Consider the following 57,671-nt stretch of genomic DNA (forward strand, 5'->3'; position numbering starts at 1 on the left):
TGCTTTGAAATTTCTTCTACCCACTGAACCATGGACTCCATTCCATTCAAAGTAGCATGTCTTAATGTTCCTCTTAATATACATTCATTTGGTATGATATTTCCCTTATCTGTAGGACCAGCATGAATAGAACCAATTGTTAGTACTGATGCATCAGAAGGTTTCATTTTTCTAGATATAATTTGTTGTAGGCTCATATAAATCTGATTTGCAACAGCAATAGGATCTACACAATCTTGTGGCCATGAACCGTGTCCACCTTTTCCAATTACCCTAATAGATAAAGGTCTAGCAGCTGAAAATGCATTCTTTTCAGGAATAATTATTTTTCCAGTATCATATTGAGGAAACCCATGTGCACCTAATACAATATCTACCTTTGGGTTTTCTAACACCTTTTCTTCAACCATTTTTTTAGCACCAGCTGCAATTTCTTCAGCTGGTTGAAAAACAAATTTTACAGTTCCTGAAAAACTTTCTTGTAATTGAGTTAAAATCATCGCCGCACCTAATGTCCAAGTTATATGTGCATCATGACCACAAGCATGCATTTTTCCTTTTTCTTTTGAACAATATGTCAAATTATTATTTTCTTCAATTGGAAGAGCATCTATGTCAGCTCTTATCATTACACACTGATTGCTTTTACCCTTTTTCCCACATAAAGTGGCTATAATGCCAGTTCCTCCAGCATATCCAGTTGAAATCTTCATACCCTTTAATTTTTTTAACTCACTTATAATCATTTCTGAAGTTTGATATTCTTCAAATGCTAATTCTGGTATTGCATGCAAATCTCTTCTAATTTTAATTAATAAATCTTGTATTTCTTCTGAAATGTTTCTTATTTTACTATTCATAATTCTATTTACCTCATAAACAGAGCTATTTGCATCAAATGTAGACATTCTATAATCATCACTTATTAAATTAATAATTCAATTTTTAAATTTTATAACACTCTAAATTAAATGCAAATATCGACTATATTTGAAAATTCTCACTTATTGATGTACCCGCTCTAATATTTTTGGCTTTAAATCAAATATTAGAGCGGGTAGTCTTTAAATAAAGGTAGTTTAATCCTACCTAAGTTATATTCACAATTTTTAATATTTATAAGTATTAGTTAGCAATTTTAGCGTCCTTTGGTTTTTCACTAAAGTCCATACCGTACCATTTTTGATATATCTTTGTAAGTGTACCATCTTTCTTCATTTCTTGAATAGCTTTTGTAACAGCTTTATTTAATTTTTCTGAATTAGCATTGCCTTTTACAAATGGATATGCCTTTGCTCCAACTGTAACATTTTCTTCAACCATTCTTGCATTAAGAAATCCATTTTTGATTTTATATGCTGCTTCACCTGCAGAGAAAATCATAACATCAACTTTTCCTTGACGGAAAGCTTCATCTAACAATTCTGAACTATCATATGTAGCTAATTTAATATCAATTCCTTGATCTTTAGCGATTTGTTGAAATAAGTTTCCTCCATTTGAACCTGCTGAAAATCCACAAGTCATTCCAGATACATCTTTTAATTTTTTAATATTAGTTTTATCTGAGTGCACAATTAACTTTTCTGGAATATATGCATATGGTTCTGAAAAATCATATTTATCCTTTCGTTTAGCATTAATTGTAATAGTATTTCCTACTGTATCAGCTTTACCAGAATCCAAATATCCAAATAAAGTATTAAATTCACCTGTTACAAATTCAACTTTAATGCCAGTTTTTGCAGAAATAGCATTCCAAATATCAACTTCATGTCCTTTATGTACTCCATTTTCTACGTATGAATTAGGTACTGAAGATGCACCAGATGCTACAATAATTTTTGTAGGTTCTTTACTTTCTTCTTTCTTTTGAGAATCATTTTTTGTACTTCCACATGCAGTAGCACCAAAAATCATGCAAGCACATATTGCAAATGAAAGTATTTTCTTAATATTTTTCATATTTCTCCCCCTTATTTTTTAATAGATCTATATAAATTTATTTTTAACAAAATTTTTGAATTCTCTTTTCCAATAATTTTTGAATTTTTTCTACAAAAACAACAATTACTAGATAAATTAAAGTTACACACAAATATGCTTCAAAAAAACGAAGTGTTAATGCCGCCTCCATTTTTGATTTTGCCATTATATCTGCAAGTCCTACTGTAAATCCTAATGCAGATCCTTTAATAATACCAATAAACTGATTTCCAAGAGAAGGTAGTGCTACAACAAATGCTTGTGGTAAAACTACACGCATCATTGTCTGATATTTTGTCATACTCATAGAGTAACAAGCTTCTAGTTGTCCTACTTCTACAGATTCTAAAGCCGCTCTTAAAGTTTCTGCCATAAAAGAAGCTGTATTCAATGTAAGGGCAATTACAGTTGCTTGAAATGCTGTCATAGATTTTAATGCTGGAATTACACAGGGAAGACCAAAATATAGCATAAATAACTGTGCTACAAGTGGTGTTGCTCTAAAAAATGTAATATATACACCAAATATCTGGGATAGACCCCCTATTTTATAATATCTAACAATTGATATTATAACAGACAGCAATAATGTAAATATTAGCGATATTAAAGATATTTCAATTGTTAATTTCAATGATGGTAAAACAATTGGAAATAGCTTAATAAACCATTGAAAATCAAAATTCATTTATTTATCCCCCATACTATTTGCAGTTACTGTATTCACAAATTTTCTAATTCTCTCATTTGTACAATTTTCAAATATTTCTTTAGGAGTTCCCATTCCTGCAATATAACCATCTTCTAAAAAGATCATTTTATCAGCAACCTCTTTTGCAAATTTCATTTCATGAGTTACAATCAACATTGTTTTGTTATGTTCTGCTGCCAATTGTTTAATTACAGTTAACACTTCTCCAACTAATTCAGGATCTAAAGAAGATGTAGGTTCGTCAAATAAAATCACATTTGCATTCACAGCCATGGCTCTTGCAATTCCTATTCTTTGCTGCTGCCCACCAGACATTTCTTTTGGATATGCATCCCTTTTATCTAAAAGTCCTACTTTTTTAAGTAAGGCAATAGCTGTCTCTTCAGCTTCCTTTTTACTTTTCTTTTGCACTGTTACCATAGGTTCCATGATATTTTGAATAGCAGTTTTATTTTTCAATAAATTATAATTTTGAAAAACCATAGATGTTTTTTGCCTTAATTTATAAATATCTTTCTTAGAAGCAATTTTAGCATCTACAGTAAAACCATCTATTGTAATTCTACCTTCTGTAGGCTTTACTAAAAAATTAAGACAACGAAGGAATGTAGATTTGCCTGTACCTGATGGGCCAATCAATACTATAACCTCACCTTTTCCTATCTCAATATTAATATCTTTTAAAATAACAGATTGTCCAAATTGCATTTTTAAATGTTCAATCTTAATCATTTTTTATGTTTCACCTACCCTTCTATGTATTAGTAAACATTTGCCAAAAGCAAGGAACATATTCTTACATTATGATATCTTATTACTTATTTATTCATTGTTTGACAATTATCTTCAAATGTCATTATATTATTGCACATTGATTACTGTCAATTAATTATCATATTATTAAATGTTCGTCATTTCAATCATAAATAATACTTATATCATTATATACAATATTGAATCATATAAAGTTTTAATTATAATAGTATCAAACTCATAGTTTCATTATTAACACTTACATAAATCTTTGAACTTTCTTTATATATTGAAAAATAAACATAAGTTTCATATACTATATTTAAGCACAAAATAAATTTTGGGGGTGTATTAAGTGGATAAAAATAATGAATGGGTCGTAGACCAGAAAATTAAAAGAACCATGAATGCCTTAGAAAAAAATAATATGGAAGCCTATTTTGTAAAAAATGAAGAAGCTTTGATGAGTAAAATAAGTGAATTTGTAAAGGAAGGAGACACTGTATCCGTGGGCGGATCTATGACTCTTTTTGAAACAAAAATTATTGACTTCTTAAGGTGTGGTAAGTTCAATTTTCTTGATAGATATGAAGAGAATTTAAAACCTGAAGATATAAAAAATATTTTCAGAAAAACCTTTATGGCAGATGTATACTTTGTAAGTAGTAATGCTGTTACTGAGCAAGGTGAATTATACAATGTAGATGGTAATGGTAACAGAGTAGCTGCTATGCTTTATGGACCAGATAAGGTCATTGTAATTGTAGGCATAAACAAAATTGTAAGCAGTTTAGATGAAGCTATAGAACGTAATAAAAATTGTTCAGCTCCAGCTAATGCAAAAAGATTAAATAAAAATACTCCTTGTACTAAAGTAGGATATTGTATGGATTGCAGTAGCAATGAAAGAATATGCAACGACTATGTACTAATAAGAAGACAAGGTCAAAAAGGAAGAATAAAAGTCATAATAGTTGGTGAAAACTTAGGATATTAAAATTTAAAGACTATCCCAAATTTCTATTTTTGAGATAGTCCTCTTACTTAAAAAAGACTATTCTCCAAAAGATTCAAATCTAAAATTTCAATCTTATTTTTTTCAAAATCTAATATTCCCTCATCTTTCATATTAACTAATTCTCTTGATAATGATGGACGTGGTATTCCTAATTGCTCTGCCATTTCTTTTCTTGAACACTTCAAAGTTAAAGTTAAGCTTTTTTGTTTTGAATGCTCCTCCAAAATCAAATTTGATATTTTTTGTCTTATTGTCTGCAGCGACACATTTTTCAATTTTTTATTTAACATTAATATTTTATTAGATAAAAGAGTCATAAAATTGTTTAAAAATGCAAAATTTAAATTACAAAGTTTTAAAATATTTTCTTTAGATATAAATAAAATTTCAGTTTTCGAGGAAGAAACAATAGTTGCAGGATATACATTTTGATTTGAAAATATTATAACTTCACCAAAAATATGTGATTCTTCTATTTTAGTAATTGTAACTACTTTCCCAGATTCATAAATATTTTGTACTTCAACACTTCCAGTTATGACAATTCCTAAATTAGAACAATCAGAACCTTCCACAGCTACAACTTCTCCTTTGCTGAAGGATTTTTTTCTATAATCTATATTATTTATCATATTTTTTATATCTTCTTTAGAAAAACTTTTAAAAATTATACATCTACTTAACACTGATAAAAAATCATTCATTTTTTTACTCTCCATTAATTTTTTATTTTTTGTAACATAAGTTACAGAACATTTTATTAAATTTTAATATAATAAAAGCATAAAATCAAGATAATATTAGGAGGAAACAATAATGAAAAGAAAAATAGTTAGCATAGATGAAAAAAAATGTAATGGATGTGGATTGTGCGTTGAAGGTTGCCATGAAGGTGCTATTGAACTTATAGATGGTAAAGCTAAACTAGTAAGTGATGAATATTGTGATGGACTTGGTGATTGCCTACCTCAATGTCCAACTGGTGCAATAGAAATTATTGAAAGAGAAAGTAAAGAATATGATGAAGAAGCTGTAAAAAAGAGAATGGCTGTAAAAGCAAATGAAAAATCTTCTTGGAAGTCAATGCCTTGCGGATGTCCAGGAACTATGGCTAAAAAAATCGAAAGAAAGACTTTAAATGTTGCTAATAATAATGTTGTTAAAGCAAAAGAAATTAGTTTAGATATACCTATGCAATCTCAACTATCTCAATGGCCTGTTCAACTAAAATTAGTTAATCCTAATGCACAATATTTTAAAAATGCAAATCTTTTAGTTGCTGCTGATTGTACTGCTTATGCTTATGCAAACTTTCACAATGACTTTATTAAAGATCACATAACAGTAATTGGATGTCCAAAACTTGATGATAATGAATATTATAAAGAAAAATTAACAGAAATTCTAAAGAACAACAATATAAAAAGCATAACTGTAGTGAGAATGGAAGTTCCATGCTGTGGAGGCATTATAAGTGCTGTAAAAGAAGCAATGCTTCAAAGCCAAACAATTGTACCTTATAAAGAAGTTACAGTTTCTAGTGATGGAAACATATTATAGTTTGATATTTTTAGATAACAATCATAGTCTATGAAAATAAAACATCCTTATGTTATAATGTATGAGATTACAATAGGCATAAGGGTGTTTTTTATATACAGCACCTTTTTATAATTAATAACTCAACTTTCACAATTTTAAAAAATGCAAAGCATTTTTTAAGGACAATTGACAGTGAATGTAAATTTAATTAGGCGGGTGTTAAATTTGAAAAAAATACTACATATAATAGCTCAAAGGCCTGAAAAGACAGGCAGTGGTACATATCTTCAAGCTTTAATAGAGCAAGGAGAAAAAAAGAACTATTCTCAAGCTGTAATAGCAGGCATCCCTGCAAATGAGCCTAATGAATATTTTAAAACAAATGTTAAATTTTATCCTGTACTTTTTGAAACAGAAAATCTTCCTTTTCCTGTAGTAGGTATGACAGATATAATGCCTTATAAAAGTACTATGTATAAAAATTTAAATGATGATATGATAAATAAATGGAAAAATTCTTTTTCCAAAGTGCTTACAAAATCAGTAATAGAATTTAAACCTGATATAATAATAACTCATCATTTGTGGATACTTTCAGCAATGGTAAAAGAAATGTTTCCACTTATAAAGACAATAGCAATATGTCATGGCACAGACTTAAGGCAAATGGATTTAGTTCCTAATTTTAATAATTATGTATCTAAACATTGTAGAAATATAGACAATATACTTGCTCTACATGAAAATCAAAAAAATGAGATAATAAAAAGATATCAAATAGACAAAAATAAAATTACTGTAGTTGGAGTTGGATTTAATCCAAATATTTTTTATACTAATGATACTGAAAAAAACATAGATAAGATAAAACTCATTTATGCTGGAAAATTAAATTTTGCAAAAGGAATCCCTTCCCTTATAAAATCTTATAATAAACTAGATATAGATAAAAATTCTATAGAGCTTATTTTAGCAGGCTCTGGCACAGGCAGCCAATTTAAAGCAATTGAAAAAATGGCTGAAGAAAGCAGATTAAAAATAATACTGAAAGGCTCAATTCCTCAAAATGAATTATCAAAACTCTTTAGAGAAAGTCATATTTTTGTATTTCCATCCTTTTTTGAAGGACTCCCTTTAGTATTAACTGAAGCTCTTGCATCTGGCATGTTAATAGTAACTACAGACTTACCTGGTGTTAAAGATTTCTTTGGAGATTACATTAACAAAAAAGGGCTAATAGAATATGTTAAAATGCCTTCCCTGAAAAGTTTAGATGAACCTTTTGAAGAAGATTTACCTAACTTTGAAAAGGAATTTTCTAAGGCTATAGAAAATCAATTAAAAAAAATTAAAAATGAATACTATAAAAAAGACCTAAAAGTAAAAAAAGTTATAGATACTATGTCTTGGGAAGGTGTTTTTAATAAAATAGAGAATTTATTTAATTCATAGTTTACTTCAATATTGCTCATTGTGTACAACTTATTTTCATGCAATGAGCTTATATTTTTTTTAATTGAATATAAATTTACATAACGAATATAAGTTTAAAGATATAGGTACCTCTTTCATGTCTATATAATCCATGCCATAGTTGCCATCCCAAGGATAGATAGAAATAAATTTTTCATTATATACACTAATCACCATTTTCTCTTTATTAAACGTAAAAAATATTTTATATGCAGGTTTACTTGGTAAATCCTTAGGTTTTGCAATAAAATTATTTTTATTAAGTGATTTAAGCATATTTTTAAATATAAGCTTATTTTCAATGTCTATTTCCTTTTCTTTGCACAAATTTGTATCTAAAGCTATACATTTGTATGAAGTTTCTAATGTTAAATCTTTAGCTAACAAATTGGTATAATAAAAATTATTGGGTTTATTTTTATTATACATAATATTGCTTAAATTATAATTGCATCCTACGAATATAATAGCTATAATAAATGACATACTTAAGTAAAGCCATATTTTTTTCAATATTATCACCTCTAGAATAAAATTATGTTATTAAATTAGTATTTATTACTATCATATTTATTGAAAATAAATTAATATAGGAGGCTTAAAATTTAAATATGAAATATAAAATAATAGCATCAGATATGGATGGAACATTATTAAATGATAATAAAAATATATCAAATTATAATTTGGATATGATAAATAAGGCCACTTCCCTTGGAGTTAAATTTGTAATAGCTTCTGGAAGAGTACCTGCTACTTTAAAATTTTATGAAGAAACTATAGGAAAAAATCAACCTATAATTTGTGCTAATGGTGCTATAGTTCTTGATCACAACAAAAATATAATTTATTCAAACCCTATTTCTAAAAATAACCTAATAAAAATTATAGATATTTTAAGAGATTACAAAGATACATATTATCACTTTTATGATGGTGATGTTTTTTGTAGTGAACAATTTGAATATAGTGCAAGAAAATTTTATGATTTCAATAGAAAAGTAGAAAAAAAATATAGAATGGAAATAAGGCTCTTAAAAGATGCTAAAGATTACATAATAAAAAGCAATTCAAATATAGATAAAATAGTAGTAATGGATGATGATATAAAATATTTAGAATATTTGAGACACAAAATAGATAATTTAGACAAAATTGAAACCACAAAATCTGAATTGAATAATGTAGAAATAATGGGCATAGGAAGCTCTAAAGGTAATGCATTAAGGCTTTTAGCTAAACATTACGAAATACCTGTAGATCAGTGTATAGCTATAGGAAATGATGAAAATGATATAAGTATGATAAATGCTGCTGGTATTGGTATATCTATGGTTAATGGAAAAGATTCATTAAAGCAACACGCAGATTATATAACAAAAAAAGATAATAATGATGGTGGTATTGGTGAAATAATAGAAAAATTCATATTAAATATTTAAAAATAGTACAGTATCCTCTTGTACTATTTTTTAGTCTTAGAAACATTTTGTTTACTAAACTTTGTCGTTATCTTCGCTATGGAAGATATAAAAAAAACTCCTACAGCTATTGTTCCTGCAATATACAAAGTTTGAAGACCTAATGTCAAAGATTCATTTGTGTTTCCCTGTACAGATTGAAACATAGTATTGTACATACCTCCACCAGGAACAAGAGGTATTATTGCACATATAATGAACGTAGTAACTGGTGTTTTTATAACTCTTGCCATAATTTCACAATACGCTGCAGCTAATAGTGAAGCTATAAAAAAAGAAAAAATGTTAGAAATATGAAAATAGGAAGATGATATTAGATAAGTTGACCAACTTAAACCTCCTCCTAAAGAAGCAAAAATTAAATTTTTCCCTTTTATATTAGATAAAACTCCAAAGCATAAAGTAGCTATTAAAGTATATAAAATATTAATCAACATGCCTATATTCCTCCAAAATAATTAAACCACAGTTTAAGAATAACTCCTGTGCCTAATGCTATAGCTATAGCAATTAAAAAAGCTTCAATTGCTCTTGAAATACCTGATATTAAATCCCCTGCTATAGTATCTCTAATAGCATTAGTTATAGCAAGCCCTGGAACTAATAACATAATAGATCCTATTATAACTTTATCAGAGTTTGCAGCAATACCAAAATGTGTAGTAAATAATGCTATTAATGCAGTTAAAGCTCCATTTATAATATTTATAAAAAATTCATTAGTTTCCAGTGAGTTAAGTTTTTCAGTTGTTATCCTAATTAAACATCCTATTATAAAAGCCACTGAAAAATCTCTCATATTTCCACCATAGACTAAAGTAAAAAATGATGCCACCATACCTGAAAATAATATATTTACCTTACTGTTATAAGGTTTCATAGAATCTATATTTTTCAACTTATCTTCTATGAATTCCAATGTATATCCTCTATTTTTTATATTACGAGATATATCATTTACCATAGATATTTTTTCTAAGTTTAAAGTTCTTTTCTTAATTCTTTTCACAATTGATAAAGTCTGTTGATATGGTTGATCAGCTGATGCCATTATAACAGTCAAGGTTACAAATGTATCTACTCCATTTATACCATAAACACTGCATATTCTTACTATTGTTTCCTCAACTCTATAAATTTCCGCTCCATTTTCTAGCATTATCTTACCAGCATAAGTTGCCACATTTAAAATCCTATTAACATCCATAATATATATGCTCCTTGATATAAATAACAAATCAATTTTATCCCCATATTCATAGCGTTATTATATCATATAAAATAAACATAACAAATTAATAATTTTCATAAATATTAACAGAAATTTAATGAAATAATATGTTGCCAAAATGTAAAAATAAACTTATAATTTTTATAATACTTTCTTAAATTTTTTTTAAAGAATGGGGTTATTTATTATCTAATTTTAAATAAATATCATAAAAATTATGACAAATCAATTATTAAGGGGGCAAACAAAATGAATTTTAAAGAATTAGAAAGAACAGACAAAGCGGTTTTCGATGTTATTCAAAAAGAAGAAGATAGACAAGAAAAAGGTATAGAACTTATAGCTTCAGAAAACTTCACTAGCAAATCTGTTATGGAAGCTATGGGATCTTTTTTAACTAATAAATACGCAGAAGGATTACCTGGAAAGAGATATTATGGAGGATGCCATGTTGTAGACATCGTAGAAGATTTAGCAAGAGAAAGAATGAAAAAATTATTTAATGCAGAATATGCTAATGTTCAGCCTCATTCAGGTTCTCAAGCTAATATGGCTGTTTATATGAGTGTATTGGAACCTGGAGATACAGTACTTGGTATGGACTTAACTCATGGCGGACATTTAACTCATGGTAGTAAAGCTAGTTTTTCAGGCAAACTTTATAACTTTATATCTTATGGAGTAAATGAAAAAACTGAAAGAATAGATTATGATGAACTTAGAGATTTGGCACTAAAAAATAAACCTAAAATGATAGTCTCTGGTGCTAGTGCATATCCAAGAGAAATAGACTTTAAGAAAATAAAGGATATATGTGATGAAGTAGGCGCTTATATGATGGTAGATATGGCTCATATAGCAGGTATAATAGCTGCTGGAAAACATATGTCTCCAGTACCATATGCAGATTTTGTAACTACTACAACTCATAAAACTTTAAGAGGACCAAGAGGTGGAGCTATACTTTGCAAAGAAAAATATGCAAAAGCAATAGATAAAACAGTTTTCCCTGGAGTTCAAAGCGGACCTTTAATGCACATAATAGCTGCTAAAGCAGTATGTTTCGGAGAAGCTCTTAAAGATGATTACAAAACATACATAGACCAAGTATTAAAAAATTGTAAAGTTCTTGGTGATGAACTTATAAAATACGGATTTAGATTAGTTACTGGTGGAACAGACAATCATTTAATTTTAATAGATCTAACAAATAAAAATATAAATGGAAAAGATGCTGAAAAATTGTTAGATGATGCTGGAATTACAGTTAATAAAAACACTATACCTTTTGAAAAACTAAGTCCTTTTGTAACTAGTGGGTTAAGACTAGGAACACCTGCTGTGACTACAAGAGGCTTTAAAGAAGAAGAAATGAAGAAAATTGCTTATTTCATAAATTATGTAATAGAAAATAGAGATAAAGATTTAAGTGAAATAAGAAATCAAGTATATGATTTATGTGCTAAATATCCTATTTATAAATAAAACTTAAATTATACTTTTAACTAAAATTCAAAATAGAAACAGTAGAATTAACAAATATTTGGATGATTCTACTGTTTTTTGTTTTTTTTAAAACAAGAAATATTTCCTCAATAATTACATATAATTTACTAACCAAAAAAATAAGGAGGAACTCTATGATTAAAAAAGGTAGTTTAATAGAAATTGAAGAGGTAAGTTATAGTGCAAACTACCCAAATGCTAAAGTTTTTATACGTGGAAACTGCTTAAGTAATTGTAATATAGGAGAAATAGTAAATATAAAGACCATTACTGGTCATATTATGAGTGGTATTGTATCCAAATGCAAATTTCTTTATTATAATGATAAAAAAAATAGAAAACATTTTAAAGAAATACTTTTAATAAATTTAAAAAAGTAATAATTATCTTAATGTTATTTAGTGGACAAGATGCACTTTATAGAGTAAAATCTGTTATAATTATATAGTCAAATAAACTTTAATGTTGCTCAGTAGTACTTATTGTCAACTTCAATATACTGCTGAGTAAAACTTTAATTACATAAATATCCTTATTAACATAACTTATGTTGTATATACTTTATTTAAAAAATTAAGAAATTTTTAATGATTTTTTTCACAAATAATTAATATATTTCATGTATAATTTTAAATATAGTTTTGTTTGACTTAGATGAATGTATTTAGGAGTATACAAACCTCTAAAAAGCTATAGATGAAACTCCTTTTTAATCTTAGAAGGGCGTGATAAAAATATGAAATTATTGAAAAAAAACTTAATTCCTTTAACTTTAATGTTATTAATTCCAATAGAAACTATTATTTATGGAGTTCTTAATAATTCTTTAAGAGGAGTACACTATCTTGTAACCCCTATAGACAATTTTATACCTTTTCTAAAAATATTTGTTATACCTTATTTGTTGTATTATCCATTTATAGGATTTACCTTGATATACTTATGTTTTTATTATAGAAAAGTTTACTACAAAACTATATGCAGCTTACTTTTAGGTATGCTTATATGCTATCTCGTATATTTTATATTTCAAACTGCTACACCAAGGCCCGAATTGCAAGGAAATGACTTTTTTACAAATATTGCAAGATTTATATATGGTAAAGACAACCCTTTTAATTGTTTTCCAAGTATACACGTTTTAACTAGTTATCTTATGATTAAAGGTATCATGAAAAGTGGAGAAAAAAATTTATTAATTAAAGCTTGTATATGGTTAGTAGGTTTATCAATAATACTATCAACTCAATTTATTAAACAACATGTAATTTTAGATTTAATTTCTGGTATAATGCTAGCTAATGTTATTTATAGAATGGTAGATAATTTCAATTTAGAAATATTCCCTCTATGGATAAGAAAATTATATTCTTTAGATACAACCAAATAAAAAATATTCACTAAAACATAATTTAGGAACAATTAAGAATTTAGTTTTTTATAAATTAAATAAAATCTATAAAAAACTAAATTCTTATATTTTATTCTAACCAAAATAAAAAAATCCTCAGAATGAAATTTAGCCTTACTGAGAATTTATGTTATTTTTACAAATTAATATTTATAATAAATTTATTTTTTATATTATAATTATAAATACTATTAACTCTGTAATCATAGGAAGAATAGCACATGTAAAAACAAATTCTACTAGTTTTTTACTTTCTTTTATTATAGAATAATCCAACATTTTAATAGATTCTTTTGAATTTACTCTTTCATTGTTTTTTGATAGATTTTCAAAATTCGAATTCATCATTAATAACACCTCCACATCATAATTTCATACTTAAACCAAAGTAATTAAATTAGATCTGTGTATGAATTACATGCTTATACGGTATTTCTATTTTAATGAAAACTCATAAATGAATTTTAAACAATGACTTCTTATTTAATATCATTATATGCTTTTTGTATACATTTTGATATGAATTATTTGTAATTATAGCCTCAAACCTTACATTATTTACACTCTAAGCATACTTCTTTTTACTCTCTCAACTATTATTTTAAAACTTTATCCCAATCCTTTTCTCTTATTACTCCATCTGCTCCTTGAGCACTCCATATTCCAGCTTTAACTTGCCATTCCTTAACTTTTTGCACTGTATTAGAATCCCATAACTCATCTTTAGGTGCTATTCCAATATACCATTTTACAAATTTAATAAGTATAGGATTGAAAGGCCATCCTGCTCCTATAGTTGGTTTCTTAATTATTGTATTCAATGCATTAACAAGAGTATCATCTATACTATTTCCACCAGGTAGATCAACTATATATCTAAACTGAGTTATAGCTTGTTTAGTTTTATTATCTAGTTTTCCAGTGACACTATTTTCTCCTGATTCAAGGCAGCTAACTCTCTGCAAATCATGCTGAACAGATTTAATAAAATCAGAACTCATATTGCCATCTAAAACTTGTTGTCCTGTGAGTCCATAAACTATTGCATTAGCTATGGCATCTGACCCTAACTGACTATATAAATCTGCATCACTTTTAGTATCCACAAAACATATTTCTATTAATATCGCAACTGGTTTACTGTGCTTTATTACATACAAACCACTGCCATCTTTAACACCTCTATTGATAAAACCTAAAGATATTAGTGAATTTAATACGCTGCTAGCTAAATTATACCCTAAAGAACTCATAGCAAAAACTTCACTACCTTTTCCTCCACCAGAGTTTAAGTGTATTGAAACTAAATAATCTGCACTAACAGAACTATCGCATCTTTGCTGTAGACTATCTGTAACACTTGAAGCAGTTGAAGGTCTTACATTCCATGCTTCATACCCTAATGATTTCAACTTGGATATAACTCTATTTCCTATATCTAAAGCGCAATCCTGTTCAAATAGATAACCAACTTCGCCGCCATCTCCACCTAAGCTCCCATTTACATCTCCATGTCCAGGATCTATTGCAAATTTACTCATAAAAATTCACCTCCTGATTAATGTATATGTTGTAAAATTTAAAATGTTATTATTTAATTCAGCCCTCAAAAAAATTAAGCATAATTATAAAGGGAGGTATATGCCTCCCTTTATAATTATGCTTATTCCAGCAAAACTTCTAATTTATAACTCCAAAATACCGTTACTTTAATTTTGACACCTATCCTTACGATAGGTGGGTGCTTTCACAAATATTTCTTTGAATATGCCAACATCTATTGGACTTATAGCTCAAATACATATTTAAATATTAAGCTCCCGTTCAAATGCTGTAGGTTCAAAATTAAAGCTTACAAATATTCCAGAAAAATCACCTTAGTTAGTTTCCTATATGAAAACCTTTTAATATCTTATTTACTTTTATTATATCAAATAATTATAGAAATGCAACAGTACTTTTGTATAAAAATCAATAAATATTTTATGTAAATTGTAGTAAAGTTAACTTTACATTTATAATATTTATGTGTATAATTAATGTAAAGCTAACTTAACATTAAAATATGTTTTCAATATAATTAAGTTATATTTTCCAACTGATGTAAAGTTAACTTTACACGGAGGTGATAATCTTTGAAAAACAAAATAAAGCAGCTAAGAGAAAACTTTAACCTTACACAACAAGATCTAGCTGAAAAAGTTGATGTATCTAGACAAACAATTATTTCTTTAGAAAATGAAAAGTATAATCCCTCTATTTTACTTGCTTACAAAATAGCTAAAACTTTTAATTTATCCATTGAAAAAATATTTATATTTGAAGAGGAGGAATTTTAAATGGATGTCAATAAAGAAATAAAAAAAAGTATATTTTACTATACTATTATGGCTCTTATCGGTCTTATAGCATTATTTGTAGGATATGTTTTAAATTTTCAAAAGCATGCTATGTCTGGTATAGCAATTGGCTTCACCCCTGTAGGAATAATTGGTATTTTGATTTACACCTTTGGAAAGAATAAACCTAAATTGATCAAAAGTGTAAAAGCAGAAAATGAAGAAAGAAACATTTTTATACGCAACAAAACTGGTTATAGAGCTTTCTGGATAACCTATTGGTACGTTTTTATTGTTACTATGGGAACTGACTTCCTAAATATATCTGCAAGTAATTTATCTATAGCTACCTTAATTTTTATGCCTATAGTATATTTTATTACTATGATTGTGTATCATCATAAGTATTAAATTGTAACAATATAAAATCCTGTACTCAAAATATGAGTACAGGGTTTCTTTTATCCTATATTATAGCCCTTTTTCATAAGCTTCTACCATTTTTTTGACCATGTTTCCACCTATTGACCCAGCCTCTCTTGCAGTTAAATCTCCATTGTATCCATCCTTTAATGTTACACCAACTTCAGCAGCTGATTCCATTTTAAATTTGTTTAATCCTTCTTTAGCTTGTGGTACTAAAACTTTATTATTGTTTGACATAGTATATTCCTCCTCTTTAATAAGATTTGTACTACACTTTATGGTCTTATTTTGTTCTTTTTTAAGGTTATTACTCTATTAAATCAAAGGCAAAATTGAATATATATTTATGAAATTGAATTTTTTTACAAAATAAGCATATTGCGACACAACTTTTTAGGTGGAGTCCGCATTGAATATACGGTGTATAAAAGCCAACCGTTTATTAAGGAGCTCTAATGTCTAAAATTTTAAAAATCTCTACCCGCTCAAATGTCCCGTCCTGGGACTTTCGCGGCTTGAATCGTCCTGATTCAAATTACGAGATTTTTTAAATTTTAGACATAAGAGCTCCTAAATTCTCTCAAAAGCTTTTATACACCGTATATTCAAAGCTCCCTCCACCTAAAAAGTTGTGTAGTAACTATTGTAATTCTAATATAAAAAATTGCTTATAATACATTATAATTATAGCTCTTCAGAAAAAAGCATATCTTTCATAATACTTATAATCTAGTTTATGTATATTTCAACCATTTTAATAATATCCTATGGCGCAGCCTGCAAAAATAATAAGTCTGTTTTAAGACATTTCCACAGAATATAATTAAACTAAATATATTAGTCCAACATCAGGCTCCGCCTTAATTTTAAGCGTTATAAATTATAGTCATAAATATGATTATGGCTTACTAAAATTACTTATAGCAATGTAATTATGTACATCCACTTGAAGTTGCTAGTTTGAATTTTAACTTTTATGCAGTGATATATGATAAGGGTGTCATCACATTAGCTAAATTGTTTTAGTATTATTCTTAGCTCAAAATTTTTGAAAACCTTAGAACTTTAGTCCTGTCTGAGGGAACCGAGTTTGACAAAGTTCTTAGGCTTTCAAAAATTTCGAGCTTTAGAATAATTAAAACATTTAGCCGTGATGACACCCTTATCATATATCACGGAATGAAAGTTAAAATCCAAACTTCCACTGCACCTTTACGTCGCATAATTTTTACTTCGTAACATTTAAATCATCTTCGCCTTCGGTTTTTGCAGAATACTCCAAAATATCCCCTGGTTGGCAATTTAGTTCTTTGCATATAGCTTCCAAAGTGGAAAATCTAACAGCTTTTGCTTTGTTATTTTTTAATATAGATAAATTGGCATTTGTAATACCAACTCTTTCAGCTAACTCTGATAAAGATATTTTTCTTTTAGCCATCATTACATCTAAATTAACTATAATAGGCATATATCTCCTCCTATATCATCAAGTCATTTTCTTGCTTAATTTTTACAGCTTCTTTAAATATCTCAGAAAAAACCAATATTATAATTCCTATAAATATACCCAAAACTGTATCTATTCTTGAAGTAATTCCATTTTCTATATTTAAGAGTATAAAAACTCCAGTTCCATATTTAATAATGTTATTTATAAATATAAATGCTCCAACTATGATAGTTGAAAAACCTACCCTTCTTAATCTCAAAACATTCTTTAGTACAAACACTTCTTTGTCCATAAAAGCTTTAATTATTTCTCTTAGCTCAAAAGTAATAATTATTATACAGATAAGGGTTATAATAAAGGTTATACCAAATAATACATTCATTAAATTATTTTGCATATTACTATTTTTATAAATAGAATATATTGATGCTAAAATTATTAATGGCAAATTTATTATTTCAATAATTAGAAATAAGCTTAATAATGCCTTCAGAAATCTTAAACTTGCATTAAGAAAAGACTTATTATATGATCTAATATTGCTTACTTTATTTGTTGATTGTGCCATATCTTCAAACTTTACCTTTGTTTGCTCAATTAACGTTAAAATATTGTTTCTAAAAATTTTCATCTATATCACACCTTCTTGCAATTTTTTATATAGTTAAATCATGATCTTGCTTTATTTTAATAGACTGATTAAACATTTCAGCTAAAATGATCATAAAAATACTCATAATAATAAATATTAAAAAATCCATATCACAATAAGGTCCATACTGATCAGAATGAAAAGCAAAAAAGTAATGATATCCAAATTTAAGTCTATCCTTTATAAAAATATACAAACCTATTAGAAAAATATTTAAAGCTATATTTCTCATACTTTTCACATTGTTTATTACAAATGGATTTTTTTCAATCAAAGTTTTATTCATTTTTATAATCTCATTAGTAATTATAATACAGTTTATAAATGCTATAAAAAATAAAATAGTCATAATTATATTAGCTTGTGTAAATTTAAAGCTAAAGTCAAAAGTACACCACAATATAGGAAACATGATACAGCCTATAACCTCAACTTAAAATAATACGTTTAAAGCCACATTAATAAACTGAAATTTCTTTTCATCTTCCATATAATTTCTCATCATATTGACCTCCTAATTTTTTATTTTTTATTATATTTAAATTATACCAATGTGTTTATTTAAAATCAATATTGTTTTATTGAAAAACAATAAATATTTATTGTTTATTATTATAATACTGTAAGCTATAAAAAATTTATATGATTGTACTTAAAATAAAAGCTTTCAATTGAATTAACTCTATATTAAATCTACAATTATAAATAAACCCAACTTTAAAATTACATATGAAAAGAGGTAATTTAAATGTCAAAATTATTTACTTATTCTATTAATACAACAAAATCTGATGAATTTATAAATATAACCAACTTGCTAAAAAAATCCATAAAAGAAAGTTCAGTAAACGATGGTATTGCAATAGTTTTTTGTCCTCATACAACAGCTGGTATAACTATAAATGAAAGTTAATTATACAAAATATGCAAAATAGAGTAAATTAAAAATTTTTATAGTAAACTGAAGAATTTTAATGTTATTTAATTCTTAGAAGGAATTTCAGGTTTTGTATTTATTTAAAAATTTATCTATAATATTCTTTAAATAATTATTAAATGTGAAGATGGACATAAGTAATTAAGTGTATTCTACAGAGAGACGATGGTTGGTGAAAATCGTTCAAAAAACTTAATGAAATACATTCCTGAACTGTAAGCTGAATTTTTAGTAGGCTGAGCCGCTAACTCGCGTTAAGAGTAAGAGATGATTAATATTTTATTTATCTGAAAGTAGGGTGGTACCACGACTAAGTTCGTCCCTTGGTTGTGGTAACACCTTTTTTATTTTGTTCATAACCTTACTTTCATTAAATATCATTATTAATCAATTAGGGTGGTACCACGATTTTTCGTCCCTTGGCCAGGGGGCGATTTTTTATTTAAAAATTTAAATTAAACATCACTACTAAATTTAACACTACTACAAAAAGGGGGCTATCATAATGAATATTTCTTTAATCATAGTTGCATTATATATAATAATACTTTTTATAATAAGCTTTTTTGCTAAAAAAAGAGCTGGTAAAGGCAGTGAAAGTTATACTCTGGCAGGCAGAAAATTAACTGTACCTCTTGTAACTTGTTCACTTATAGGTCTTGCTATAGGAGGTTCTTCCACTATAGGAGTTGCTGAACAAGCTTATAGTTTGGGGCTTTCAGCTGGATGGTACAATGTTGCTTGGGGATTTGGAGCTATAGTAATGGGGCTTGCTTTAGCTGGTAAATATAGAGATTTTAATGTTTCAACTGTACCTGAGCTTTTTGGTAGATTTTATGATAAAAAAAGTAGAGTTGCATGTGTTATTTGCCAAATAATTATTCAAATTGTAGTTGTATCTCTTCAATACATCGCTGGTGGTGCAATTTTATCGTCATTATTACCAGGAGTATTTACATTAAAAACTGGTATGATAATAAGTGCTTGCGTATTTATAGGTATAACCTTTATAGGTGGTATGTGGTCTGCTGGATTATGTAATTTGTTTAATGTACCTTTAAAATATATAGGTATTATCCTATGCACAATACTAGCTGTATCTTCTAGAGGAGGATTACACAACTTAAGTCAACAGCTTCCTCATAATGTTCCTTACTTTAATTTTATACAAGGAACAGGTATATGGGTTGTACTTAGCTGGATATTAATAATGACTACTCAAGCCATGTCAATGCAAGGTCCTGTACAATTGACTTTTGCTGCTAAAAATGCAAAAACTGCAAGAAATGGATTTATACTTGGAGGATTACTTATGATTCCTATAGGATTCTTGTGTGCTCTAATAGGAATGTCAGCTAGAACAGCTTTTCCAGGAGTAAGTGCTACTATGGCATTACCTAAAATGATATTGTCTTTAAATCCATTAGTAGCTGGAATAACTCTTGCAGCACTTTGGGCAGCAGATGTATCATCTGCTTGTAGTATGCTTTTAGGGTCTGCTACTCTTATTTCTCATGATGTTTACAAGGAATTTATTAATCCTAAGGTTGATGATAAAAAACTTTTAGTTATAAATAAAATACTTGTTTGTATTTTAGGAGTAATAACCTTTGTATTGGCTTTATCTATAGGCGGCATTTTAAAAACTATATCAATAGGCTTAAGTTTATCTACAGCATTTACTGTTACATTTTTATTTACTATATTTTTACCTAAGCTTTGTAGAAGAAACTCAGCATTTTGCACTATCATAGTTGGAATAGTAACTCTTTTCTTATGGCAGCTTGTACCTGCAGTAAGAATTTTCCCTCATGTTATATTCATGGAATGGTTAGCATGTCTATCTACATTTTTATTAGTAGCAATATTCGATAAAGAAATTTTAAAAAATATTCAAGTACCAATAAATAAATCTGCTTTACCTAAAGTAGAATAATATAAAAAGATATATCAATTAAAAAAATTCAAATCTTAAATAAATAAACATGATTAGCATGTTCAAGTTAGCAATTAAAATTTAATCTTAATTAAAAAATAGAGCTGTGGCATTAAGAATAAATACTACAATATATTTATTGTATGTAAATTTCTTACCACCACAGCTTTACTTCACTTTTATTATTCAGCCATATCGTATATTTAAGTATTGTTCACAAAATTAAATGCTTAATGTATACTTCTGTACTAACATTAGCAAAAGTTAATCAACTTAGTGTATAATGTGAACTATAGTGCTGCTTTAAATATACTTAGCACATCTTTTTCATCTAAGGCCTTAATAACACCAATCTTTCCTCTACTTACAGATTTCTTTGCCATTTCTTCTAATCTATCTTCCCCTATACCAACTTCTTTTAAAGTTGTAGGTAATACTAGAGAAACAAAGTATTCCTTAGTTTTCTCAATAGCTTCATTAGCTATTGACATCTTATCATGATTTTTGTCTATTCCCCAAACATTTACTCCATATTCAACAAAGTTATCTACAGTATTTTCATCTAAAACATACTTCATCCAATGAGGTGTTAAAATTGCAAGTCCTACTCCATGAGTAATATCATATATTGCACTTAATTCATGCTCCATTGGATGAACAGCCCAGTTACGTGTTTTTCCATATGCTAGTAATCCATTTATAGCTAAGCTTGAAGCCCACATTAGGTTAGCTCTTGCTTCATAATTTTCAGGATCTTTAACTGCTTTTACACCATATTCTATACAAGTCTTAAGAATGGCTTCTGATATTCTATTTTGTATAAATGTTTCCCTTGTATTAGTAAAATAAGATTCAAAAGTATGACTCATTATATCAGCTGTTCCAGATGCTGTTTGATTGGCAGGTACTGAAAAAGTATATTCAGGATCTAAAATGGAAAATTTAGGTGCCATATCAGGATGAGATGTTCCTAGTTTTTCATTAGTTTCAGTATTTGAGATTACAGCAAATACATCCATTTCTGAACCTGTTGCAGCTAGAGTTAATATAGATGCAATAGGAAGAACTTTTTTTATCTTTCTTGGATTAACTACAATGTCCCATGGATCACCTTCATAATAATATCCCGCTGCTATAGCTTTAGCACAATCAATTGAGCTACCACCACCTACTGCAAGTACAAAATCTATATTATTATCCTTACATATTTTTATACCTTTTCTTACTGTTGTTATTCTTGGATTTGGTTCTACACCAGAAAGTTCACAAAAATCAATGTTTTCTTCTTTTAAAATATTAACTATCTTATCATATATACCATTTCTTTTTATACTTCCTCCTCCATAAACAATTAAAACTTTAGCTCCATATTGTTTTATATTAGTACCAAGTACTTTTATTCGTCCTTTCCCAAAAAATACTTTTGTAGGAATTGAATAGTTGAAGTTTTGCATGATTTGATACCCCTTTCTATTAATGACTTATCTTTTTGATTTTAATAAATTTTAATTAAATATAGGATATAATTATTAACTTGTTAAATAATTTACCCTCAATTAAAATAATATCATCTTATTTCATTTTTTGCTACATTTTGCTTTATATTTAGTATAAACTTTGATTAGGCAAATAAATCTGCAAATCGTTAAAAATACTTAATTTCTTTACAAAAAATTTCAAACTAAACTGTTGTAACATTAACCAAATTACTTACAAATTGAAGATAAAAATAAAAAGACATTTTAAATGCCTTTTTTACAATACTATTTAGAATACCTATTTGCTATGGATGATGCTGCATATGAATATGGCTTTGTTTTACAATTAAAACCACAAGAATTTATCCATGATGTAATTTCAGCTATAACCTTAGATGAAGGTCCATTATCTCCAGCATCTACATGTATAGATATATCATATTTAAAGTATTTATCTTCAAATAGTTCCACAAATTTCGTGGCAATATTAATACTTATATTTGTTTCATAAAAAATTTTTTGACGTATATTGGTAATTTTGCTTACTCTTTTAGTATCATAAAAAAATATTCCACCATTTCCCACCCTATGAACAGCTACTACTATAACTACTTTAGTTAAATCAAAATTTTGTGAATCAGTACCTATAGATATTTTATATTCTTTTTCTGGTCTTTCACTAACATAGTTCTTAATTAATTCAACCATATTTTTAAAATCAACTTCACCATAAGTTATACTTTTCATTTAAAATCATTCCCCTTATTATAAAGTATAATTATTATATTATATTAATTTTTAGCAATTTAAGTTCATTTAAAAATATTATAATTTTAAACTAGTCAACTATTTTATTAATCAATTTTTCAATTTCATTCTCTGTTGCTATTCCCATTTCAATTGATTTTTTTATATTATGTATAATATATTCTTCTGAAACTTTTGATGCATCAGACAACTTTTTAATCATATTCATAAGTTTATCACTCATATTAACACCTCATTTATTAATATTTTTAATTCTATTATAAATCACTATTTTTATGTAATTATTAATTTGGTGTTAAAATATTGTATTATTTCTTTATAAACTCTGAATTTTCATATATATTTCCTACAATTATTATATTACCATTTAACATTTGAATATATAAATATTCATTTTCCACATAAAATCCATATAAATCAGTGGAATCACTAAGTTCTCCACATTCTCCAATATACTTTGAAAAACTATATTTTCCAAACCTCACTGGAAGCTTTAATGAAATTTTTTCATTATTTATAGCAATTATATCTCCTTCATAAATTTCTCTACCATTCTTATTCTTAAGGCCTGTATATTGCAATATTTCACATTTTTCATTTATATCTTGTTCTTTCATATCGTATATAAAAAAAGGTTTACTAATTGTAAAACCATTCCAAATTTTAAATTTAAATTCTCTCATTTTATATCTCCCTTATTTTTTAAGCTTCTTCATTTAATAATATTATAGCATTTAAATTTTGTTTCTTAAATGAAAATAACCATTAGTTCTTAAACTAATAGCCATTTTCAAACGTTGTATATATAATAAAGGGGGACTTTATTATCTTTTATTTTTCTCCAAGTTTTAATAACTTAGTATAATTATTATTATATATGCTAATTGTTACAATACTGTGTCATAATAGTTAAGCAACTATTTATATTTTAAAAACATTTTATGAATAGGTTGAAATACTACATGTATAATCTATTTTATTATCTTATAATACTTAACTTCCACTTGAATTAACCATTTGTTTAAACGTAAAATTATAGAATAAGCAATATTTAAGTAGCAATTCTATATTACATTAAAAGGATAGTGATATTTATGAAAAATTATTTAAGGCTCGAAATAATCTCTAAAGATAGACTTGGAATGGTTTTAGATATTTTAAAGAAACTTTATGAAAATAACATAAGCATTCATTCACTAGAAGTCTTTCCAAACAAAGTATATATAAAGGTTGAAAATTTACAAGAATTAGCTAAAAAAATAAGTATCATAAAAAAACTACTTAAGATAGACGGTGTCATAAAGGTACAAGAAGTTGAGCTACTTTCTTATGAAAAAAACGAAAGGAAACTTCTTGCCATTATTGATGCTGTTCAAGATGGTATATTAGCCATAAATCACGATGAACAAGTAGAACTTTTTAATAATTATTGTGAAAAAATATTTCACACAAAAAAAGAATGTATAGTTGGAAAAAATGTAAAGCAACTTTTAGGCTATGATGAACCTATTATTAATCTTTTAAAAACTGGTAAGGATTATGATAACATTGAAATATTCACAAAAAATACTAAAGGTAATTTTCACTATATTACTTCAGGACGCTCTGTAAAGGATGACAATGGACAAACTTTAGCTGCAGTTGCATCTCTAAAAGACATTAATGAAGCTATAGAAATGACAAATGTTATTATCTCCAAAGAAGACTTAGCTTTTAAAGATATTATAGGAAATAGTGCTTCCATGATAAATATAAGAAAAATATGCATGGCTGTTGCAAATGGTAATTCTACTATACTTCTTCGTGGTGAAAGCGGCACAGGAAAAGAACTGTTTGCAAAGGCTATACATAAATTAAGTTCAAGATCTAATAAAAACTTTCTTGCTATAAATTGTGCAGCTCTTCCTGATAATCTTATAGAAAGTGAACTTTTTGGATATGAAAAAGGTAGTTTTACTGGAGCTATTGAAAAAGGTAAGGACGGTTTATTCAAAGCAGCACATAATGGTACTTTATTTCTGGATGAAATTGGTGAATTATCACTTTCTCTTCAAGCAAAGCTTTTAAGGGTTTTACAAGAAGGTACCATAAGAAAAATAGGTAGTAGTATAGAACAAAAAATAGATGTAAGAATAATTGCAGCAACTAATAGAAATTTGGAAGATATGATTAGTAAAAATACTTTTAGAGAGGATTTATATTATAGACTTAATGTAATACCTATATATATCCCTTGCCTTAAGGATAGGATTGAAGATATACCTATGTTAGTTAATTTTTTTATAAAAAACTTGAATAAGCAAATGGGTAAAAATATAAAAGGTGCTGAAATGGCCTTTATAGAAAAGCTTGTAAATTCTAATTGGCCTGGTAATATACGAGAATTAAAAAATGTTGTAGAAAGAGCTATGAATCTATGTCACGGAAGTCTTCTCAAAGAAGAAAACTTAATTATGGACTTCGAAAAAAATTCGAATCATAAAATACCATCAGATGACTATGAATTCAATTTTAATTTTAAATTAAAAGATGTAGTTGAAGATGCTGAAAAAAAAGCTCTTATTTCAGCTATAAAAAAATATAAAAGTTGCAGAAAAGCTGCCAAAGCTCTTGGAGTATCTCATACTACTATAATAAATAAATTGAATAAGTACAAAATAGATTTTCATTAAATATTCCATATATTTTTATATAAATTTTTAAAACTGTAAATATTTTTTTACAAGTGTAAATAAAATTTTACACTTTCTAATAAAAAGTGGTTGAAAACATTTACACAATACTGCTAACTCCCTTTCTTTGATATTGGCACAGAATTTGCTTTTATAATTATTGTAAATAAAAACATTTAGGGAGGTTAAAATTCTTATGAAAGATATTAAAAAAATGGGATTTAACACATTAGCAATACATGGTGGTCATGTTGGTGATAAACAATTTGGATCTTTAGCTACTCCAATATATCAAACATCAACTTTTATATTTGATTCAGCTGAACAAGGAGGAAAAAGATTTGCCGGTGAAGAAAACGGTTATATATATTCTAGACTTGGAAATCCAACTTGTTCAGAAGTTGAAGATAAATTAGCTTTATTAGAAGGTGCTGAGGCTGCTGTATCTACTGCATCTGGTATGGGCGCAATTTCTGCTGCACTTTGGACTGCACTTAAAGCTGGTGATCATGTGGTTGCATCAGATACTTTATATGGATGCACTTTCGCTCTTTTAAATCATGGTCTTACAAGATTTGGCGTTGATGTAACATTTGTTGATGCAACAAACATTGAAGACATAAAAAAAGCATTAAAACCAAATACAAAAGTTGTTTATCTTGAAACTCCAGCAAACCCAACATTAAAAATTAATGATATCAAAAAAATATCTACTGTAGCTCATGAAAATAATAAGGATTGCCTTGTATTTGTAGATAATACATTCTGTACTCCTTATATACAAAGACCTTTAGAATTAGGTGCTGACGTAGTTGTTCATTCTGCAACTAAATACTTAAATGGACATGGAGATGTTATCGCTGGATTCGCAGTTGGTAAAAAAGAATTTATAGATCAAGTTAAACTTTTTGGATTAAAAGATATGACTGGTGCAGTACTTAGTCCTTTTAATGCATACCTTATTATAAGAGGCATGAAAACTTTACCTATAAGAATGGAAAGACATTGCGAAAATGCTGTAAAGGTTGCTAAATTCTTAGAAGCACATCCTGCTATTTCAAAAGTATATTATCCTGGTCTTGAAAGTTTCGAATATAATGATCTTGCTAAATCTCAAATGAAACTTCCAGGTGCTATGATTTCCTTTGAATTAAAAGGCGGTGTAGCAGAAGGTGCTCTAGTTATGAATAGTTTAAAGCTAGCAACTCTTGCTGTAAGCTTAGGAGATTCTGAAACTCTTATTGAACATCCTGCTTCCATGACTCACTCACCATATTCAGCAGAAGAAAGACATGCTGCTGGAATAAGCGATGGTCTTGTAAGATTATCCGTTGGTCTAGAAGATGCAGAAGACATAATAAGTGATCTAAAACAAGCTCTTGATTTAATAGTAAAATAAATTTAATGCAGATATCTAAAAACTTAAATTTTATAAAAACTTATAATAGCACTTTAAATAATCATTAAAAATAAGGAATTACTAATAAATATTATATTCATTAGTAATTCCTTATTTTAGAATTAATTAACTGCCTTATCAAGTGATTCTTTATGTAAGTTACTTATCATACTTAATAATTTATGTACTTCTATTGCATATTAGATATTATATCATCCATTTCTTCAAAAGCTTTTTCTATTGCTGCTTCTCTTCCAATTGATGGCATGTCAACCCCTTCAACCATGATTTTATCAAACCTACTTATTCCTAAGAACTTAAATGTATCATGAATGTAATTTACTCCATGATTAATTTTACCTGAAAAAATTTTAGGATATACCCCTCCTGAAGATTGTATATACACCATTTTTCTCTCCCTATCATCAAGTAAACCCTTAACCTTATCAGGAGTTACACTAATAACTTTATTGTTAAGTATAATACAATCAATATAGGTCTTTAACTTGGCTGGAAACATCACACTCCACATAGGCGCCGCAATTACATAAACATCTGCACTTAAGAATTGATCACATAATTCATTTATTCTATCTACCGCTAATTTGTCATCTTGTGACAATGCTTCATATTCCTGACCTGAAACCAATTCTGCCCTACACTTAAAATATTTATAATTCATCTCAGGAATATATTCATTATAAATATCAAGCTCCATTAATTGGTACTCTGAATATTGTTCTATAAATCGATCAACAAATTCCCTACCTACGGTCTTACTAGTAGACATTTCTTCTGGTTTTGTACTAGCAGTAATATACAATAACTTTTTCAATCAAATCATCTCCTTGAGTTTATATTTATTTTTCACTCAAGGATTGAATTTATGCATTTTCTATAAAAATTTGAAAGTATTTTATGTAGATTGAGAATATATATCTGAAAATTCAATATTAATTCTTTCTATGTTAGTCTCATATATAGAATTTTCTTCACTGGGTTCTTGTTCTGTAATTATTTCCGGAAGTCTAATAATAAATTCACTTCCTTCTCCTAATTTACTTTTAACTTCAATTGTTCCACCGTGCATTTCTACAAACGACTTAACAAGACATAATCCTATACCCGTTCCTTCACTGTTTCTCCTTAGAGTTTTATCAACTTGTCCAAATCTTTCAAAAATCATTTTCAGCTTATCTTCAGGTATACCAACACCTGTATCCTTTACAGAAATAATAATACTGTTTCCTAGATCATTCATATTTACATATATTTTTCCTCCAGAATTAGTAAATTTGATGGAATTGGATAATAAATTAAGAATGATTCTTTCAATTTTATCTGCATCAAAATTCATTACTTTTTCTTCCACATCAGTATCAAATATAAGATTTATTCCTTTGCTTTCCACATATGATACAACAGATAAAGTAATATCTTCAACAACACTAACTATGTTATACCTCCCAGCATGAAGTTTCAGAAAACCTGAATCCACCCTAGTTATATCTAATAAATTATTAATCAGCTTTAAAAGCCTATAACAATTTTGTTTTACCACCTTAAGATACTTATGCTGTTTTTCTATATTTTCTCCTTCATTTTTATTAATATATAAATTTAATACTTGTACTGCAGAAAATATAACATTTAAAGGAGTTTTCAATTCATGTGATATATTTGAAAAAAATTCCGTTATCATTTTATTGAATTCACGAGTTTCATTTAATAATTTTATATTTTCCTCTACATCTTTTTCAAGCTTTTCTACCTGCTTTTCTGAAGTTATGTCACTTAAAATACTCAATATTGTTTGTTTTCCTTCATATATAAAATATGTAGAAGTATTTTTCACAATAATTATATCTCCATTACTTTTCATTACCTTCTCTTCAAAAACTAATCTAGTTATTTCTTTATCATATATTTGTTTGAATTTATTTTTCACATTATTTTTTTCATCATCCGTAATAAAATCAAAAATAGATTTTTCATTTAAATCCTCTGTTCTTGTAAATCCAACTAATTTTACAGCACTCTCATTTGTAAATATTACTTTATCATCACGATGAACAAAAATTGCATCTCTTGAATTTTCAATAAGTAAATTGTAACAAGCTTCATTATTTAAAAGCATTTTTTCCACATACTTACGATGTTTTTCCTGTTTACTTAATTTACTGTTCAATGTTTTAAGCTGCATATCTTTTTGTTTTAAATTTTCCCTTTCAATTTTAACATAATGTCCTAATGGCCAAGCTGTCAAAATAAAAACTCCAACTAAAATTAAATCATTTTCAAAATATAAATTAACTCCATTAGAAGGTCCATAAACTAAATCCATTATCAATATTATTGCAGATGAAATTAAAGCTATGCTCATTCCATAATTCATACCAGATTGTAGAGTTGATGTTATAATTAAAAATAGAAATAAAAATTTATATTGACTTGTATAACTATTGGATAAGAAAATAGAAAATGAAAATATTATAATAAATACTATGTTCTCTATCATTTGTACTATTTTCAGATACTTAAGCTTAAATATCTTTATAGAAAAAAATGACCAACCCCAATAAATTAAAAACATTAAGCAAATCGAGAAACCTAATTCAACAATGTAAAAACAATTATTATTTTCATTACTAATATTTTTGTTCCCTATAAAAAATTCATTATAAAATACAATTGCACAAAAACATAATGAAACTAATTTTACAATAGACACGATATTATATATTTTTTGTTTTCTATTCCTATCAATACTATTCATAATTTTCACTTCCATACATTTTATTATTACATTCTAAAAATATAAGGATCAAAAAACTTGATCCTTATATTTTTAAATATTATTTTTCCCTAAGACATTTTGGCTCTTTAGGTTGGTAAAAACTTACTGAACATGCTGATGCCGATGTAGAAATTGCAAAAGATTTAAGAACTTTAGCACTTAAATTTACAGCAGCCTTTTTTAAAATTTTTTTCATACGTTCACTTCCTTATAAAATTTTTTAAAATATTATCTATTTTAGTTAATATTTTATTTCCTTCATTTGTGAGTGTAAATGACTGCCAGACAGCACCTACACATATGCACATAATACTATTCAATAAAAATACATCACTATATTTAAAGTAAAAAACTAATATTACAAATATGATCATAGTTAAAATATTAAGTATTAATATAGATTTTCTTTTAAAACGTTCTTTAGTTTCCATCTTAACAATTGGTTTAGCAATACTATCTACAGGAGCAAATTTGTAAACTATACTATATGAGAATATTAAACTTATTACTGATAAAAAAAATATCTCATATACATTAAATTTCCAATATAATCTATGAATAATTAAAGCAAGGCTTACACATACAGTTGTTCCAATAATAGTACATGTACCTGGAGAACTAGCATGAACTCCACCAGAATATTTTCTTAATATATTAATAGTAAAAAATACAATAAATACTTCTATTAACATATTAAAAACAATTCCAAATAATACAATCCATAAAATTGACCACAAAATCTGTAACAAATTAAAAGCTCCATACGCCATAATTTCTTCATGATCCTTGTCCAATTTTAAACTTTTAGCAATCTTACATCCTATTCTATTTGATAAACTCTCAATTAAAAACATTTTTAGAATCCTCTCTTTTATTTTTAAATACAAATAAGTATAGTAACCAAACTAAACATATAAATAATATTAGAGAAGGCATCATATATAAAATTTTCATCATTGGATGATTCATCATCACTTGTATATTTATTTTTAAACAATCATTTAATACAAATAAATTTATCCATTCACAAACTGATAATAATATTATTCCACTTAATATAGAAGATATAGATTCATCAATAGGTATTTTGTTTATTAAAACATTTACTATAATATATATCAATATGCTGATAATAGTATGAACTCCAAAATAAATTGGAAGTTTTCTTACTAAATAAGCAATTATTGCAAAAATTATAGTTGATACGAAATAATATTTTTTATTAATTTTTTTCCCAGAAAACAAATAAGTAAAAAATATTAGCAAAATCGATTCAGGAATAGTTCTTAAGAAAAATTCCAATAAAGTTAATTGTATCATAATATTATTAATCCTTCCTTATATAGAATTTATAATAATTATAACATTATTTGTACATAAAAGGAACAATACGGTCATATTATAATTAAAAAATTACTATTATCTACATTAATTAAAAATAATTTTTAATTAATGTAGATAATAACATATAATTTATTTTGTGACTATAACTTGTAATTATAATAAAATATATAAAAATCTTCTTGGTTAAATAATATAAAATATAATCATTTCTGCACACTTAAATAAGCCACTCTATGCTTTTTACATGATGTTATGTAAAATAATGCTACTATACCACTAAATAATATTAATGAAGGTAAAAAATATAAAACTTTCTTTACTGGATTTAGCGATATTATTTTTATATCAACATTTAGCCAACTTAGTGCAAATAAATTTGTCAGTTCACAAATTGATAATATTGCAAATTCAATCAATGTACAAAATATTGATTGATTAATGTTTATCTTATTTATAAAAACAGATATTATAGGATAAATTATAGTAAGAATAATACTATGAACTCCCAAATGAATTGGAAGAAGTCTTACCAAATAAATAATTATCGCATAAAGAATGCTTGATATAATCAACTTTTTTTTATCAATTATCTTTTTTGTAAATAATAAACTTGCAAGGACAAAAACAAACGCTTCTGGAATACCTCTACAAAAAAATTCAAAAATAGATAATTTTATCATGTTTAAACATTCTCCCTTTAATACAATTTATTGTAATTAAACCATAATATCTACACAAAAGTAATTTTTATCTTTAAGTATATTATTATTATACATAATATTTTTTTAATTTGCAAAAAAAAATTAAATCTCATATAAAAATATATGAGATTTAAATTTTTTAAATTTCTATTTACTTAGATATTCATGAATAGCATTAGCAGCTTTCTTTCCAGCTCCCATAGCAAGTATTACTGTTGCAGCTCCTGTTACAGCATCTCCACCAGCATATACCCCTTCTCTAGAAGTTAAACCAGTTTCCTCTTCTGCTACTATGCACTTTCTCTTATTAATTTCTAATCCTTTAGTAGTTGAAGATATTAATGGATTTGGTGATGTTCCAAGAGACATTATCACAGTATCTATATCCATTACAAACTCTGAACCTGGAATTTCTACAGGTTTTCTTCTGCCTGATGCATCTGGTTCTCCAAGTTCCATTTTTACACATTTCATTCCTTTAACCCAGCCCTTTTCATCTCCTACAATTTCCACTGGATTTGTAAGAAGGTCAAAAATTATACCTTCTTCTTTTGCATGATGTACTTCTTCTACTCTAGCTGGAAGTTCTGATTCTGATCTTCTGTAAACTATGTGTACTTCTGCTCCTAATCTTAAAGCTGTTCTTGCAGCATCCATAGCAACATTTCCTCCACCTACTACAGCAACTTTTTTGCCTGCTTTTATAGGTGTTTCATATTCTTCCTTAAATGCTTTCATTAAGTTATTTCTTGTTAAAAATTCATTTGCTGAAAATACTCCATTGAAATTTTCTCCTGGTATTCCCATAAACTTTGGTAATCCTGCTCCTGAACCTATAAACACAGCATCAAAACCTTCTTCATTTACAAGTTCATCTATAGTTACAGTTCTTCCTATAATTACATTAGTTTCTATCTTAACGCCTAGTTTTTTAACATTTTCTACTTCATGTTTAACTACAGTTTCCTTTGGAAGTCTAAATTCTGGAATTCCATAAACTAAAACTCCACCTGCTTCATGTAAAGCTTCAAATATAGTTACATCATGACCTAGTTTTGCTAAATCTCCTGCACAAGTAAGTCCTGCTGGACCACTTCCTATAACTGCAACCTTTTTACCTGTACTAGGTTGTTTTTCTGATAAATCTATATTGTTTTCTCTTGAAAAATCAGCCACGAATCTTTCAAGCTTTCCTATAGATACTGCTTCTCCCTTTATTCCAAGCACACATTTTCCTTCACATTGGCTTTCTTGAGGACATACTCTTCCACAGACTGCAGGAAGTGCACTAGACTGTGCTATAACTTTAGCTGCTTCTTCAAGTTCTCCTTTTTTAACATGTTCTATAAATCCAGGTATATTTATTGATACTGGACATTGTGACACGCACATAGGCTTTTTACAATTTAAACATCTTTGAGCTTCTTGTACAGCTTCTTCTTTATTATATCCTAAACAAACTTCTTCGAAATTTGCAGCTCTCACTTTTGGTTCTTGTTCTCTTACTGGTACTTTTTTCATTCTATCATTACTCATTAGTTGTTGCCTCCTCTACAGCTGCAAGTATGTCCTTCTTCTTTCTCCTTAGCAATGAGTTTTCTACCTTCTTCACTCTTATAAAGAGTTTGTCTTCTCATAGCTTCGTCAAAATTAACTAAATGTCCATCAAATTCTGGTCCATCTACACAAGTGAACTTTACTTCATCTCCTACACTAACTCTGCAAGCTCCGCACATACCTGTACCATCTACCATTAACATATTTAAACTTACTATAGTTTTAATGCCATATTCAGCTGTAAGCTTAGCCACAAATTTCATCATAATCATTGGTCCTATGGCAACAACTTCATCAAACTTATTTCCTGCATCTATAAGTTCTTTTAAAAGATTTGTTACAAGTCCTTTATAACCTGCTGATCCATCATCTGTACAAATATGTACATCAGCTCCGATGGATTCCATTTCTTTTACATAAAGTAAATGATCTTTTGTCTTTCCTCCAATAATTACATCTACATTTACACCTTTTTCTCTTAACCACTTAACCTGTGGATATACTGGTGCAGCTCCTACTCCACCAGCTACAAACATAATTCTCTTTTTCTTTAAAGCGTCTAAATCTTCATGCACAAATTCTGATGGTTGTCCTAGCGGACCTACAAAGTCTGCTAAATATTCTCCAGCTTTCATATTGTATAATTTGTTAGTTGAAGCTCCTAATGCTTGAATTACTATAGTCACTGTTCCTTTTGCTTCATCATAGTCAGCAATAGTAAGTGGAATTCTTTCTCCCTTTTCATCAATTCTGATTATTATAAATTGTCCTGGTTTAGCTGATTTTGCAACTCTTGGTGCTTCTATTTCCATTAGAAAAATACTTGGTGCTAATTCTTTTCTTTCAACAATTTTATACATTTCCTACCCCCATATTTGAATTTTGCATTAGTAAAATAAAAAAACATCACTCTTTAATAAATTCTATTAAAAAAATCCCAAAAATGCAATAAGATTATTTCATTTTTGAGATTTAATTTATTACATACTATAGATATACTTAATTTTTGCTACACTAGTAATTAAAAATTAACTTTTTCTCCAGTAAATGTGCATTTGAATAACTTTTTCATTTCTTCTTCAGTTATAGGTCTTGGATTCGATCCAGTACATGCATCTAATATTGCATTATGTGCTATAAAATCTAAGTTTGCATTAAGATCTTCTTCTGTTACTCCATATTCCTTTAATGTTAATGGTATATCCATTTTTTTATTCATTTCTTGTATCATAGAAGTTAATGAATCCACTAATTCATCGTCAGTATTTCCTGCTAAACCTAAAGTTTTAGCTATAGTTGCATATCTATCTTTACATGTTTTCTTATTAAAATCTATTACATAAGGAAGGAATATAGCATTTGCACAACCATGAGGAATGTGGAATACAGCTCCTGTCTTGTGTGCCATACTATGAGTAATTCCAAGTAGTGCATTTGAGAATGCCATTCCTGCTAAGCATTGTGCTATATGCATTTCATCTCTTGCTTCTTTATCTCCTTCATAGGATTTTATTAAATTATCTTTTACCATAACTATTGATTGCATTGCAAGAGGATCTGAGAAATATGATCTTAATCCTGCTACATAGGCTTCTATTGCATGAGTTAAAGCATCCATACCTGTATGAGCTGTTAATTTTGCAGGCATTGTTTGAGCAAGAGCTGGATCTATAATAGCTACATCAGGTGTTAAGTTAAAATCAGCCAAAGGATATTTTATCTTAGCTTTATAATCAGTTATGACTGAAAAAGCAGTAACTTCTGTAGCTGTTCCACTTGTAGATGGTATAGCAACAAATTTAGCTTTTTGTCTTAAATCTGGTATTCCAAAAGGAACAACAGCTTGCTCAAAAGTAAATTCTGGATATTCATAAAATATCCACATAGCTTTAGCTGCATCTATTGGTGATCCTCCACCTATGGAAACTATCCAATCAGGCTCAAATTCCCTCATAGTTTCTGCACCCTTCATAACTGTTTCAACTGATGGATCTGGTTCAACACCTTCTATTAATTTTATTTCCATTCCTGCTTCTTTTAGATATTCTTCAACTTTTTGAAGGAAGCCAAATTTTTTCATTGATCCTCCTCCAACAACAATTACAGCTTTTTTACCTTTTAAAGTTTTTAAAGTTTCTAAAGTATTTTCTCCAAAATAGATATCTCTTGGTAGTGTAAATCTTGACATATTTATTCCTCCTAAACTATAGTTATTAAAATTTTAATATTATTAAGTTTATTTTCACTAATATTATTAGCAAAACTCATGCCAATTATAAAAACATCATTTTATAATGTTTTAACAAAGTAAAATCTCAAAATTGAGATTTTTATTGTCTCAATTTTGAGATTTAGGTTATATTTTTCACAATTTGAGAGGAATATCTTTACAAATCATTTTATAGAATACTTTTTAACTTTTCTATATATAGTAGCTCTACTTATATTAAGTATACGTGCTGCTTTTATCAAATCGCCATTTGACTGATTTATAGCATTTCTTATATTTTCTGCTTCCATTTCCTCCATATACATAATTCCTTTTTGATTTTGTGTAATTGTAGTTTCTGTTTTAACAATATAGTCATATAAAAACTCTTCATTTATGTTATCTAATTCACATAAATAATAAGAACGTTCAACAACATTTCTAAGTTCTCTAACATTTCCTGGCCAACTATACTTTTTTATACAATTCAAATATCCCTCACTTAAAGTTTTAGCATTATTAGAATTCTTTAAATTCAATCTATAAACAAAATATTTTGCTAAAGTTTCTATATCTTCTACTCTTTCATTCAAAGCTATAGTTTTAATATTCATCACGTTTAATCTATAATACAAATCTTCTCTAAAATTCTTATTTTTTATTTCCTGCTGCAAATTTCTATTAGTAGCTGCTATGACCCTTACATTTAATATTTTTTCATAGGTTCCACCTAATCTGGTAATTTTATTGTTATCAAGTACCCTTAAAAGCTTAGATTGCATATCTAAAGGCAGTTCTCCAATTTCATCCAAAAATATAGTTCCTTCATTAGCTAATTCAAATTTTCCTGGATGCCCCTCTTTAGTTGCCCCTGTAAATGCACCTTTTTCATATCCGAAAAGTTCACTTTCCATAAGTTCTTTTGGTAAAGAAGCACAATTAACAGCTACAAAAGGTCCACCACTCCTATCACTATAATTGTGCATTGATTGTGCAAAAAGTTCTTTTCCAGTCCCACTTGGTCCCTCTACTAGTACGTTACAACTGGTTAAAGCAGCTCTTTTAGCAAATTCTATAGTTTTTTTCATATCTTCACTTTTAGTTATTATATCTTCAAATTTGTAAGATGCACTAAATCCAGCTATAGTGCTTGCCACCTTATGCATATACCCTTCACTATTAAAAGTTATTACAGTACCTTTCACTTTTTCATTTATAATAACAGGAAATGCATTGATACTGCATTTTATTCTTCTACTTTTCACATAAAAATTGTAATCTAAATTATGATAATTTCTATCCACATTTAATGCATTTTTTATAAAATCTATATTTTTTAGTAAGGTATTTATACTAGTTTTAAGTATTTCCTCCGTAGAAATACCTAATATTTTTGAAGCCATCTTATTTGTACTTTTTATCTTTAAATTTTCATCTAAAAGTAACATACCTTCAGACATTGAATCAAAGATTACGTTTAAAACTCTATTTGATTTTATTAGTGTAAGCTGATTTTCTATAGAGTAGGCTCCAGATACTACAATAGCTGTAGTATGTGAATGGGCTTTTGAATAGTTTCCAGACATATTTATACTGCCTATTATATATCCATCTTCATTATGTATAGGAGCTGCAGAACATGTATAAAAATGATTTTTTTCATAGTAATGCTCTGCACCTATTACTTGCACAGGTTTATCAAGATAAAGTGCTGTTCCTATAGCATTTGTTCCTATAGATTCTTCTGCCCAAGAAGTTCCAACTACAAAATTTGAATTTTCAATTTTAATAAGTTCTTCATCACCTATCAAATCGATAATATATCCGTCTCTATCTGTTAATATTATTACAAACCCAGAACCTTCAACTATATTATATAAATTCTCCATTATAGGCCTTGAAACAGTTATAAGTTCTTTATTTTTTTCTAATTTTAAATTCAGTTCACTCTTTGAGGCTTTTATAATATTTCCATTTATGTAATCTATTCCGCTTTTTTTACATCTTATCCAAGACTCTTTCACTATAGGATTTAGTTTTTCATTACATTTTTCATTTTTAGTAAATTCACTCCAATAATCTTTTCCATATTCTACATCATTTTTCATCAAATCACCTCAAAACCATAATGTTTTTTGTTTTGAACTCATTTTCTATAATTTTTTTAATTTATATGATACTTACAATTATGATATCAATAAATTTTCTAAATATCAATGTAATAAAAATGCATGAAAAGTCAAAATACTCTTCATGCATTCTAAAAATTTTTAAGTGTTAATTATAAGTTTTTAAAACCTTCTCCAAAATTTCTACAGCCTTATCTATATCCTGATTTTCTATATTAAGTGGTGGAAGTAATCTTATAACATCTTTCCCTGCTGTAACAGCTAATAAATTATTTTCAAAGCATCTTTTACTAAATTCTTTTACATCAACATTTAACTTTATTCCAATTAAAAGGCCTATTCCTCTTATTTCCTCTATTATAGAATACTTTTCTTTAAGAATTCCTAATTTAGATCTTATATAACTGCTTTTTTCATCTACTTTGCTTATTACTCCTCCATCTACTAGTTCTTTTAAAACAGCCAAACTAACTGCCGCTGCTAGAGGATTTCCGCCAAATGTACTACCATGATCTCCCCTTTCAAGCACAGATGCTTTTTTATTAACCATTGCAGCTCCTATAGGAAATCCACCTCCAAGAGCTTTAGCCATACACACAACATCTGGAACAACTCCAAATTTTTCATATGCAAATAAAGTTCCAAGTCTTCCTATTCCACATTGTACTTCATCAAACACAAGTAATGCATTATTCTCTTCACATAGCTTCTTTACAGCTTTAAGATAATCAATTGATGCTACGTTTATTCCACCTTCACCTTGAATTGGTTCAATTATAACACCACAAACATTCTCATCAATTTTATCTTCTAAATCTTTTATATCGTTAAATTTTACACTTTTTGTTCCACCAATTAAAGGTTTAAAATCCTTTTGATATTTTTCTTGTCCTGTTACGGATAGTGCACCCATAGTTCTTCCATGAAAAGAATCTTTCATATATATGATTACATTTTTATTTTCTCCACCATGAACTTTACCATATTTTCTAGCAACCTTTACTCCTACTTCCATAGCTTCGGTACCACTGTTGCAAAAGAAAACTGAATCATGCTTACTTAAAGAGCATAATTTTTCTGCAAGTTCTATTCCTTTACTATTCCAATAATAATTAGATATATGCATTACTTTTCTACTTTGCTCTTCAATTGCTTTTATTATGCTTGGATGACTATGTCCAAGACAATTTACAGCTACTCCTGAAACAAAATCTATATATTCTATTCCATTATTATCATATAACTTGCATCCAATTCCTTTTTCAAAACTCACACCAAATCTACCATAGGTATTCATTATATTACTTTCTGACATTGATTTATTCCTCCCTTTAATGTAATTTTAGTTCCTTTTCCTGATATTATATCCAAAATCAATCCATGATTTTTTCTACCATCTACAAGATGAATACTTTTTGTACCTTTTTCAATTGCCTCTACACAACATTCCATTTTAGGAATCATACCTCCATTTATAGCACCTTCATCTATATATCTCTTTATTTCTTCAGTTGATATATCACTTAAAAGAGAATTTTTATCATTTATATCTGTATAAACACCTTCCACATCTGTAAGTATAACAAATTTTTCTGCTTTTAACGCTGAACTTATAGCTGAAGCTGCATAATCTGCATTTATATTATATTTATTTCCATAAGAATCACATCCAATAGGTGCTATAACAGGCACTCTTCCTTTTTCAATTATATTACTTAAAAAATTTTTATTTATATTTACAACTTCTCCTACAAAACCTATATCTATTTTTTTACCATTATTATATAAATATTTCTTTTTTGCCTTTATTAAATTACTATCTCTTCCACTTAATCCTATAGCACTAATTCCATATTTACTCAAACTAGCTGATATATCTTTATTTACATGTCCAGACAATACCATTTCCACTACATCCATAACTTTTTCATCAGTAACCCTAAGGCCATTTATGAACTTAGTTTCCATTCCTATCACATTGATCCATTTTGATATTTCAGGACCCCCACCATGCACAATAACTATATTTATTCCTAAACGTTTCATATAAACTATATCTTCCATAAATGCTTTTACCGCACTTTCATTTTTCATAATACTTCCACCATATTTTATTACAAAAGTTTTACCTATAAACTTTTTCATATATGGTAAAGGATCTATATCCAATGAAACAACTTCTTCTACATTTATCATGAACTCCACCAACCTTTGAATTTTATACGAATAATTATACTATGATTTTTATTAATATTCAATGTTTTATTTTATTTTTATTGAATAATTATTTCATTTTGTGTATAATTATTTTATTCTAATTTATTACATTAAGGAGTGATTAAAATGATAAAAGTTGGTATTGTAGGAGCTACAGGCTATGCAGGTCAACAACTCGTATGGTTATTACAAAAACATTCTTCTACTGAAATAGTCTTTTTATGTTCTCATAGTTATGAGAATACACTATATAATGATGTTTATAAAAACTTAAACGGTTTTATAGATAATGTATGCATAAATATTCAAGAGGCTGAATATAAATTAGATTGTATAAATATACTATTTTTGGCACTTCCTCATGGTAAATCCTTTGATATAACTAAAAAAGCTTTATCAAAAGGAGTAAAGGTAATTGATTTAGGTGCAGATTTCAGAATTAATTCAAAGAATATTTATGAACAATGGTATAAAGTTGAACATACATGTCCTGAACTTTTAGAAGAATCTATTTATGGACTTACAGAACTAAATAGAAATGACATAAAAAAAGCTTCTCTAATCGCAAATCCAGGATGCTATCCAACAGCCAGCATATTAGCTTTAGCACCTCTCTTAAAGTCAAATATAATAGATGAACAATCTATCATCATAGATGCTAAATCAGGAACTTCTGGTGCTGGAAGAAGTGCTTCCATAGGAAACCTTTTTACAGAGTGTAATGATTCCATTAAAGCTTATTCAGTAGCTGAACATAGACATACACCTGAAATAGAACAGGAACTTGGAAATATATGTGGGAATAAAATAACTTTGACATTTACCCCTCATTTAGTACCTATGAATAGAGGAATTCTTTCAGTATGCTACAGTAAATTATCTTGTAAAAAATCTCAAGAAGAACTATATGAAATATACAGAAATTTTTATAAAGATGAGTTCTTTGTTAAAATTACAGATACCATGCCAGAAACTAGATGGGTTAAAGGCTCTAACTTATGTCATATAGGTATAAGATTAGATAAGCGAACTGGAAGAGTTATTGTAGCTTCCTGCATAGATAATCTTATGAAAGGTGCTGCAGGTCAAGCAGTTCAAAATATGAATTTAATGTTTAATTTAGATGAAAAAACAGGGCTTGATTTTCCTGCAATGATGCCATAAAATTTAACCTACAAATAAATAAGCATATTGCATTGCAATATGCTTATTATTAGTATCTATTCATAAATTATCTTTTTGTTCTCATCACAAACAATTTTAACATTTTTTCCATCTATATTAGTATTTAGTACTACTTTGTGTTTCCACAGATCCACAATATACTTAACTGTTTCTATTGCATACTTAAGTTGAAGTTCTCTTCCATCAAAAACATGTTCTAATGTTAATGTCTTATCTAGTTTTGACATATTTATAACTCTTATATAAGGAATTGAACCCATTCCACAAGAATTACTTAAAGCATCTCTTATTTTTTTCCATCCATCTTCATCTGATATCTCATCAATAATGTATTTCTTATCCTTATTAACATATTGAAATAGATTTAACTTTATGCAAAGTTCTTTTGTTAAATATCTTCTAATAAAGGATTCATCTCTTTCAACAAATCTCACTTCAAATATTTTTTGAATTCCATATTTTTCTATTAAATCACTGTAAATTTGAAATCCTAAAAAATAAGGATTTATGCTTCCTTGAAGAGGAACTACTACATCATTATGCCTTTTTACAAATTCCATATATAGATTTTGAGGAAGATCAAGCTTCTTCAAAATATTATAATGCCAAAAACTAGCCCATCCTTCATTCATAATTTTTGTTTCCATTTGAGGTATAAAATATTTAGTTTCATCTCTTACTATTTCTATAATATTTCTCTGCCACTCTACAAGGTCTCCATATTTTGATATAAAGCCTAATATATCTTCTGTAGGTTCCTGAGGTATTTTTTCTATATTAGGAGGTTCTGGTTTCTCTCTAGGTACTATAATACTATTATTGTTTTCCATATTCTTATAATCTTCTATTTTTCTTTTTCTTATTTCTTCATCATCTAAATATCTTATACCTGAAGCTCTATTAGTTTGAAATTTTAAAGCATGAGCTGCATTTAGCATCTCTTCAACTTCCACATATCCTATACTTGGATCATTTATATAAGATCTAATTATATCTGCATGATTTTTAAACATCTCTACTGTATAATCCGCACTAGTAGATTCTTTAAATAATCTATTGTTTTTAAAAAAATCATTATGTCCATATACATGAGCTATTGTCAGTATTTGAAGCAATAGTGTATTATCCTTCATTAAATATGCAATACATGGGTTCGAATTTATTACCATTTCATATGGAAGTCCTGTAAGATTATAATTATATAAAGTTCTTAACCTTTCATAAGCTTTTCCAAAACTCCAATGAGGATACATAGATGGCATACCTACATACACCTCATATGCAAGCATATCATTGTAGTTTATGATTTCAAATTCTTGAGGATAATAATTAAGGCCTACTTCTCTAACCTTTCCTTCTATTATCTCATCCCACTTTTCTAATTCTGCAACAGTATATTCCAAAATTTCACCTCCTTATTCATAGTCATTTTTTATATCTACACTAAGCATTTCCTTAAGTGCATCCCACATATCTTCCTTCTTTTTCATAGCCACAGATACAAAATTATCTCTATTAATCTCTGCAGCATATCTCTTTTTAATGGCACTAGTATATCCATAGGCCATAATTTCTGCATATCCAAATAAATTACATACATCACATAATTCATTTACAGCCTTTACAGCTCTATCATTATCTTCACTCCAATTATCTCCATCACTTACATGGAATGAATATATATTCCAAAGCTCAGGATTATATTTCTCCAATATAATTTCTAATGCTTTATTGTAACCACTAGATATATACGTACCTCCCGATTCTACCTTATGGAAAAACTCTTCTTCAGTAACTACTTTAGCAGATGTAGAATGTGCTATAAAAACTACTTCTACACTTGAATATTTCATTTTAACAAACTGATATAGCATAAAGAAGAAAGATCTTGCTAAATACTTTTTGTTTTGATCCATGGAAGCAGATGTATCCATAATGCACATAACTACTGCATTATATTCTTTCTTCTTAGTAGGTTTTACTTTATAATATCTCAAATCATCCTCTTTGAATGGGAATCTTCCTATAGTTTCATCATTTTCTAGGGTGAATTCAGCTGCTTTCTTTATGTCATTACTCTTACGTCTTTCTTCTAAAGCTCTTTTCATACCTTGTTTTCTTTTAAGCTTTTCAATGACAGTTCTTTTCTTTGCAAGCCTTGGAGGAATACCACTCTTTTGGTATCCACATCTTTTTCTTGAACCTTCTGATAATATTTCAGAAAACCTTTTTTTATTTAAATTAGGCAAATTTAAATCCTGAAAAACATACTCCATTATTTCTTCAATAGTTATCTCAGTTTCATATATATCTTCACCCTCTGTATTTCCAGCACCCTTGTTTCCAGTACCATTTCCTTCTCCTTCTTTACCTATAACATCTCCTCTTTTTTCAGTACCATCTCCACTACCAACACCAGGTACATTTTTTCCGTATATAAATTGATACTCTTTAAGTCCTTTAATAGGTATTTTTATCTTTTTATTCTTTGTTTGACCAATAATACTTTCTTCTGATAATATATCAACCAAATTTTTCTTAATAGAATCTTCTACTAACTCCCTATGCCTTCTTTTATCTTCAGCAACCCTATCATGTCCTATAGGATTAAACTCTCTAAATATGCCCATATTATCAATCCTTCCATAGATTATTAGCGGCATATTTAAGTATTACATTACAGCAGTGATCACAATATCCATTTTTCTTCATTTCTTCTACCATTGAATTATATTTTTTATCTTGATCCTTATCCCTAACCTTTGATTTAGTAATAATACGAGACATCTCTCTTACAGAAGAAGTTATTTTCTTTTCTATAGCTTCTTTTAAAGGTTCATATGAAGTATAATCTATCTTTTCTCCTTTTCTTACCATATAGAACATATATGAAGTCACATCAGATCTAAAACCTTTAGCTGAACCCTCTGATATTCCTATTTGCTCTTCAATAGATCTCATAAATTTTTCATCAGCCTCTAATTGCTCTCCTGTAGATTTGTCTTTTATTTTAGTTCTATTTACATAAGCTTCTGCATGATCCAAGTAATTATTAAACAAACTTTCCGCCTGTTCCCTAAAGCTTTGAATAAATGCCTTAGTTATTTCTTTTTCAAGAATCTTATTGTATTCTTTTCTCATAGTATCCTGGACAAATGCTAAGTACTTTCTTCTTAAATCATCAGCTACATCTAAATCTTTTACTGACTTTATTATATTCTCCATGACGCTTAGAGGATTTATACAATCATATTCCGAATCAGAAAGCGCATTATCTATAGCTTTAATTATAAATCTTGTAGATATTCCATCCATGCCTTCCCTAAGTCCTGCTTCTTCTCTAAGCTCAGTAATATCTATTTTCTTAGTAGTACCTTTTTCAACTATTTCCTCACCATTATATATTTTTAATTTTGTAAGAGTATCCACTTTATTAGATGGTATAAGCCTTGTAAGTATTGCAAACATAGCTGCCATTTCAATAGTATGAGGTGCTATGTGTGCTTTAAAATTACTCTTCTTTAATATCTTTTCATATATTTTAGTTTCTTCATTTAACTCCAAACAATATGGAACTTCAACTTTTACAATTCTATCTAATATAGCTTCATTAGTATGATCTGATTTAAATTTATTCCATTCTGCTTCATTAGAATGCGCAATAATTACTCCATCAAAATATATCATAGATCCTTTCCCTGGAGATGGTATTGATTTTTCCTGGGTAGCTGTTATTATAGTATGCAAATACTCTACATCATTTTTAAACACCTCTATAAATTCAACCATTCCTCTATTTCCTATATCAAAAGCCCCATTTAATGAAAATATACGAGGATCATCTTCTGGATATAAATCCATTTTAGATATATCTACAGATCCTATTAATACGGATGTATCTTGATTATTAGGATCTACAGGAGGTACTACACCAACCCCTTTTCTAGATCTTATAGAAAATCCAGTTTTAATTACTGGGAATTTTTCATATTCACCATTATATTCTTCTTTCAACCTATATCTGCATACCGGACATAAGTCTCCTTCTATTTTCATACCTAGCATTTCTTCAAAATTTTTTCTTAAATGTTTAGGAATAAGATGAAGAGGTTCTTCACGCATAGGACAACCTTTCAAAGCATATATAGGTTCACTTTGCTCTATTGCCTTTTTAAACAAATCAACTATAGAGGATTTTCCTGATCCTACAGGACCAACTAAATATAGTACTTGCCTTGATTCTTCACCTTCCATAGCTGCTGAATAAAAATAACTTGCTATTTTCATCAATGTTTTTTCTATGCCAAAAAATTCATTTTTAAAAAATCCATAACTTTTAATAGTTTCATTTCCATATATTTTTCTTATTCTTAAGTTTTCTTCTGGCTTCAAAACCTCTACCCCAAGCCTGTTTATGATATTGTATATTCTTTTATGCGAAAGTTTAGCTGCGTCTGGATTTTCCTTTAAAATTTCAAGGTAATCAAGAAAAGTACCTTGAAAGCTTTCCTTTTTTCTTTTTTCTCTATCATTCTCTATTAATTCTTTAAAATTCATTCTATAACCTCCATAAAAAGTAATATCAAATACAAATTATATATTTCTTAGGAAATATCTTTGTAGTATTTATATTAGTTTCTTGTAGATTTTAGAACAAAGCACTTTTACTTTTACCTTACATATTAAAACTATCCAATTATAAAAAAAAGAACTAGTATAATCTAAAATACTAGTTCAAACGTATTATATTAAACATTATATGAGTAAAAAAAGTTTACTCATATATTATTGACTTATATTAAAACAAATATACATTTTTTACACTTCTACTACTCTTCCTACTCCTTCTTCTAATGCTTTTTTATATATTTTATATGCTGTAACTACATCTTGAACTGATATTCCTACTGTTTTAAATAAAGTTATTTCTTCATCATTTTCTCTACCTTCCATTTTTCCGAATATAACTTCTCCTAGCTCTCCATTTATTCTATTTTCATCTATTACCCCTTTTTCCATAGGCTTTATAAAATCTCCTGCTTCAGCTAAAACTGCTTCTTTTGAATCTACAAAAACCTTATCTGCTCCTTTTATTATGTATTCATCTAATTCTTGCATATCTTTTGTATAAGAACCTACGCCATTTATATGTGCACCTTTTTTAACTAAATTACCTGGAAATACCGGCTTTGTTGATGTAGTAACTACAGTAATTATATCTGCATCCTTAATTGCTTCTTCTGGACTTTCAGCACTTACTATACAAGCTCCATAGTTTTTTAATTCTAGATTAGCTTTTTTCACAAACTCTGCAAGCTTATGTGCATCTCTAGAATAAACCTTAACTTTTTCAATTTTCCTAACTGCAAGTATGGCTTCTAATTGGCAAATAGCCTGCCCTCCAGCCCCAAATAATGCAGCTACCTTAGCATCCTTTATAGCTAATACATCAGATGCTGCTCCTGCTGCTGCTCCTGTTCTAAGTTGAGTTAAGTATGTTCCATCCATTATACAACACACTTCTCCTGTAGTACCATCTAAAAGCAACATTTGTGCAGGAACAGAAGGTTTTCCTTTTTCAATATTTTTAGGAAAAACCGAAACTATTTTTATTCCAATACTATCTAAATCTTCCACATATCCTGGCATAAATAAACTCTGACCTTCATGCTTTTTCACATCAATATTTACTCTAAGAGGAACTACACTCTTTCCTCGAGAATAAATTGAGAAAGCTTCCTTGACAGCGTTTACAGCATCCTTCATTGCAAATACCTTTTTAATATCATTTTCAGATAAAATAAGCATAATTCTTACCTCCACAAAAATTTATTATTCATTTCAGATATATTATAACAAATAAAAATAAAGTTTCATAATTCAAAAAAAAATAAACACCCAGAATCATAATTCCAGGTGTTTATTTTCACAAAATATATTATTAAATATCAATTCTTAGCTATTTATTATCGACTATTTAAAGTATTGTACTCCTGATTCAAATAATTTTTGATCCTTGCTTCCTTGTATATTTTTAAATACATTGTCACCTTTTCTTTCTGAGTGTCCCATTTTACCAAGCACTCTTCCATCAGGACTTGTTATACCTTCTATAGCATATACTGAACCATTTTGATTAAATCTTATATCATAAGTAGCATTTCCTTCATAATCTACATATTGAGTTGCTACTTGACCATTTTCTATAAGTCTCTTTAGGGTTATTTCATCAGCAACAAATCTTCCTTCACCATGAGAAACTGCAATTGAATGTACATCTCCTACATTAACATTACTAAACCATGGTGATAAATTTGATGTTATTTTAGTATTTACTATATGTGATACGTGGCGTCCTATTTTGTTATAAGTAAGTGTTGGACAGCTTTCATCTATATCTCTTATTTCACCAAAAGGTACTAAGCCTAATTTTATCAAAGCTTGGAATCCATTGCATATACCTAACATCAATCCATCTCTATTATTTAAAAGTTCCATAACAGCTTCCTTTATTTTAGGATTTCTAAATACTGTTGCTATAAATTTACCAGAACCATCTGGTTCATCACCTGCACTAAATCCACCTGGAAGCATTACTATTTGAGAAGCTTTTATTGATTTTTCCATATAATCTATAGATTTTTCTATATCTTTTGCACTTAAATTTTTAAGTACCATAACTTCTACATCAGCACCAGCTTTTTTAAATGCTCTAGCTGAATCATATTCACAGTTTGTTCCTGGGAATACTGGTATAAATACCTTTGGTTTTACCACCTTTATTGATGGTGTTTTTATATCTTTAGTTTTGAATTCTATATTCTTTATATCAACATTTATTTCTTTTGTCTTTGTTGGGAATATATTTTCCAAAGAACCTTCCCAAGCTTTATAAAGCTCTTGTATATCTAGTTTTAAATCAGCTGCATATATTGAAGCTTCTTCTATTGTTTCTCCAATTACCTTATATTCAATTCCTTCTAACTCTTTATTTAAATCTAAGTCTTTAGAAACTTCTATTACTATAGAACCATACATTGGTGCAAATAATTCTTTTTCTGTAACATTACTTAATTTAACACCTATCCTATTTCCAAAACTCATCTTACTTACAACTTCACATATACCACCATTTCTAACGGTCATAGCTGAAAGTACTTCTTGTTTTTCTGTCATAGAAGTTACAGCTTTTAAATTTTTCTTTAATACATCAAAGTTAGGAAGATCATATTCATCTCTAGTCATAGGAATTATAACAATATTGCTTCCTGACTTTTTAAATTCTGATGAAATTACTTTATCCGTATTTACTACATTAACTGCAAATGATACAAGTGTTGGTGGTACATCCATATCCTTAAAGCTTCCTGACATACTGTCTTTTCCACCTATAGCTGCAATGCCTAATTGTCTTTGTGCATATAAAGCACCCATTAATGCTGCAAATGGCTTACCCCATCTTGAAGCATCTTTTCCTAGTCTTTCAAAGTATTCCTGGAAAGTAAGTCTTATCTTAGATGCATCTCCACCACAAGCAACTATCTTTGCTGTAGATTCTACTACTGCATATACTGCACCGTGGAATGGACTCCATGTAGAAATTTCAGGATTATATCCAAAGGTCATAATTGTTCCTGTTTTAGTTTCTTTATTTAATACTGGAAGTTTTGCTGCCATACCTTCTGCTGGAGTATCTTGATATTTTCCTCCAAAAGGCATAAGCACTGTACCAGCACCAATAGTACTATCAAATCTTTCTATTAAACCTTTTTGGCTACACACATTTAAGTCTTTTAATGTATTAATCCAATGATCTCTTAAATCAGTTACATCTCTATCTATATTAAAGTAATTCTCATCTTCTTTAGGCGCTTTCACAGAAACTTCTATCTTCTGTCTTACACCATTAGTATCTAAAAATTCTCTGCTCATATCTACTATAGGTGTTCCCTTCCAGTACATCTTCAATCTTTTATCTGAAGTTACATCTGCCACTTTTACAGCTTCTAAATTCTCATCTTCTGCATATTTTATAAATTTATCTGCATCTTCCTTTGAAACTACCACTGCCATACGTTCTTGAGATTCTGATATAGAAAGTTCTGTTCCATCAAGTCCTTCATATTTTTTAGGTACCAAATCTAAGTTTATATTCAATCCATCTGTAAGCTCTCCTATAGCAACAGATACTCCACCTGCACCAAAGTCATTACATCTTTTTATCATAGTGCTTACTTCTTCTTTTCTAAACAATCTTTGAATTTTTCTTTCAGTTGGAGCATTACCTTTTTGAACTTCAGAACCACAAGTTAAAATAGAGCTTTCTGTATGCTTTTTAGAAGAACCTGTAGCACCACCACAGCCATCTCTTCCTGTTCTTCCACCAACTAAAATAACTACGTCAGAAGGTATTGGAGCTTCTCTCCTAACATTTTTCATTGGAGCTGCACCAATAACTGCTCCTATTTCCATTCTCTTTGCTACATATCCCTCATTATATATTTCAGCTACCTGACCTGTAGCAAGTCCTATTTGATTTCCATAAGAACTATATCCATGAGCTGCTGATCTTGTTATTTTCTTTTGAGGAAGCTTTCCAGCTAAAGTATCTTTTATTGCAGTTCTTGGATCTGCACTTCCTGTAACTCTCATAGCTTGATATACATATGATCTACCTGAAAGAGGATCTCTTATAGCACCACCAAGACAAGTTGCTGCTCCTCCAAAAGGTTCAATTTCTGTAGGATGATTATGAGTTTCATTTTTGAACATAACAAGCCATTTTTCTTTTTTTCCATCTATATCAGCATCTACTACTATACTGCAAGCATTAATTTCTTCTGATTGATCTAAATCATCTAAAAGTCCATTTTTTCTAAGTTCTTTCATACCTATAACAGCTATATCCATAAGACAAACTGGCTTATCTTTATCACCATATAAATCTTTTCTAACAGATAAATAGTCTTTGTATACATCCTTTATAGGTTTAGTTAAATGAGCTTCTTCTATGTCCACTTTAGTAAGTTCTGTCATAAAGGTAGTATGTCTGCAGTGATCTGACCAATATGTATCTATAACCTTTATTTCAGTAATTGTTGGATTTCTTTTTTCTGCATCTTTAAAATATTTTTGACAGAATTTTAAATCTTCAACACTCATTGCAAGACCTTTTTCTTGTACAAAAGCCTTAACTTTTTCATCATCCATTTCTATAAAACCATCTAGTACTTCAACAGAATCTGGAACTACAACTTCCATTTCTAAAGTTTCTGGTTTTTGTAAAGAAGCTTCTCTTGAGTCCACATTGTTTATACAATATTTTTTTATTTCTTCAAATTCTTTATCAGATATATTTCCACTTACTATATATACCTTTGCAGATAAAATAGTTGGTTTTTCACTTTGAGTAAGTATTTGAACACATTGAGATGCTGAATCAGCTCTTTGATCATATTGTCCTGGTAGATATTCAACAGCAAAAATCCTGTGTTTTTCATCAACTTCTATTTTATCTTCATAAACTACATCAACAGTCCTCTCTGAAAAAATAGTATGCTTTGATTCTTCAAATTCTTCTTCAGATATTCCTTCTATATCATAACGATTGATTAATCTAATTCCTTCTAACCCATTAATACTTAAACTCTCTTTTAGATCTTGTAATGTATTTTGTGCTTCTACATCAAATCCTGCTTTTTTTTCTACAAATATTCTTTTAACATAATTTGCCATTTTTATCCCCCTTATTTTATATAAGTAAGTTTCACGAACATTTTATATTAATTTAAAATTATCATTCGCTTAAATTATATCATAAATATGCGATAATACAAATAATAAATAAAAATTTATCTAAAAAATTTACATATTCGCGAACAATCAGTCTGTATGTTTATTTCATTATTCGTATTTAACTCTACTTTAGTAAATATAAAATTTCAAATAATAAAACTTAATGCTACTATGATATATACAGCAATAAGCTGAATTCCTTCTAACCAATTAGATTCTCCATCACTAGCTACTCTATTTACTATAAGTATTGACACTACAAGTGCTACCAACTCAAATTCATTAAATATTATACTCATAGGCTTAAATAAGAGACTTAAAAATACAAGTATAGGTGCTACAAACAATATTATTTGCAGACTAGAGCCTATAGCTATTTCTATAGCTACATCCATTTTATTTTTCATTGCCATAACTATAGCAGTACTATGTTCCGCTGCATTTCCTATTATAGGAATTATAATTATACCTACAAAGAACTCACTTAGTTTTAAAGTTTCTGTCATTGGTTCTACAGATCCAACTAAGAACTCACTTTCTAGAGCAATAACTAAAGTACACAAAACTAAAACTAATATAGATTTTTTTAAACTCCACTTTGCTTTTTGATTTTCTATATGTTCTGATCCATATAAATCCTTATGTGTATGAAATGAAAAATATAATCCTAATAAATATATTATAAACATAGCTAAAGCAACTGAAATGCTTAACCATTCATATTTTGAAGTAATTAATTCTTTATTTGCTGTATGAGTAAATATGGCTGGTATACAAAGTCCTATAACTGCAAATAGCAGCATACTAGAAGAAACTTCCACTATCTTTTTATTAAATTTCTGTACTTTATATTTTAATCCTCCAAAAAGCATACTTGCTCCAAGTACTAATAGTATATTACCTATAACAGAGCCGGCAATAGAAGCTTTAACTACATCAAAAAGTCCTGCTTTTAAAGCAAAAAAAGATATAATAAGTTCTGTAGCATTCCCAAAGGTTGCATTTAAAAATCCACCTATCCTTGGTCCTGAATATACAGATATCTCTTCTGTAGCCTCTCCCATAAATCCAGCCAATGGTATTATAGAAAGAGCTGAAATTATAAAAATCCATATAGGCTTTAGTTTCATAAATTCAGCTGCTATACTAATAGGAATAAAAATCAAAAAAAATTTTATAAAATTCATTACTATACTCCCTACTTATATATTTAAGTAAATACTTATAATTTATATTTTGTTACCTTATAGTTTTTATACATTAATATAATTTTTCAGAGCCAATTTTAAAAAGAAACTCCTTATTTTTAGCTTTAGCATTGTAAACAGATTAGTGTTATAGTAAAATTTTATAGTAATGATTATTGTTAAAATAAATTATTTATTCATGACATACTTTAGGAGGTTTATATGCAGGAAGAACACACAAAAATAAATGAACTTGCTTGGAACCAAATGGCATATGATGCTTGGGTTTATCGTTTCGGTACTCCCTTAGAGGCTTCAAAAAAGATACTAACAGATCCTATTTCGCGATTAGGTTTATTAAGTAAGTATTTTATAAATGTTAAAAATAAAAAAATAGCAAATTTGTTAGGTTCACACGGAACTAAGGCAATATCACTGTCATTAATGGGTGCAAATGTCACAGTTGTAGATTTTTCTTATGAAAATTCAAGATATGCTTTAGATTTAGCTAGAGCTTGTAACACACATATAAGATATATAGTTTCAGATGTACTCAATATACCAGAAGAAGAATTCACATCAGATTATGACATAGTTTTTTGTGAACTTGGTATACTTCATTACTTTACAGATTTGAATCCATTTTTTAATGTTGCTTCAAGACTTTTAAAAAAGGGCGGAACTTTCATGATTGAAGATTTTCATCCCATATCTACAAAACTAATTACAAACAGAGGAAAAAGGCATAAAGTTACTGGAGACTACTTTAGTACAGCTATAGAAGAAACTGATGTAGCTTATATGAAATTTATTCCTGGAATAGAAAATCTTACAGCCGAGGAAAAAAATGCTTTTCAAAAGGCTTACTTAAGAAAATGGACTATAGGTGAAATTGTAACTTCTATTGCCAATAATAATCTATATATAAAGACATTACAAGAAAGTGAAGGCCCTAAGCCAGAAGATAAAGGCATTCCAAAGCTATTTACCATAGTTGCCCAAAAAATGTAAAAGGAGACAAAATATGAAAAAAGGAGATAAAATAGCTGCTATACTAATAATAGCTCTAATTGCAATAAGTGCAATTTCAGTTTTTTTATATAAACAGCATATAAAAAGTTCTCATCATATAGCTAATATAAAACAAGACGGAAAGGTAATTAAAACTATAGATTTAGATACTGTAAAAGAAGCACAAGAAATAAGAGTACCTTATAATGGCAATCACTTTAATGTTATAGAAGTGCTTCCCGGAAAAATAAGAATTAAAGATGCGGATTGCCCTGATAAAATTTGCATTAAAACCGGTTGGATATCAGAACCAGGTCAAAGTTCTGTTTGTCTTCCTCATAGATTAATGATAACTATAGAAGGCAAAAATGCTAAAGTTGACCAAATATCAAGCTAATGAAGGTGTAGCAATGAAAAAAACAAGAAAAATGGTATTCTTAAGTTTTTTAGTAAGTATTGCCCTGGTAATATATATAGTAGAAGCACAAATACCTGTACTTTTTCCTGGAATAAAATTAGGCCTTGCCAACATCATATCACTTGCTGCCCTAATATTAATGGGTTGGAAAGAAGCCTTACTTATAATGTTTCTAAGAACTCTTTTAGGTTCAATGTTTGGTGGATCTATGTCCGCCTTTATGTTCAGTATAGCTGGCGGACTATTAAGTAATATTGTAATGATACTGCTTTATAAATATTTTAAGGATTCTGTAAGCCTATGGACAATAAGTATATGTGGTGCTATATTTCATAACATAGGTCAACTATTCGTAGCTTCTCTGGTTATAAAAGATTTTAGAATATATATTTATCTTCCAGTACTTTTGGTATCCGCAGTAGTAACAGGATACTTTATAGGTCTTTCTACTAAGCTTTTAACAAAACATATTAATAAAATTCCTATGTTTAAAAACATTTAAAAAATATTGCTTTGCAATATTTTTTAAATGTTCATTGTTATTATTTCTTCAAAAATTCAGGCCCAGTTTTTGCTTCTTTCATAGTGCTCTTGATATAATCAATGCTTCCATTCAATTTTCTTGTCTCCCAATCATCAAGTTTTGGAGCAATTCTTCTAATGATTCCATCTTTACCAATTAAGCATGGCATACTTAATGCTACATCACCATCGTGACCATATTCACCTCTAAGAGTTGTACATGCTGGATAAACACTTCTCTCATCTAAAGCAACGCATTTTGCCATAGTTACAGCTGCTTGTGCAACACCAGCATTAGTCCATCCTTTTGCATTTAAAACATCATAAGCAGTCTTAACTACTTCTTTACCAATTTCCTCTGCATTGAGCTGTTCTACATCATTATAATAAGAAGCAAATTCTTTATACACTATGCCAGCAACATTAAGTTTACTTAAAACCGGAAATGCAGTCATACCATGTTCACCCATCATATAACCAGTTACAGACTTTGGATCAATATTATAAAGATTTGCAACTGTCTTTCTTAATCTAGCAGAATCCAGCATCGTTCCTGTCCCAAATATTTTTCCACTTGGATATCCAAATTCATTTTCAGCAATATACACCATAGTATCAAGTGGGTTAGTAATAAAAATGATGACCGCATTCTTAGTATATTTAGTAATTTCAGCCATAACTTCACGGATAACACCAGCATTATGTGTAGTTAAAAGAGTTCGATCTGGCATAGCTTCAGGATGATCTGGGTCTTTTAATATACTTGGTCCTGCTGCACATATAATAACATCAGCATCTTTACATTGTTCATAGCCACCGCTTGTAACTTCAATATTATTCATATAAGTCAATGCTGTAGCATGACTCTGATCTAGTGCTTCACCATGAGCTACTCCCTTATCCAAGTCAATTACTCCAATCTTACCAAAAAGACCAAGTTTCATGGCATCAGCCAGTACATAAGACCCAACATGTCCAACTCCAACAACTACTAATTTTAATGGTTTCATATTTCCATCATTCCTTTCAAATATAGCTAATGATAAAATAAACTTTTAAATAAATGCTATATAGAACATCTATTTAAAAGTTTATTTTATCATTAGCTATGTAATATTCTAAATATTTCATCTGTTTTCAGTATAACACTAACATAAAGTTTTTTACAAGTATACCGCTCTTAAGCAATTCAACCAAAACATACAAGCTTTTAGTATCATAACTATTATAATGAATTAAAAATAGTTACACTTTCTTTCTGTATCATGGTTAGTTAAATTAGGATTTTCCGCTTTTCTAAATTAGTATCTCTGTGCCTGTTTTAATGTACTGAATTTTATCTCCTAATGTAGCTTTTAATTTTCTATACGCTTTTTCTCCTGTACAATGTCCTGTGTACACTCTTTCCACATTTGAAGTAATAATTTCATTTATAAGTACATCAATTTGATCTTGGGATGCAGTTAATAATTTTACGATTGGAATTTTCACTAAATGAAATCCACCTATAACTGCTTTGATATTTAAATCTTTAAACTTATTTCTAGCAGTTTTTATCATGTTAGCAGCACCATTGTGAGAACATCCTGTAAATATACTTATATAATCCTGTTCCTTAATTACCATGATTAATTCATGTTCAAATTTATCTCTAACTAATTCATTTTTCTTTTTAACGAACATATATTTATTGCCTTCAGGAATTTCATAATATTTATTTATATCTGTAATAATGTAGACATCTTTCATCATTTCTGTAAAATCTTTTACATACTCAATTCTATGAGAATAATTTTTGAAAATATTACCATCAATACTAATATTCTTATTAAATAACATAAGATGAAAATAGTATTCTTCTGAAGCTTCTGCTTTCATATACACTTTTGCTTTACTATTTATTTTTAAAAAAGGTATTAACCCTCCACCATGATCTCCATGTCCATGGGATAATACTACAGCATCTACTTCTCTTAAATTAATACCTAGCTTTTCTGCATTATGAATAAATTCACCTGTCCTTCCTGTGTCAAAAAGTATATGTTTATTATCTTTTTCTATATAAAGACACAGCCCTTTTTCATTAATTAAATTATTTGAATCATCTTTAATATTTTCTATAAGCGTAATTATTTTCATACATTTCCCTCTTTAAAAACAACTTTTTATTACTCATTAATATTGTAATCGTCTTATATTATAACATTAAAAGGGTGGAAACTCATTAAAGAATTTCCACCCTTAAAATTATTAAAATTAATTTTAGCTTTCTGACTTGTCTTTATTCTCAACATTTGTTTTGTTTTCAGTATTCGCTGCAATTTCCTGTTTAGCTACTTCAACTACAGGCTTTACATCTCCAACTAGAGATTGTATAGCCTTTGTTGGACACTTAGCTATACAAGTTGGATTATCGCACTTTTCAGCACAAATACTATGATCCACTACAGCTATATTATTTTCTATTACTATAGCTTCATGTGGACAATTTCTCTTACAAAGTCCACATCCAAGACATCCCACAGTACATGCTTTACGCACTACTGCTCCTTTATCTTTTGAATTACAATTAACAGCCACATGACTAGTCATTGGACGCATTTCTATAACATGTTTAGGACAAACTGTTTCACATTTTCCACAGCCTGTACATTTATTTTCATCTATTATTGGTAATCCATTTTCTCCTAAAGTCATAGCATCAAATGGACAGCTCTTAACACAAGTTCCAAATCCAAGACATCCATATGAACAAACTTTAGGTCCTCCTTGTAACAAGCTAGCTGCTACACAATCTTGTATTCCTTCATAATCATAACTTCTAGCTGCCTTATCAACGCAACCTTTACATTTTATATGTGATATTCTTGGTTCTGTTTCTTCCGCAGCTTTACCAGTTAATTCTGCAACTTGTTTAGCAATTACATCTTTACCTGGAATACAAAGGTTCGGTGGTACATCTGGGTTGCTAACAACTGCTTCAGCATAAGCCTTACATCCAGCATATCCACAAGAACCACATTGACCTTTTGGTAAAACATCTTCAACCATTTCAATAAGAGGATTTACTTCCATAGAAAATTTCTTATTAGCAAAAGCTAATACAAAACCAAATACTAGACCAACACAAGTCATTACAATCAAAACTATAATTGGAGTTTCCATAATTACCCTCAGCTCCTTTCTATAAAGCAATCATGCCTGAAAAACCAAGGAACGACAAAGCAAGCATGCCAGCTAAAATAAATGCTATGCCAAGACCTTCCAAAGGTTTAGGTACATCTGCTAAAGCTAATTTTTCTCTTAAACTAGCCATTAAAATTATTGCTAATGCAAAACCTACACCTGATCCCAAAGCATTTACTACACTTTTTAAGAATCCATAATTTGATTCTACATTTGTAACTGGAACACCAAGTACTATACAGT

At 28.4% G+C, this 57,671-nt stretch carries 57 protein-coding genes, 1 other RNA gene and 1 other annotated feature (2 of these 59 cut by a window edge); of the genes, 17 read left to right on the top strand and 41 right to left on the bottom strand.

All coding sequences use genetic code 11. From position 1 onward, the window contains the following. From EG57_RS0213750 to EG57_RS0213765, 4 genes are all read right to left on the bottom strand, one after another. A protein-coding gene (locus EG57_RS0213750) for a M20 metallopeptidase family protein (protein ID WP_032077832.1) crosses the window boundary here: on the bottom strand, nucleotides 1-860 show its 5' portion. Its footprint begins 358 nt before the window's first position; 860 of the gene's 1,218 nt are visible here — the first part of the coding sequence; the start codon lies at nucleotides 858-860; its stop codon lies beyond the left edge, outside the window. A 265-nt stretch (nucleotides 861-1,125) separates the two neighbouring features. Further along, complete coding sequence (locus tag EG57_RS0213755) at nucleotides 1,126-1,965, bottom strand: transporter substrate-binding domain-containing protein (RefSeq protein WP_032077758.1); 840 nt, start codon at nucleotides 1,963-1,965, stop codon at nucleotides 1,126-1,128. Nucleotides 1,966-2,008: 43 nt separating this feature from the next. Further along, nucleotides 2,009-2,674: an amino acid ABC transporter permease gene (locus EG57_RS0213760; protein WP_032077759.1), complete on the bottom strand. Its 666-nt coding sequence runs from the start codon at nucleotides 2,672-2,674 to the stop codon at nucleotides 2,009-2,011. Further along, nucleotides 2,675-3,430, bottom strand: coding sequence for an amino acid ABC transporter ATP-binding protein (locus tag EG57_RS0213765; protein WP_032077760.1), 756 nt, complete (start codon nucleotides 3,428-3,430; stop codon nucleotides 2,675-2,677). 376 nt (nucleotides 3,431-3,806) lie between these two features. Between EG57_RS0213765 and EG57_RS0213770 the strand changes: the two genes are divergently transcribed. Next, the gene (locus tag EG57_RS0213770; protein ID WP_032077761.1) at nucleotides 3,807-4,448 is read left to right on the top strand and encodes a lactate utilization protein; all 642 of its coding nucleotides are present in this window, start codon (nucleotides 3,807-3,809) and stop codon (nucleotides 4,446-4,448) included. A 47-nt stretch (nucleotides 4,449-4,495) separates the two neighbouring features. On the opposite strand, the gene EG57_RS0213775 is transcribed toward EG57_RS0213770, so the two are convergent. Then, nucleotides 4,496-5,173: a Crp/Fnr family transcriptional regulator gene (locus EG57_RS0213775; protein ID WP_032077762.1), complete on the bottom strand. Its 678-nt coding sequence runs from the start codon at nucleotides 5,171-5,173 to the stop codon at nucleotides 4,496-4,498. 112 nt (nucleotides 5,174-5,285) lie between these two features. Here EG57_RS0213775 and EG57_RS0213780 point away from each other — a divergent pair, with 112 nt between their 5' ends. Together EG57_RS0213780 and EG57_RS0213785 are read left to right on the top strand one after the other, a co-directional pair. After that, nucleotides 5,286-6,029 (top strand): ATP-binding protein, encoded by a 744-nt coding sequence (locus tag EG57_RS0213780; protein ID WP_032077763.1) that lies wholly within the window; start codon nucleotides 5,286-5,288, stop codon nucleotides 6,027-6,029. Nucleotides 6,030-6,227: 198 nt separating this feature from the next. Next, nucleotides 6,228-7,463 (top strand): glycosyltransferase family 4 protein, encoded by a 1,236-nt coding sequence (locus tag EG57_RS0213785; protein ID WP_242859855.1) that lies wholly within the window; start codon nucleotides 6,228-6,230, stop codon nucleotides 7,461-7,463. A 60-nt stretch (nucleotides 7,464-7,523) separates the two neighbouring features. Here EG57_RS0213785 and EG57_RS0213790 read toward each other — a convergent pair whose 3' ends face one another. Continuing rightward, nucleotides 7,524-7,997 carry a DUF4883 family protein gene (locus EG57_RS0213790; protein WP_032077765.1) on the bottom strand — a complete coding sequence of 158 codons (474 nt, stop codon included), beginning with the start codon at nucleotides 7,995-7,997 and terminating at the stop codon, nucleotides 7,524-7,526. 98 nt (nucleotides 7,998-8,095) lie between these two features. Here EG57_RS0213790 and EG57_RS0213795 point away from each other — a divergent pair, with 98 nt between their 5' ends. After that, on the top strand, nucleotides 8,096-8,926 hold the full coding sequence (locus tag EG57_RS0213795) for a Cof-type HAD-IIB family hydrolase (RefSeq protein ID WP_032077766.1): 831 nt from the start codon (nucleotides 8,096-8,098) through the stop codon (nucleotides 8,924-8,926). A 23-nt stretch (nucleotides 8,927-8,949) separates the two neighbouring features. Here EG57_RS0213795 and EG57_RS0213800 read toward each other — a convergent pair whose 3' ends face one another. Beyond that, complete coding sequence (locus EG57_RS0213800) at nucleotides 8,950-9,402, bottom strand: threonine/serine exporter family protein (protein ID WP_032077767.1); 453 nt, start codon at nucleotides 9,400-9,402, stop codon at nucleotides 8,950-8,952. 2 nt (nucleotides 9,403-9,404) lie between these two features. Beyond that, on the bottom strand, nucleotides 9,405-10,172 hold the full coding sequence (locus EG57_RS0213805) for a threonine/serine exporter family protein (protein WP_032077768.1): 768 nt from the start codon (nucleotides 10,170-10,172) through the stop codon (nucleotides 9,405-9,407). 273 nt (nucleotides 10,173-10,445) lie between these two features. On the opposite strand from EG57_RS0213805, the gene glyA reads away from it, so the two are divergent. The 3 genes from glyA to EG57_RS0213820 all read left to right on the top strand — a co-directional run bounded on the left by glyA (nucleotide 10,446) and on the right by EG57_RS0213820 (nucleotide 13,092). Next, nucleotides 10,446-11,681: a serine hydroxymethyltransferase gene (gene glyA, locus EG57_RS0213810; protein WP_032077769.1), complete on the top strand. Its 1,236-nt coding sequence runs from the start codon at nucleotides 10,446-10,448 to the stop codon at nucleotides 11,679-11,681. A 155-nt stretch (nucleotides 11,682-11,836) separates the two neighbouring features. Next, nucleotides 11,837-12,082, top strand: coding sequence for a hypothetical protein (locus tag EG57_RS0213815; protein ID WP_032077770.1), 246 nt, complete (start codon nucleotides 11,837-11,839; stop codon nucleotides 12,080-12,082). A 356-nt stretch (nucleotides 12,083-12,438) separates the two neighbouring features. Next, entirely contained in the window at nucleotides 12,439-13,092 is a 654-nt protein-coding gene (locus tag EG57_RS0213820; RefSeq protein ID WP_032077771.1) for a phosphatase PAP2 family protein, read from the top strand. A 189-nt stretch (nucleotides 13,093-13,281) separates the two neighbouring features. On the opposite strand, the gene EG57_RS0213825 is transcribed toward EG57_RS0213820, so the two are convergent. The 3 genes from EG57_RS0213825 to ssrS form a co-directional block, all read right to left on the bottom strand. After that, a complete protein-coding gene (locus EG57_RS0213825) occupies nucleotides 13,282-13,461 on the bottom strand; it encodes a hypothetical protein (RefSeq protein ID WP_029161372.1) in 180 nt (59 codons plus the stop codon). A gap of 248 nt (nucleotides 13,462-13,709) precedes the next feature. Beyond that, nucleotides 13,710-14,654 carry an N-acetylmuramoyl-L-alanine amidase gene (locus EG57_RS0213830; protein WP_032077772.1) on the bottom strand — a complete coding sequence of 315 codons (945 nt, stop codon included), beginning with the start codon at nucleotides 14,652-14,654 and terminating at the stop codon, nucleotides 13,710-13,712. Between the two features lie 145 nt (nucleotides 14,655-14,799). Further along, nucleotides 14,800-14,986: non-coding RNA, 6S RNA (gene ssrS, locus EG57_RS25865), on the bottom strand. Nucleotides 14,987-15,248: 262 nt separating this feature from the next. On the opposite strand from ssrS, the gene EG57_RS0213835 reads away from it, so the two are divergent. Both EG57_RS0213835 and EG57_RS0213840 read left to right on the top strand, forming a co-directional pair. Next, on the top strand, nucleotides 15,249-15,452 hold the full coding sequence (locus EG57_RS0213835; RefSeq protein ID WP_032077773.1) for a helix-turn-helix transcriptional regulator: 204 nt from the start codon (nucleotides 15,249-15,251) through the stop codon (nucleotides 15,450-15,452). Further along, nucleotides 15,453-15,863, top strand: a complete 411-nt coding sequence (locus EG57_RS0213840) for a hypothetical protein (RefSeq protein ID WP_032077774.1) — start codon at nucleotides 15,453-15,455, stop codon at nucleotides 15,861-15,863. It abuts the gene before it with no gap. A 60-nt stretch (nucleotides 15,864-15,923) separates the two neighbouring features. On the opposite strand, the gene EG57_RS0213845 is transcribed toward EG57_RS0213840, so the two are convergent. From EG57_RS0213845 to EG57_RS25870, 4 genes are all read right to left on the bottom strand, one after another. Continuing rightward, nucleotides 15,924-16,115, bottom strand: coding sequence for an alpha/beta-type small acid-soluble spore protein (locus EG57_RS0213845; RefSeq protein WP_029161235.1), 192 nt, complete (start codon nucleotides 16,113-16,115; stop codon nucleotides 15,924-15,926). Between the two features lie 991 nt (nucleotides 16,116-17,106). Next, the gene (locus EG57_RS0213850) at nucleotides 17,107-17,346 is read right to left on the bottom strand and encodes a helix-turn-helix domain-containing protein (protein ID WP_032077775.1); all 240 of its coding nucleotides are present in this window, start codon (nucleotides 17,344-17,346) and stop codon (nucleotides 17,107-17,109) included. Nucleotides 17,347-17,356: 10 nt separating this feature from the next. Further along, nucleotides 17,357-17,959: a DUF2975 domain-containing protein gene (locus EG57_RS0213855; RefSeq protein WP_242859851.1), complete on the bottom strand. Its 603-nt coding sequence runs from the start codon at nucleotides 17,957-17,959 to the stop codon at nucleotides 17,357-17,359. Nucleotides 17,960-17,984: 25 nt separating this feature from the next. Next, the gene (locus tag EG57_RS25870) at nucleotides 17,985-18,392 is read right to left on the bottom strand and encodes a DUF2975 domain-containing protein (protein WP_084572232.1); all 408 of its coding nucleotides are present in this window, start codon (nucleotides 18,390-18,392) and stop codon (nucleotides 17,985-17,987) included. A 336-nt stretch (nucleotides 18,393-18,728) separates the two neighbouring features. Between EG57_RS25870 and EG57_RS25875 the strand changes: the two genes are divergently transcribed. Both EG57_RS25875 and EG57_RS0213870 read left to right on the top strand, forming a co-directional pair. Continuing rightward, the gene (locus EG57_RS25875) at nucleotides 18,729-18,893 is read left to right on the top strand and encodes a YjbQ family protein (protein ID WP_084572233.1); all 165 of its coding nucleotides are present in this window, start codon (nucleotides 18,729-18,731) and stop codon (nucleotides 18,891-18,893) included. A gap of 139 nt (nucleotides 18,894-19,032) precedes the next feature. Further along, nucleotides 19,033-19,244, top strand: a binding site (T-box leader). Between the two features lie 178 nt (nucleotides 19,245-19,422). Next, nucleotides 19,423-20,853 (top strand): sodium:solute symporter family protein, encoded by a 1,431-nt coding sequence (locus EG57_RS0213870; RefSeq protein ID WP_032077776.1) that lies wholly within the window; start codon nucleotides 19,423-19,425, stop codon nucleotides 20,851-20,853. A 290-nt stretch (nucleotides 20,854-21,143) separates the two neighbouring features. On the opposite strand, the gene EG57_RS0213875 is transcribed toward EG57_RS0213870, so the two are convergent. From EG57_RS0213875 to EG57_RS0213885, 4 genes are all read right to left on the bottom strand, one after another. Next, nucleotides 21,144-22,307 carry an iron-containing alcohol dehydrogenase gene (locus EG57_RS0213875; RefSeq protein ID WP_032077777.1) on the bottom strand — a complete coding sequence of 388 codons (1,164 nt, stop codon included), beginning with the start codon at nucleotides 22,305-22,307 and terminating at the stop codon, nucleotides 21,144-21,146. A gap of 309 nt (nucleotides 22,308-22,616) precedes the next feature. Beyond that, nucleotides 22,617-23,078, bottom strand: a complete 462-nt coding sequence (locus EG57_RS0213880) for a ribonuclease H-like YkuK family protein (protein ID WP_029161230.1) — start codon at nucleotides 23,076-23,078, stop codon at nucleotides 22,617-22,619. 91 nt (nucleotides 23,079-23,169) lie between these two features. Further along, the gene (locus EG57_RS26550) at nucleotides 23,170-23,322 is read right to left on the bottom strand and encodes a hypothetical protein (RefSeq protein WP_161782714.1); all 153 of its coding nucleotides are present in this window, start codon (nucleotides 23,320-23,322) and stop codon (nucleotides 23,170-23,172) included. A gap of 85 nt (nucleotides 23,323-23,407) precedes the next feature. After that, entirely contained in the window at nucleotides 23,408-23,782 is a 375-nt protein-coding gene (locus tag EG57_RS0213885) for a YopX family protein (RefSeq protein WP_032077778.1), read from the bottom strand. A gap of 411 nt (nucleotides 23,783-24,193) precedes the next feature. On the opposite strand from EG57_RS0213885, the gene EG57_RS0213890 reads away from it, so the two are divergent. Continuing rightward, the gene (locus tag EG57_RS0213890) at nucleotides 24,194-25,771 is read left to right on the top strand and encodes a sigma 54-interacting transcriptional regulator (protein WP_032077779.1); all 1,578 of its coding nucleotides are present in this window, start codon (nucleotides 24,194-24,196) and stop codon (nucleotides 25,769-25,771) included. A 196-nt stretch (nucleotides 25,772-25,967) separates the two neighbouring features. Then, entirely contained in the window at nucleotides 25,968-27,170 is a 1,203-nt protein-coding gene (gene megL, locus EG57_RS0213895; RefSeq protein WP_032077780.1) for a methionine gamma-lyase, read from the top strand. A gap of 190 nt (nucleotides 27,171-27,360) precedes the next feature. Here megL and EG57_RS0213900 read toward each other — a convergent pair whose 3' ends face one another. The 12 genes from EG57_RS0213900 to argB form a co-directional block, all read right to left on the bottom strand. After that, nucleotides 27,361-28,005: an FMN-dependent NADH-azoreductase gene (locus EG57_RS0213900; RefSeq protein WP_032077781.1), complete on the bottom strand. Its 645-nt coding sequence runs from the start codon at nucleotides 28,003-28,005 to the stop codon at nucleotides 27,361-27,363. 81 nt (nucleotides 28,006-28,086) lie between these two features. Beyond that, nucleotides 28,087-29,961 carry a PAS domain-containing sensor histidine kinase gene (locus EG57_RS0213905; protein ID WP_032077782.1) on the bottom strand — a complete coding sequence of 625 codons (1,875 nt, stop codon included), beginning with the start codon at nucleotides 29,959-29,961 and terminating at the stop codon, nucleotides 28,087-28,089. Nucleotides 29,962-30,025: 64 nt separating this feature from the next. Further along, a complete protein-coding gene (locus tag EG57_RS25880; RefSeq protein ID WP_084572234.1) occupies nucleotides 30,026-30,163 on the bottom strand; it encodes a cyclic lactone autoinducer peptide in 138 nt (45 codons plus the stop codon). Nucleotides 30,164-30,167: 4 nt separating this feature from the next. Further along, entirely contained in the window at nucleotides 30,168-30,821 is a 654-nt protein-coding gene (locus tag EG57_RS0213910; RefSeq protein ID WP_032077783.1) for an accessory gene regulator ArgB-like protein, read from the bottom strand. Then, entirely contained in the window at nucleotides 30,808-31,287 is a 480-nt protein-coding gene (locus tag EG57_RS0213915) for a hypothetical protein (RefSeq protein ID WP_242859852.1), read from the bottom strand. The genes EG57_RS0213910 and EG57_RS0213915 overlap by 14 nt, the downstream gene beginning before the upstream one ends. Nucleotides 31,288-31,514: 227 nt before the next feature. Further along, entirely contained in the window at nucleotides 31,515-31,991 is a 477-nt protein-coding gene (locus tag EG57_RS0213920) for a hypothetical protein (RefSeq protein WP_032077784.1), read from the bottom strand. Between the two features lie 168 nt (nucleotides 31,992-32,159). Then, nucleotides 32,160-33,548 (bottom strand): NADPH-dependent glutamate synthase, encoded by a 1,389-nt coding sequence (gene gltA / locus EG57_RS0213925; RefSeq protein WP_032077785.1) that lies wholly within the window; start codon nucleotides 33,546-33,548, stop codon nucleotides 32,160-32,162. Further along, a complete protein-coding gene (locus EG57_RS0213930; protein ID WP_032077786.1) occupies nucleotides 33,548-34,429 on the bottom strand; it encodes a sulfide/dihydroorotate dehydrogenase-like FAD/NAD-binding protein in 882 nt (293 codons plus the stop codon). Before EG57_RS0213930 ends, gltA begins: the two co-directional genes overlap by 1 nt. A 161-nt stretch (nucleotides 34,430-34,590) precedes the next feature. Next, nucleotides 34,591-35,757, bottom strand: coding sequence for an iron-containing alcohol dehydrogenase (locus tag EG57_RS0213935; RefSeq protein ID WP_032077787.1), 1,167 nt, complete (start codon nucleotides 35,755-35,757; stop codon nucleotides 34,591-34,593). Between the two features lie 206 nt (nucleotides 35,758-35,963). Next, nucleotides 35,964-37,886 (bottom strand): sigma-54-dependent Fis family transcriptional regulator, encoded by a 1,923-nt coding sequence (locus EG57_RS0213940; RefSeq protein WP_032077788.1) that lies wholly within the window; start codon nucleotides 37,884-37,886, stop codon nucleotides 35,964-35,966. Between the two features lie 169 nt (nucleotides 37,887-38,055). Next, on the bottom strand, nucleotides 38,056-39,222 hold the full coding sequence (locus tag EG57_RS0213945) for an aspartate aminotransferase family protein (RefSeq protein WP_032077789.1): 1,167 nt from the start codon (nucleotides 39,220-39,222) through the stop codon (nucleotides 38,056-38,058). Beyond that, on the bottom strand, nucleotides 39,204-40,103 hold the full coding sequence (argB, locus tag EG57_RS0213950) for an acetylglutamate kinase (RefSeq protein ID WP_032077790.1): 900 nt from the start codon (nucleotides 40,101-40,103) through the stop codon (nucleotides 39,204-39,206). The genes EG57_RS0213945 and argB overlap by 19 nt, the downstream gene beginning before the upstream one ends. A gap of 147 nt (nucleotides 40,104-40,250) precedes the next feature. Here argB and argC point away from each other — a divergent pair, with 147 nt between their 5' ends. Further along, nucleotides 40,251-41,288, top strand: a complete 1,038-nt coding sequence (argC, locus tag EG57_RS0213955) for an N-acetyl-gamma-glutamyl-phosphate reductase (RefSeq protein ID WP_032077791.1) — start codon at nucleotides 40,251-40,253, stop codon at nucleotides 41,286-41,288. Nucleotides 41,289-41,344: 56 nt separating this feature from the next. On the opposite strand, the gene EG57_RS0213960 is transcribed toward argC, so the two are convergent. From EG57_RS0213960 to cax, 6 genes are all read right to left on the bottom strand, one after another. Next, nucleotides 41,345-42,712 carry a SpoVR family protein gene (locus EG57_RS0213960; RefSeq protein ID WP_032077792.1) on the bottom strand — a complete coding sequence of 456 codons (1,368 nt, stop codon included), beginning with the start codon at nucleotides 42,710-42,712 and terminating at the stop codon, nucleotides 41,345-41,347. A 12-nt stretch (nucleotides 42,713-42,724) separates the two neighbouring features. Continuing rightward, nucleotides 42,725-43,939: a sporulation protein YhbH gene (yhbH, locus tag EG57_RS0213965; RefSeq protein ID WP_032077793.1), complete on the bottom strand. Its 1,215-nt coding sequence runs from the start codon at nucleotides 43,937-43,939 to the stop codon at nucleotides 42,725-42,727. A gap of 4 nt (nucleotides 43,940-43,943) precedes the next feature. Then, on the bottom strand, nucleotides 43,944-45,866 hold the full coding sequence (locus EG57_RS0213970; RefSeq protein ID WP_032077794.1) for a PrkA family serine protein kinase: 1,923 nt from the start codon (nucleotides 45,864-45,866) through the stop codon (nucleotides 43,944-43,946). A gap of 261 nt (nucleotides 45,867-46,127) precedes the next feature. Then, nucleotides 46,128-47,117 (bottom strand): ornithine cyclodeaminase family protein, encoded by a 990-nt coding sequence (locus EG57_RS0213975; RefSeq protein WP_032077795.1) that lies wholly within the window; start codon nucleotides 47,115-47,117, stop codon nucleotides 46,128-46,130. Nucleotides 47,118-47,282: 165 nt separating this feature from the next. Then, nucleotides 47,283-51,044: a phosphoribosylformylglycinamidine synthase gene (locus tag EG57_RS0213980; RefSeq protein WP_032077796.1), complete on the bottom strand. Its 3,762-nt coding sequence runs from the start codon at nucleotides 51,042-51,044 to the stop codon at nucleotides 47,283-47,285. A 206-nt stretch (nucleotides 51,045-51,250) separates the two neighbouring features. Then, entirely contained in the window at nucleotides 51,251-52,291 is a 1,041-nt protein-coding gene (cax, locus tag EG57_RS0213985; RefSeq protein ID WP_032077797.1) for a calcium/proton exchanger, read from the bottom strand. A gap of 222 nt (nucleotides 52,292-52,513) precedes the next feature. On the opposite strand from cax, the gene EG57_RS0213990 reads away from it, so the two are divergent. Genes EG57_RS0213990 through EG57_RS0214000 form a run of 3 tightly spaced genes read left to right on the top strand, consistent with a single transcriptional unit; the run spans nucleotide 52,514 to nucleotide 54,222 of the window. Then, nucleotides 52,514-53,302, top strand: a complete 789-nt coding sequence (locus tag EG57_RS0213990) for a class I SAM-dependent methyltransferase (RefSeq protein ID WP_032077798.1) — start codon at nucleotides 52,514-52,516, stop codon at nucleotides 53,300-53,302. A 13-nt stretch (nucleotides 53,303-53,315) separates the two neighbouring features. Then, entirely contained in the window at nucleotides 53,316-53,699 is a 384-nt protein-coding gene (locus tag EG57_RS0213995; protein WP_032077799.1) for a NusG domain II-containing protein, read from the top strand. Nucleotides 53,700-53,712: 13 nt separating this feature from the next. Next, complete coding sequence (locus EG57_RS0214000; protein ID WP_032077836.1) at nucleotides 53,713-54,222, top strand: Gx transporter family protein; 510 nt, start codon at nucleotides 53,713-53,715, stop codon at nucleotides 54,220-54,222. A gap of 40 nt (nucleotides 54,223-54,262) precedes the next feature. Here EG57_RS0214000 and EG57_RS0214005 read toward each other — a convergent pair whose 3' ends face one another. The 4 genes from EG57_RS0214005 to EG57_RS0214020 form a co-directional block, all read right to left on the bottom strand. Next, entirely contained in the window at nucleotides 54,263-55,252 is a 990-nt protein-coding gene (locus tag EG57_RS0214005) for a lactate/malate family dehydrogenase (RefSeq protein WP_032077800.1), read from the bottom strand. Nucleotides 55,253-55,538: 286 nt separating this feature from the next. Further along, on the bottom strand, nucleotides 55,539-56,381 hold the full coding sequence (locus EG57_RS0214010) for an MBL fold metallo-hydrolase (RefSeq protein ID WP_032077801.1): 843 nt from the start codon (nucleotides 56,379-56,381) through the stop codon (nucleotides 55,539-55,541). 123 nt (nucleotides 56,382-56,504) lie between these two features. Next, nucleotides 56,505-57,407: an RnfABCDGE type electron transport complex subunit B gene (rnfB, locus tag EG57_RS0214015; RefSeq protein WP_032077802.1), complete on the bottom strand. Its 903-nt coding sequence runs from the start codon at nucleotides 57,405-57,407 to the stop codon at nucleotides 56,505-56,507. 19 nt (nucleotides 57,408-57,426) lie between these two features. Beyond that, nucleotides 57,427-57,671: the 3' end of an electron transport complex protein RnfA gene (locus tag EG57_RS0214020; protein ID WP_029161202.1), read on the bottom strand. It continues 337 nt past the right edge of the window; 245 of the gene's 582 nt are visible here — the last part of the coding sequence; the start codon falls outside the window, past its right edge; its stop codon occupies nucleotides 57,427-57,429.

Origin of the sequence: Clostridium drakei (genome assembly GCF_000633595.2) — a bacterium.
Classification (GTDB): domain Bacteria; phylum Bacillota; class Clostridia; order Clostridiales; family Clostridiaceae; genus Clostridium_AM; species Clostridium_AM drakei.

Coding starts and splice junctions, on each gene's coding strand:
- EG57_RS25880 (WP_084572234.1), bottom strand. CDS start 30,163: ATGAAAAAAATTTTAAAAAAGGCTGCTGTAAATTTAAGTGCTAAAGTT.
- EG57_RS0213980 (WP_032077796.1), bottom strand. CDS start 51,044: ATGGCAAATTATGTTAAAAGAATATTTGTAGAAAAAAAAGCAGGATTT.
- cax (WP_032077797.1), bottom strand. CDS start 52,291: ATGAATTTTATAAAATTTTTTTTGATTTTTATTCCTATTAGTATAGCA.
- EG57_RS0213995 (WP_032077799.1), top strand. CDS start 53,316: ATGAAAAAAGGAGATAAAATAGCTGCTATACTAATAATAGCTCTAATT.
- EG57_RS0213805 (WP_032077768.1), bottom strand. CDS start 10,172: ATGGATGTTAATAGGATTTTAAATGTGGCAACTTATGCTGGTAAGATA.
- EG57_RS0213940 (WP_032077788.1), bottom strand. CDS start 37,886: ATGAAAAATGATGTAGAATATGGAAAAGATTATTGGAGTGAATTTACT.
- EG57_RS0213830 (WP_032077772.1), bottom strand. CDS start 14,654: ATGAGTAAATTTGCAATAGATCCTGGACATGGAGATGTAAATGGGAGC.
- EG57_RS0213760 (WP_032077759.1), bottom strand. CDS start 2,674: ATGAATTTTGATTTTCAATGGTTTATTAAGCTATTTCCAATTGTTTTA.
- EG57_RS0213975 (WP_032077795.1), bottom strand. CDS start 47,117: ATGCTTATTTTATCTGAAAATGATATTAAAAAGGTATTTGCAATGAAG.
- EG57_RS25875 (WP_084572233.1), top strand. CDS start 18,729: ATGTCAAAATTATTTACTTATTCTATTAATACAACAAAATCTGATGAA.
- EG57_RS0213850 (WP_032077775.1), bottom strand. CDS start 17,346: ATGCCTATTATAGTTAATTTAGATGTAATGATGGCTAAAAGAAAAATA.
- gltA (WP_032077785.1), bottom strand. CDS start 33,548: ATGAGTAATGATAGAATGAAAAAAGTACCAGTAAGAGAACAAGAACCA.
- EG57_RS0213880 (WP_029161230.1), bottom strand. CDS start 23,078: ATGAAAAGTATAACTTATGGTGAAGTTGATTTTAAAAATATGGTTGAA.
- EG57_RS0213780 (WP_032077763.1), top strand. CDS start 5,286: ATGAAAAGAAAAATAGTTAGCATAGATGAAAAAAAATGTAATGGATGT.
- argC (WP_032077791.1), top strand. CDS start 40,251: ATGATAAAAGTTGGTATTGTAGGAGCTACAGGCTATGCAGGTCAACAA.
- EG57_RS0213910 (WP_032077783.1), bottom strand. CDS start 30,821: ATGTTTTTAATTGAGAGTTTATCAAATAGAATAGGATGTAAGATTGCT.
- EG57_RS0213885 (WP_032077778.1), bottom strand. CDS start 23,782: ATGAGAGAATTTAAATTTAAAATTTGGAATGGTTTTACAATTAGTAAA.
- EG57_RS0213825 (WP_029161372.1), bottom strand. CDS start 13,461: ATGATGAATTCGAATTTTGAAAATCTATCAAAAAACAATGAAAGAGTA.
- EG57_RS0213755 (WP_032077758.1), bottom strand. CDS start 1,965: ATGAAAAATATTAAGAAAATACTTTCATTTGCAATATGTGCTTGCATG.
- EG57_RS0214000 (WP_032077836.1), top strand. CDS start 53,713: ATGAAAAAAACAAGAAAAATGGTATTCTTAAGTTTTTTAGTAAGTATT.
- EG57_RS0213820 (WP_032077771.1), top strand. CDS start 12,439: ATGAAATTATTGAAAAAAAACTTAATTCCTTTAACTTTAATGTTATTA.
- EG57_RS0213845 (WP_029161235.1), bottom strand. CDS start 16,115: ATGTCAAACAATAATAAAGTTTTAGTACCACAAGCTAAAGAAGGATTA.
- EG57_RS0213945 (WP_032077789.1), bottom strand. CDS start 39,222: ATGTCAGAAAGTAATATAATGAATACCTATGGTAGATTTGGTGTGAGT.
- EG57_RS0213870 (WP_032077776.1), top strand. CDS start 19,423: ATGAATATTTCTTTAATCATAGTTGCATTATATATAATAATACTTTTT.
- EG57_RS0213815 (WP_032077770.1), top strand. CDS start 11,837: ATGATTAAAAAAGGTAGTTTAATAGAAATTGAAGAGGTAAGTTATAGT.
- megL (WP_032077780.1), top strand. CDS start 25,968: ATGAAAGATATTAAAAAAATGGGATTTAACACATTAGCAATACATGGT.
- EG57_RS0213765 (WP_032077760.1), bottom strand. CDS start 3,430: ATGATTAAGATTGAACATTTAAAAATGCAATTTGGACAATCTGTTATT.
- EG57_RS0213905 (WP_032077782.1), bottom strand. CDS start 29,961: ATGGAAGTGAAAATTATGAATAGTATTGATAGGAATAGAAAACAAAAA.
- EG57_RS0214005 (WP_032077800.1), bottom strand. CDS start 55,252: ATGAAACCATTAAAATTAGTAGTTGTTGGAGTTGGACATGTTGGGTCT.
- argB (WP_032077790.1), bottom strand. CDS start 40,103: ATGATAAATGTAGAAGAAGTTGTTTCATTGGATATAGATCCTTTACCA.
- EG57_RS0213795 (WP_032077766.1), top strand. CDS start 8,096: ATGAAATATAAAATAATAGCATCAGATATGGATGGAACATTATTAAAT.
- EG57_RS25870 (WP_084572232.1), bottom strand. CDS start 18,392: ATGTTTCCTATATTGTGGTGTACTTTTGACTTTAGCTTTAAATTTACA.
- EG57_RS0213920 (WP_032077784.1), bottom strand. CDS start 31,991: ATGATAAAATTATCTATTTTTGAATTTTTTTGTAGAGGTATTCCAGAA.
- EG57_RS0214010 (WP_032077801.1), bottom strand. CDS start 56,381: ATGAAAATAATTACGCTTATAGAAAATATTAAAGATGATTCAAATAAT.
- EG57_RS0213875 (WP_032077777.1), bottom strand. CDS start 22,307: ATGCAAAACTTCAACTATTCAATTCCTACAAAAGTATTTTTTGGGAAA.
- EG57_RS0213855 (WP_242859851.1), bottom strand. CDS start 17,959: ATGAAAATTTTTAGAAACAATATTTTAACGTTAATTGAGCAAACAAAG.
- rnfB (WP_032077802.1), bottom strand. CDS start 57,407: ATGGAAACTCCAATTATAGTTTTGATTGTAATGACTTGTGTTGGTCTA.
- yhbH (WP_032077793.1), bottom strand. CDS start 43,939: ATGGGCATATTTAGAGAGTTTAATCCTATAGGACATGATAGGGTTGCT.
- EG57_RS0213800 (WP_032077767.1), bottom strand. CDS start 9,402: ATGTTGATTAATATTTTATATACTTTAATAGCTACTTTATGCTTTGGA.
- EG57_RS0213775 (WP_032077762.1), bottom strand. CDS start 5,173: ATGAATGATTTTTTATCAGTGTTAAGTAGATGTATAATTTTTAAAAGT.
- EG57_RS0213935 (WP_032077787.1), bottom strand. CDS start 35,757: ATGTCAAGATTTACACTACCAAGAGATATCTATTTTGGAGAAAATACT.
- EG57_RS26550 (WP_161782714.1), bottom strand. CDS start 23,322: ATGAGTGATAAACTTATGAATATGATTAAAAAGTTGTCTGATGCATCA.
- EG57_RS0213890 (WP_032077779.1), top strand. CDS start 24,194: ATGAAAAATTATTTAAGGCTCGAAATAATCTCTAAAGATAGACTTGGA.
- EG57_RS0213970 (WP_032077794.1), bottom strand. CDS start 45,866: ATGAATTTTAAAGAATTAATAGAGAATGATAGAGAAAAAAGAAAAAAG.
- EG57_RS0213930 (WP_032077786.1), bottom strand. CDS start 34,429: ATGTATAAAATTGTTGAAAGAAAAGAATTAGCACCAAGTATTTTTCTA.
- EG57_RS0213990 (WP_032077798.1), top strand. CDS start 52,514: ATGCAGGAAGAACACACAAAAATAAATGAACTTGCTTGGAACCAAATG.
- EG57_RS0213840 (WP_032077774.1), top strand. CDS start 15,453: ATGGATGTCAATAAAGAAATAAAAAAAAGTATATTTTACTATACTATT.
- EG57_RS0213915 (WP_242859852.1), bottom strand. CDS start 31,287: ATGATACAATTAACTTTATTGGAATTTTTCTTAAGAACTATTCCTGAA.
- glyA (WP_032077769.1), top strand. CDS start 10,446: ATGAATTTTAAAGAATTAGAAAGAACAGACAAAGCGGTTTTCGATGTT.